This is a genomic window from Pirellulales bacterium (genome assembly GCA_036499395.1).
Lineage (GTDB): Bacteria > Planctomycetota > Planctomycetia > Pirellulales > JACPPG01 > JACPPG01.
This window is the reverse complement of record DASYDW010000012.1, coordinates 1-57671: the sequence shown is the minus strand read 5'-3', so window position 1 is coordinate 57671 and position 57671 is coordinate 1. Positions and strand designations below refer to the sequence as shown.

The 57671-nt window shown below is 62.2% G+C and carries 48 protein-coding genes (1 of these 48 running past the window's edge); 39 read left to right on the top strand and 9 right to left on the bottom strand.

Translation table 11 applies throughout. The features are described from left to right. From VGN12_02705 to VGN12_02595, 23 genes are all read left to right on the top strand, one after another. Nucleotides 1-1162: the 3' portion of a hypothetical protein gene (locus tag VGN12_02705; GenBank protein ID HEY4308339.1), read on the top strand. It extends 197 nt beyond the left edge of the window; only the last 1162 of its 1359 coding nucleotides appear in the window; its start codon lies off the left edge, out of view; it ends in the stop codon at nucleotides 1160-1162. A gap of 261 nt (nucleotides 1163-1423) precedes the next feature. Then, nucleotides 1424-2332: an alpha/beta hydrolase gene (locus VGN12_02700; protein HEY4308338.1), complete on the top strand. Its 909-nt coding sequence runs from the start codon at nucleotides 1424-1426 to the stop codon at nucleotides 2330-2332. 334 nt (nucleotides 2333-2666) lie between these two features. Further along, nucleotides 2667-3569, top strand: a complete 903-nt coding sequence (locus VGN12_02695; protein ID HEY4308337.1) for a PfkB family carbohydrate kinase — start codon at nucleotides 2667-2669, stop codon at nucleotides 3567-3569. 28 nt (nucleotides 3570-3597) lie between these two features. After that, entirely contained in the window at nucleotides 3598-4176 is a 579-nt protein-coding gene (gene thpR, locus VGN12_02690) for an RNA 2',3'-cyclic phosphodiesterase (protein HEY4308336.1), read from the top strand. Nucleotides 4177-4464: 288 nt separating this feature from the next. Further along, nucleotides 4465-5559: a recombinase RecA gene (recA, locus tag VGN12_02685; protein HEY4308335.1), complete on the top strand. Its 1095-nt coding sequence runs from the start codon at nucleotides 4465-4467 to the stop codon at nucleotides 5557-5559. A 95-nt stretch (nucleotides 5560-5654) separates the two neighbouring features. Continuing rightward, nucleotides 5655-7151, top strand: coding sequence for a trypsin-like peptidase domain-containing protein (locus tag VGN12_02680; GenBank protein HEY4308334.1), 1497 nt, complete (start codon nucleotides 5655-5657; stop codon nucleotides 7149-7151). 100 nt (nucleotides 7152-7251) lie between these two features. Continuing rightward, complete coding sequence (locus tag VGN12_02675; GenBank protein HEY4308333.1) at nucleotides 7252-7653, top strand: hypothetical protein; 402 nt, start codon at nucleotides 7252-7254, stop codon at nucleotides 7651-7653. A gap of 143 nt (nucleotides 7654-7796) precedes the next feature. Then, the gene (gene alaS / locus VGN12_02670; protein ID HEY4308332.1) at nucleotides 7797-10418 is read left to right on the top strand and encodes an alanine--tRNA ligase; all 2622 of its coding nucleotides are present in this window, start codon (nucleotides 7797-7799) and stop codon (nucleotides 10416-10418) included. Between the two features lie 30 nt (nucleotides 10419-10448). Further along, a complete protein-coding gene (locus VGN12_02665) occupies nucleotides 10449-10889 on the top strand; it encodes a hypothetical protein (GenBank protein ID HEY4308331.1) in 441 nt (146 codons plus the stop codon). 246 nt (nucleotides 10890-11135) lie between these two features. Further along, nucleotides 11136-11315, top strand: coding sequence for a 50S ribosomal protein L32 (rpmF, locus tag VGN12_02660; GenBank protein ID HEY4308330.1), 180 nt, complete (start codon nucleotides 11136-11138; stop codon nucleotides 11313-11315). 365 nt (nucleotides 11316-11680) lie between these two features. Then, nucleotides 11681-12589 (top strand): ACP S-malonyltransferase, encoded by a 909-nt coding sequence (fabD, locus tag VGN12_02655; protein ID HEY4308329.1) that lies wholly within the window; start codon nucleotides 11681-11683, stop codon nucleotides 12587-12589. A gap of 39 nt (nucleotides 12590-12628) precedes the next feature. Beyond that, nucleotides 12629-13399, top strand: a complete 771-nt coding sequence (fabG, locus tag VGN12_02650; GenBank protein ID HEY4308328.1) for a 3-oxoacyl-[acyl-carrier-protein] reductase — start codon at nucleotides 12629-12631, stop codon at nucleotides 13397-13399. Between the two features lie 427 nt (nucleotides 13400-13826). Next, entirely contained in the window at nucleotides 13827-14075 is a 249-nt protein-coding gene (locus VGN12_02645) for an acyl carrier protein (protein HEY4308327.1), read from the top strand. Further along, complete coding sequence (gene fabF, locus VGN12_02640; GenBank protein ID HEY4308326.1) at nucleotides 14072-15322, top strand: beta-ketoacyl-ACP synthase II; 1251 nt, start codon at nucleotides 14072-14074, stop codon at nucleotides 15320-15322. The genes VGN12_02645 and fabF overlap by 4 nt, the downstream gene beginning before the upstream one ends. A gap of 190 nt (nucleotides 15323-15512) precedes the next feature. Continuing rightward, nucleotides 15513-16802, top strand: coding sequence for a hypothetical protein (locus VGN12_02635; GenBank protein ID HEY4308325.1), 1290 nt, complete (start codon nucleotides 15513-15515; stop codon nucleotides 16800-16802). Nucleotides 16803-16891: 89 nt separating this feature from the next. After that, nucleotides 16892-17200, top strand: coding sequence for a hypothetical protein (locus VGN12_02630; protein ID HEY4308324.1), 309 nt, complete (start codon nucleotides 16892-16894; stop codon nucleotides 17198-17200). Nucleotides 17201-17332: 132 nt separating this feature from the next. Further along, nucleotides 17333-18634: a beta-ketoacyl-[acyl-carrier-protein] synthase family protein gene (locus VGN12_02625; protein ID HEY4308323.1), complete on the top strand. Its 1302-nt coding sequence runs from the start codon at nucleotides 17333-17335 to the stop codon at nucleotides 18632-18634. Nucleotides 18635-19258: 624 nt separating this feature from the next. Next, the gene (nusA, locus tag VGN12_02620) at nucleotides 19259-20629 is read left to right on the top strand and encodes a transcription termination factor NusA (protein ID HEY4308322.1); all 1371 of its coding nucleotides are present in this window, start codon (nucleotides 19259-19261) and stop codon (nucleotides 20627-20629) included. A 208-nt stretch (nucleotides 20630-20837) separates the two neighbouring features. After that, nucleotides 20838-23471: a translation initiation factor IF-2 gene (infB, locus tag VGN12_02615; protein HEY4308321.1), complete on the top strand. Its 2634-nt coding sequence runs from the start codon at nucleotides 20838-20840 to the stop codon at nucleotides 23469-23471. 96 nt (nucleotides 23472-23567) lie between these two features. Next, nucleotides 23568-24026, top strand: coding sequence for a 30S ribosome-binding factor RbfA (gene rbfA / locus VGN12_02610; protein HEY4308320.1), 459 nt, complete (start codon nucleotides 23568-23570; stop codon nucleotides 24024-24026). A gap of 150 nt (nucleotides 24027-24176) precedes the next feature. Then, nucleotides 24177-25064, top strand: a complete 888-nt coding sequence (locus VGN12_02605; GenBank protein ID HEY4308319.1) for a hypothetical protein — start codon at nucleotides 24177-24179, stop codon at nucleotides 25062-25064. Between the two features lie 286 nt (nucleotides 25065-25350). Then, entirely contained in the window at nucleotides 25351-27561 is a 2211-nt protein-coding gene (locus VGN12_02600; protein HEY4308318.1) for a tetratricopeptide repeat protein, read from the top strand. Between the two features lie 64 nt (nucleotides 27562-27625). Continuing rightward, nucleotides 27626-28378 carry a YebC/PmpR family DNA-binding transcriptional regulator gene (locus VGN12_02595; protein ID HEY4308317.1) on the top strand — a complete coding sequence of 251 codons (753 nt, stop codon included), beginning with the start codon at nucleotides 27626-27628 and terminating at the stop codon, nucleotides 28376-28378. A 74-nt stretch (nucleotides 28379-28452) separates the two neighbouring features. Here the strand turns inward: VGN12_02595 and VGN12_02590 are convergent, their stop codons facing one another. The 7 genes from VGN12_02590 to VGN12_02560 form a co-directional block, all read right to left on the bottom strand. Beyond that, complete coding sequence (locus VGN12_02590) at nucleotides 28453-30192, bottom strand: multiheme c-type cytochrome (protein HEY4308316.1); 1740 nt, start codon at nucleotides 30190-30192, stop codon at nucleotides 28453-28455. Nucleotides 30193-30332: 140 nt separating this feature from the next. Next, nucleotides 30333-31505 (bottom strand): DUF1573 domain-containing protein, encoded by a 1173-nt coding sequence (locus VGN12_02585; protein ID HEY4308315.1) that lies wholly within the window; start codon nucleotides 31503-31505, stop codon nucleotides 30333-30335. 119 nt (nucleotides 31506-31624) lie between these two features. Continuing rightward, on the bottom strand, nucleotides 31625-33754 hold the full coding sequence (locus VGN12_02580; GenBank protein ID HEY4308314.1) for an O-antigen ligase family protein: 2130 nt from the start codon (nucleotides 33752-33754) through the stop codon (nucleotides 31625-31627). A gap of 2 nt (nucleotides 33755-33756) precedes the next feature. After that, nucleotides 33757-34905 (bottom strand): MraY family glycosyltransferase, encoded by a 1149-nt coding sequence (locus tag VGN12_02575; GenBank protein HEY4308313.1) that lies wholly within the window; start codon nucleotides 34903-34905, stop codon nucleotides 33757-33759. Further along, complete coding sequence (locus tag VGN12_02570; protein HEY4308312.1) at nucleotides 34902-35447, bottom strand: DUF4416 family protein; 546 nt, start codon at nucleotides 35445-35447, stop codon at nucleotides 34902-34904. Before VGN12_02570 ends, VGN12_02575 begins: the two co-directional genes overlap by 4 nt. Before the next feature lie 214 nt (nucleotides 35448-35661). After that, nucleotides 35662-35985: a multidrug efflux SMR transporter gene (locus VGN12_02565; protein HEY4308311.1), complete on the bottom strand. Its 324-nt coding sequence runs from the start codon at nucleotides 35983-35985 to the stop codon at nucleotides 35662-35664. A gap of 4 nt (nucleotides 35986-35989) precedes the next feature. Beyond that, nucleotides 35990-37468: a glycosyltransferase family 87 protein gene (locus VGN12_02560; protein ID HEY4308310.1), complete on the bottom strand. Its 1479-nt coding sequence runs from the start codon at nucleotides 37466-37468 to the stop codon at nucleotides 35990-35992. A 396-nt stretch (nucleotides 37469-37864) separates the two neighbouring features. On the opposite strand from VGN12_02560, the gene VGN12_02555 reads away from it, so the two are divergent. From VGN12_02555 to VGN12_02490, 14 genes are all read left to right on the top strand, one after another. Further along, the gene (locus tag VGN12_02555; GenBank protein HEY4308309.1) at nucleotides 37865-38866 is read left to right on the top strand and encodes an HD domain-containing protein; all 1002 of its coding nucleotides are present in this window, start codon (nucleotides 37865-37867) and stop codon (nucleotides 38864-38866) included. 358 nt (nucleotides 38867-39224) lie between these two features. Further along, nucleotides 39225-41513 carry a ribonuclease R gene (gene rnr, locus VGN12_02550; GenBank protein ID HEY4308308.1) on the top strand — a complete coding sequence of 763 codons (2289 nt, stop codon included), beginning with the start codon at nucleotides 39225-39227 and terminating at the stop codon, nucleotides 41511-41513. A gap of 16 nt (nucleotides 41514-41529) precedes the next feature. After that, nucleotides 41530-42048 carry a pentapeptide repeat-containing protein gene (locus VGN12_02545; protein ID HEY4308307.1) on the top strand — a complete coding sequence of 173 codons (519 nt, stop codon included), beginning with the start codon at nucleotides 41530-41532 and terminating at the stop codon, nucleotides 42046-42048. A 330-nt stretch (nucleotides 42049-42378) separates the two neighbouring features. Then, entirely contained in the window at nucleotides 42379-43497 is a 1119-nt protein-coding gene (gcvT, locus tag VGN12_02540) for a glycine cleavage system aminomethyltransferase GcvT (GenBank protein HEY4308306.1), read from the top strand. Then, the gene (gene gcvH / locus VGN12_02535; protein HEY4308305.1) at nucleotides 43494-43895 is read left to right on the top strand and encodes a glycine cleavage system protein GcvH; all 402 of its coding nucleotides are present in this window, start codon (nucleotides 43494-43496) and stop codon (nucleotides 43893-43895) included. The genes gcvT and gcvH overlap by 4 nt, the downstream gene beginning before the upstream one ends. A gap of 215 nt (nucleotides 43896-44110) precedes the next feature. After that, complete coding sequence (gene gcvPA / locus VGN12_02530; GenBank protein HEY4308304.1) at nucleotides 44111-45481, top strand: aminomethyl-transferring glycine dehydrogenase subunit GcvPA; 1371 nt, start codon at nucleotides 44111-44113, stop codon at nucleotides 45479-45481. Beyond that, a complete protein-coding gene (gcvPB, locus tag VGN12_02525) occupies nucleotides 45474-46964 on the top strand; it encodes an aminomethyl-transferring glycine dehydrogenase subunit GcvPB (GenBank protein HEY4308303.1) in 1491 nt (496 codons plus the stop codon). The genes gcvPA and gcvPB overlap by 8 nt, the downstream gene beginning before the upstream one ends. A 14-nt stretch (nucleotides 46965-46978) precedes the next feature. Further along, a complete protein-coding gene (locus tag VGN12_02520) occupies nucleotides 46979-47722 on the top strand; it encodes a biotin/lipoate A/B protein ligase family protein (GenBank protein ID HEY4308302.1) in 744 nt (247 codons plus the stop codon). A gap of 458 nt (nucleotides 47723-48180) precedes the next feature. Beyond that, complete coding sequence (locus VGN12_02515; GenBank protein ID HEY4308301.1) at nucleotides 48181-48831, top strand: FHA domain-containing protein; 651 nt, start codon at nucleotides 48181-48183, stop codon at nucleotides 48829-48831. A gap of 349 nt (nucleotides 48832-49180) precedes the next feature. After that, nucleotides 49181-49381 carry a hypothetical protein gene (locus VGN12_02510; GenBank protein HEY4308300.1) on the top strand — a complete coding sequence of 67 codons (201 nt, stop codon included), beginning with the start codon at nucleotides 49181-49183 and terminating at the stop codon, nucleotides 49379-49381. A gap of 161 nt (nucleotides 49382-49542) precedes the next feature. Then, entirely contained in the window at nucleotides 49543-49788 is a 246-nt protein-coding gene (locus VGN12_02505; GenBank protein HEY4308299.1) for a hypothetical protein, read from the top strand. A 155-nt stretch (nucleotides 49789-49943) separates the two neighbouring features. Further along, complete coding sequence (locus VGN12_02500) at nucleotides 49944-50531, top strand: RNA polymerase sigma factor (GenBank protein HEY4308298.1); 588 nt, start codon at nucleotides 49944-49946, stop codon at nucleotides 50529-50531. Next, entirely contained in the window at nucleotides 50512-51246 is a 735-nt protein-coding gene (locus tag VGN12_02495; GenBank protein ID HEY4308297.1) for a hypothetical protein, read from the top strand. The genes VGN12_02500 and VGN12_02495 overlap by 20 nt, the downstream gene beginning before the upstream one ends. 38 nt (nucleotides 51247-51284) lie before the next feature. Next, complete coding sequence (locus VGN12_02490; GenBank protein ID HEY4308296.1) at nucleotides 51285-53039, top strand: hypothetical protein; 1755 nt, start codon at nucleotides 51285-51287, stop codon at nucleotides 53037-53039. Between the two features lie 13 nt (nucleotides 53040-53052). Here VGN12_02490 and VGN12_02485 read toward each other — a convergent pair whose 3' ends face one another. Continuing rightward, on the bottom strand, nucleotides 53053-53733 hold the full coding sequence (locus VGN12_02485) for a class I SAM-dependent methyltransferase (protein HEY4308295.1): 681 nt from the start codon (nucleotides 53731-53733) through the stop codon (nucleotides 53053-53055). 47 nt (nucleotides 53734-53780) lie between these two features. After that, on the bottom strand, nucleotides 53781-55079 hold the full coding sequence (locus tag VGN12_02480) for a DUF6786 family protein (GenBank protein HEY4308294.1): 1299 nt from the start codon (nucleotides 55077-55079) through the stop codon (nucleotides 53781-53783). A gap of 688 nt (nucleotides 55080-55767) precedes the next feature. On the opposite strand from VGN12_02480, the gene VGN12_02475 reads away from it, so the two are divergent. Next, a complete protein-coding gene (locus VGN12_02475) occupies nucleotides 55768-56475 on the top strand; it encodes a sigma-70 family RNA polymerase sigma factor (protein ID HEY4308293.1) in 708 nt (235 codons plus the stop codon). 5 nt (nucleotides 56476-56480) lie between these two features. Continuing rightward, nucleotides 56481-57482, top strand: coding sequence for a hypothetical protein (locus VGN12_02470; protein HEY4308292.1), 1002 nt, complete (start codon nucleotides 56481-56483; stop codon nucleotides 57480-57482). The last annotated feature ends 189 nt before the right edge of the window (nucleotides 57483-57671 follow it).

Below are 57671 nucleotides of genomic sequence, written 5' to 3'. Positions count from 1 at the left end.
GGGCACCACGCAAACGGCCGAGACGCGCAGCGAGTCGGTCAAGCTGTGGCAAGTCAAGGAAATCGACGAGACCGCCGGGCAGGCCACGTTCGTGCATTCGGTCGAAAGCGTCGACATGCGGCAATCGGTCAGCGGCCGGCAGGACGTGCGCTATAACAGCGAGACCGACCAATTCATTCCGGCGGAATTCGAAGACGTTGCCAAGGCCGTCGACGTGCCCCTGAGCACGATCGTGCTCAGCAACCAGGGGCACGTCGTCAAGCGACACGAAGAACGCACTCAGCCGCATGCCGCGAATGCCGAGATGACATTGCCGTTGCCGGACAAGGCCGTAGCGGTGAACGATAAGTGGTCCTTCCCGCACGACACCAGCGTGCGCCAGAAAGACGGTAGCAACAAACAGGTGAAGACGCGGCAAGACTTCACGCTCGTCGAGGTCGACAACGGCATCGCCACGATTCGCGTCGAGACGGTCGTGCTGACGCCGATCCGCGACCCCGCGCTCGAGGCGCAATTGATTCAGCACGTAACCGATGGCACCGTGCGGTTCGACATCGCCGCCGGCCGCGTCGTCGGACAGCAAACCGACATCGACAAGCGCGTGATCGGCTTTCAGGGGGAAGCGAGCAGCCTGCATTACGTGACGAGATTCACCGAGGAGCTGCTGCCCGAGGTGGCTGCGACCGCCAGCCGTGCGCCGGTGGGCAAGGAACGGCTCGCGCCCGAGAAGGTGACCGAGACTGTCACGGAAGAAACCGTTGTGGCCGAGACAGTCGCCGAAACGGTGAAGGAAGAAGAAGCGAAGCCGGACGAAGTCGCGGCGAAAGTAGACATCCCGGCCGTGACGACCGAAGAACCGGCGCTGACAAAGCCCGCCACCGAGGCGGCCGCGGAAAAAACGGCCCCGGCCATGACAACTCCGGACAAGGCCAAGCCGGCAGTCGTCGTGGCGCCGGGCAAGAAGACGGCGCCGGGCACGCGCCCCGCCCCGCCCCCACAGCCCAACACCAAGACGACCACTCGCAACGGCGCCAAGCCAGCCGCGAAGCCCGGTGCAAAGCCGGCTACGAAGCAGGCCACGAAACAGGCCACGAAACAGGGCACGACGTCGAAGACCAAGACCGGCAGCAAGCCGGCCACGACACAGCAGCAGCGCCGCTAGGTCGGCCCTTCTGTAGCCGGGGTATGCGACCCCGGAGCGGCATAGTGATGCCCCGGCCTCGAAGAGGCCAGCTACGGAACCGGGCTACAGAAGTCGAGGCGCAGATTCTCAACCTCGCGGTTCTCCTGCGAGTTGCTGGCCTGGTGCATGGCATTGCGCGATTCTCCGCTTTAGAATCGTCGCACCGCGGGATGGGTGAATCGCATCGTCTCGCGTCGCCCCTTCTGCGCCTTCGGCCGCGATATCTTTCAGGAGAACGCCATGCACTCGCACTGCCTCAATACCTATCAATCCAAACGTCGCTGGCTGGCCACGGCCATCGCGCTGATTCTTGTAGCTACGGCGTTAGATTCGCGGGCCCTGTGCGCTGACGAGCCGGACGTCGACTACGAAACCGACGTCGTGTACGGCAAAGGGGGCGATGAAGAATTGAAGCTCGATATCGCCAGCCCGAAGGGGCTCGATCATCCGGTGCCGGCGCTGGTGTTCATTCACGGCGGTGGCTGGCGGGCCGGCAACCGACAGGATCTGACCGGGCTGATCAAACAGGCCGCGGCGCGCGGCTATGTGGCGGCCACGATCAGCTACCGCTTCGCGCCGAAGTATTTGTTCCCTGCGCAGGTCGAAGACGCCAAGTGCGCGGTGCGTTATCTGCGCAGCGTCGCCAAGGAACGGCATATCGATCCCGACAAGATCGGCGCCATCGGCATGTCGGCCGGCGCACATCTGGCCATGATGCTGGGAACGATGGGAACCAGCGATGGACTGGAAGGCGAAGGGGGCAACTCGGATCGTCCCAGCCAAGTGCAGGCGGTTGTGAGCTTTGTCGGGCCCTGCAACCTGGTGGGCGAGTTCCCCGAGATGTCTACGCAGATTCTGGCCGGCTTCGTCGGCGGCCGACCCAGCGAAAAGATCGAAGTCTGCAAACAGGCCTCGCCGATCACGTATGTTTCGAAGGGGGATTCCCCGATGCTGCTTTTCTTCGGCACTCGCGATCCGTTGATCCCCACGGACCAGGCGTATCAGATGACCACGGCGCTAACGAACGCCGGCGTCCCGGCACGCGTCGAACTGATCATCGGCGCAGGCCACGGCTGGGTGGGCAAAGAGATGAAGCATTCGATCGAAGAGACCTTCGACCATTTCGATCGCTATCTGAAGGGATCGTGACGCGGGTCGAGCGGCGTTGAGAAGACGACCACGAATGACACGAACATGAGATCGTGAACTGTGATCGACCATCGCGATTTCTTCCCATTCGCGTTAATCGAGTCATTCGTGGTGAGCTGCAATTGATTTGCATGTGGCGACGGCCGTCGCGCGTCGCACCCTTACCCTGCCCACTCCCAGAGGGAGAGGGGTCTCCAAAGCCTGGTGCCCCGATATCGGAGTGACGGCCGGGGGCTGTGTCTTGCATGTGGGCCGGTTTGGTCCATAATCTGCCGGCACGCGGGGATTTTTTTCGGGGGCGATTCGGCACTTTTCTGGAATTGGTGGGGACGGAATGTCTTTATTGGTGTGGGGATCGGTGGCGCTGGATAGCGTCGAAACGCCGACGGCGAAGCGCGATAACGTATTGGGCGGATCGGCCGTTTTCTTTTCGTATGCGGCCAGCTATTTCACGCCGGCCAGCCTGGTGGCCGATGTCGGCGACGATTGGCCGGCCGAGCACACGACGCTGCTCGAATCGCGCGGCGTCGATACACGCGGCTTGAACGTTCTGACCGGCGAGAAAACGTTTCGCTGGAGCGGCAAGTACATGCCCAACATGAACGACCGCGAGACGCTGGAAGTTCACCTCAACGTGCTGGGCAAGTTCGACCCGGTCATGCCTGAGGAGTATCGCCGCTCGCGATTCGTGTTCCTGGGGAATGGCTCGCCGGTCATCCAGCGCAAGGTGCTGGAATGCGTGCCCGATGCCGAGCTGGTCGTGGCGGACACGATGGACCTGTGGATCAATATTCAGCGAGACGAGCTGTTGGACCTGTTCAAGCGGATCGACGGACTGGTGCTGAACGATAGCGAAGCTCGGCTGTTAACCGGCGAAGAGAACCTGGTCCGCGCCGGTCACGCGGTGCGGGCGCTGGGGCCGAAGTTCGTAGTTGTGAAGAAGGGGGAGCATGGGGCAATGTTCTTTGGCGAGAACGAAACCTACGTTATGCCTGCCTATCCCACGCCGGACGTGATCGACCCCACCGGCGCCGGCGACAGCTTCGCCGGAGGCATGATGGGCTACCTGGCTGAGCAGAAGAAATTCGACCCCGAGACGCTAAAGACGGCCCTGGCGTACGGCACGCTGGTGGCCAGCTTCACGGTCGAAGATTTCAGCCTCGAGCGGATGAAGAAGATCGAACGGGCCGATTTGGAACGCCGCATGACGGAATATCGGCAGATGCTCAGTTTCTAGCCTGCTCGGCAGGGAAATTCGTGATGTCATGCAAAACAGCGTGCGGACCTTCATCGCCGTCGAAATATCGTCCGAGGTGCGTTCACGCGCCGCGCGGCTGATCAGCCAGCTCGAGGCGACCGGCGCCAATGTGCGCTGGGTGAAGCCTGAGCAGATGCACCTGACGCTGAAATTTCTGGGGGACGTCGACATGCGCGAGATCCCCGAAATTTGCGCGGCGGTGTCGCAGGCCACAGCCGATGTGCCGCCGTTTTCGCTGCGGATGGCCGGCGCCGGGGCGTTTCCCAATTTGTCGCAGCCACGCACGATCTGGCTGGGTGCGGACGACGGAGTCGACGAGATCCAGGATCTGCATCAACGGCTGGACCAGTCGCTGGCCAAGCTCGGCTTTCGCCCCGAGCCGCGGCGCTTTCGCCCGCATCTGACCATCGGGCGGGTGCGAAACGCCGATCGCGGTATGGCCGAGATGGCGCGGCTGCTCGAAGAGCACGCGAATTTCGTGGCCGGCGTTATCGACGTCGACGAGGTTGTGACCTTTTCGAGCGAGCTGGAGCGAGCCGGACCGAATCACGAGACGCTTGCCACGGCCGAACTGGGCGGGTCCTAAGTCGTGGGGCGAGGTCCCACGCCGTGGGGCGATGGCCAGAAAATCATTGCCGAATGCCTGCGGTCGGCACCATAATGTCGGCCGCCCGACGGCTCGGCCGGGCGGGGCAAAAATCCGCGAATTTCTCTCTTGAAGGAGGTAGTGTACACCGATATAGTATTCATGCGTTCACTGGTTCATCACAAGAGGCCTGTGAATCGGCCGGCCTTGGCCGGGATTCGCGTGGCGTAAGCTATTACCAGAACAAGGATTGTGCGCATGGTTACCGCGGTGAAAACGAATCATCGTATGGTCAAAAAAGAAGGTTCCACGACGAAGCCGGGGCGGAATGCCGAGAAAGAGACGCCCAAGTCGGTTCTGGATAGCAATGCCCCGCTGAAAATTGCCGTCGCCCAGATCGAAAAGCAGTTCGGTGAAGGGGCGATCATGCCCCTGGGCATTGAACATGGCGGACAGATTCAGGGCATTTCCACGGGCAGCCTGTCGCTGGACCTGGCCCTGGGGGGCTCAGGGGTGCCCAAGGGGCGCATCATCGAAATTTTCGGCCCGGAATCGAGCGGCAAGACGACCCTGGCCCTGCACGTGGTGGCCCGGGCCCAGCGCGCCGGTGGCATTGCGGCCTTTATCGACGCCGAGCACGCTTTGGACCCCAGTTGGGCGAAGAAGCTGGGCGTGGAGCTCGAGACGCTACTGGTGAGCCAGCCGGGAAGCGGCGAAGAGGCGATGCAGATTACCGAAATGCTGATCAAATCCAACGCCGTGGATGTGATCGTGATCGACTCCGTAGCGGCTCTGGTTCCGCAGAAGGAACTCGACGGGGAAATCGGCGATTCGCACGTCGGCCTGCAGGCCCGGCTGATGAGCCAGGCCCTGCGTAAGCTGACCGGGGCGATCGCTAAGAGCAAAACCTGCGTGATTTTTATCAATCAGATTCGCGAAAAAATTGGCGTCATGTTCGGCAGCCCCGAGACGACCCCCGGCGGCCGGGCGTTGAAGTTTTACAGCTCGTGCCGGATCGACGTCCGCCGCATTGGGCAGTTGAAGGAAGGCGAGGACGTCGTCGGCCAGCGGGTGAAGGCCAAGGTAGTGAAAAACAAGGTCGCTCCGCCATTTCGCGTGGCAGAGTTTGATATGATGCATTCTAACGGCATCAGCTACGAAGGGGACGTCCTGGACTTGGCCATGGCCCAGAAATTGGTCGTTCGCTCGGGAGCCTGGTTCCGTTACGGCGAGGTGCAATTGGGCCAGGGACGCGAGAAGACGCGAACCTACATGGTCGAGAATCCCGCCTTCGTCGAGGAGCTGAAGCAGAAGATCATGTCGGCCGGGGCCGTGCCCCCCTTGGCAAGTCCTGGGGAAGCAGCCAGCGACGACGCCGAATAACCTGTGGGCCGTATCGTGTTTGATCCGCGGCCCCGAGATTCCAGGTGCGTTCCTAAGGGGGCGTCCGCCGGGATTGCGAAAGGGACGGATAAGACATGAGCGGAGCGCGGGCAAGTTTGCACCGAGCCATCTTGTTTGGTCTATGTGCGGCTGTTTTTTCTGCGAGTGCGCTGGCCCTGCCGGCACGCGCGTTGGCGGCGGACGAGCCCTCGGGGCTGGCCGCCGCGGTGGCGCTGGAAGAGGTCCTGATCGCGGCCATCGCGCGCAGCGAGAAGTCGGTCGTCAGCATCGCCCGGGTAGCCGACAAGGGGAACGGGCTGGCCGACACGCAGCCGAACTTCTTCGGCCGGCAAGGGCTGGGACAACAGCAGCAAGGTCCCAACGATCCGGAGTTCGTTCCCACGGCGTTTGCCACGGGTGTGATCGTCGGCAAAGGCCTGGTGCTGACGAATCATCACGCGCTTGCGCTGGATGAGAAAAGCCATTTCTATGTGGCCACGGTTTCACGCAAGGTCTATCGGGCCGAAGTGAAAGGGGCCTCGCCCTACAGCGATCTGGCGATTCTGGAAGTCAAAGAGCCCCCGCCGGATGACGATTTCGTGCCGATCACGTTTGGCGACGGGACGAAGCTGCGCAAAGGTCAAATCGTGATCGCGCTTGGGAATCCATACGCGATTGCCCGCGACGGTCAGGCCAGCGCCAGTTGGGGCATCGTCGCGAATCTGCAGCGCAAAAGTCCGCCGATCGTAGGCGACAACGGCGCGCCCAGTCGGCCGACGCTGCAGCATTTCGGCTCGCTGATTCAGACAGACGCGAAGCTGAACCTGGGGACTAGCGGCGGCGCACTCTTGAATCTGCAAGGCGAGATGATCGGGCTGACCACGTCGCTGGCGGCCGTGGCCGGCTATGAGCAGGCGGCCGGTTACGCCATTCCGGTCGACGAAGCCTTTCGCGAAACCGTCGATCGATTGAAGGTCGGCGAAGAACGGACGCATGGGCTGCTCGGGATCACGTTCCGGCGTGACGAGGGAATGCCGGGTAATGGCGTTCGCGTCGACATGATCTATGCGGCGGGCCCGGCCCGGCAAGCCGACATTCGCCCCAACGACGTCATCAAGAGCGTCAACGATCAGCCCATTCGGGACGGCGATGATCTGATGTTGAACATCGGCCGATTGCCGGCCGGCAGCCCGGCGCGCATCACGCTCGAGCGCGGCGGCCGGATTTTTCCGCGGCGCGTGACGCTGGCCAAATTTCCGGTGCAGGGGAACATCGTCGTCACGAAGCCGGCTCCGGCCTGGCGCGGACTCTCGGTCGATTACGCCACGGGCATGATCGAATATCAATCGCGAGTAAACTCAGGCGACGCGCCGGCCGACCCCTGTGTGATCGTGCGCGATGTGACCGAAGGGAGCCCAGCCTGGGAGGCTGGCCTACGGCGTTTGATGCTGGTGAGCCATGTAGGCGGTGTGCGGGTCGAAACGCCGGAAGAATTCGCCAAGGCTGTCGCCGACAAGGATGGGGACGTGACGCTACGTCTGGCCGCCGCCCCCGGCAAGACCGACATGGTCACGGTGCATCCGCAGCCGTAGCGCGATCGCGGCACCGAACCCGACGCGCGCCTTTCTGGTCCTCTATCTCGTGGCTCGCGATCGCTAGCGGACCACTCGGACGAGTACAGGACACGATTCCGTGAAGATGCAGCGCCATCGGAGTTTTAGGCTGACCCAGCCCGAATACATGCGCGGCAAGCGCATGAAATGGCGTCTGGTTTTCTTGACGTGGTTGAGTTCGCTGCTGTCGATCGCTGTAACTGTGCTGTCGTTATTTGGATGCGTGACGCTTCGGGACTTCCTAGCTGGTGCGGCCGCGTGGCCCGCAGCGCTCGATGTGGTGGCGGTTTGCACGAGTTTCGTTGTCGCTATTTTCGCGGGTTTCTTAACATACCTCGGCCTGAAACGGCTATACGTGCGCAAAGGGCTACTGAGCCCCGAAGAAGCGCGGTCATTTGGTGAAAAGCGACACTGGCCTGACGAGTCGTGGTTGGAACCAAAACCTGGAAGCACGACGGAATCTGCTGAACAAAGGCCATAGGCGCTATCCCAACGTTGATGCGCGACCCGCGTACAGACAATTCACCAGTTGGCACACTGCCCGGCTCCGCTGGTCGCGTTTGGCGGGCCCCGCTATGATGGCCGGTTTCTGATAAATCCCGTGGCCGCCGAGCGCGAAATCCGATGAAGACGGACGAATTACGCGAAAAATATTTAACCTTCTTCGAGTCCAAGGGGTGCGTCCGCCGCCCCAGCGACGTGCTGGTCCCCACCTGGGATCCGTCGGTGTTGTTCACGCCGGCCGGCATGAACCAGTTCAAGGATCACTTCCTGGGCAAGTGCAAGCTGGACTTCACCCGCGCCACGACCTGCCAGAAGTGCCTCCGCACGGGGGACATCGATAATGTGGGGCGGACGGCCTACCACCACACGTTCTTCGAGATGCTAGGCAACTTCAGCTTCGGCGATTATTTCAAGCGCGAAGCGATCCACTGGGCTTGGGAATTCCTGACCAGCAAGAAATGGCTTGGCCTGCCGGGCGGGCAGCTCAGCGTATCTGTCTACGTCGACGATGACGAGGCCGCCAAGATCTGGACTGACGAGATCAAGCTGCCCTCGAACAGGATCGAGCGCTTCGGCGAGGACGACAACTTCTGGCCGGCCGGCGCCCCCAGCCAAGGGCCGGATGGCGTGTGCGGGCCGTGCAGCGAGATTTTCTTCCACTCGAACGGCGGCTCCGTCGAAATCTGGAACCTGGTGTTCACGCAGTTCAATCGCGTCGGCAATCCGCCCGACAACTTGCGGCCGCTGCCGAGCAAGAACATCGACACCGGCATGGGGCTCGAGCGCGCCGCGGCCGTGATGCAGGGGGTCGAAACGAATTATCACATCGATACCTTGCGCCCGCTGGTCGAGGCGGCCGGCGAGGTGTGCGGCGTGAAGTACGACCCGGCCAGCGAGCATGGCCGGCGGTTGCGGCGGATCGCCGATCACGTGCGGGCTTGCACCTTCGCGATCCACGAGAACGTCTATCCCGGGCCGAATAAAGAGAAATACGTCGTTAAGCGCCTGCTGCGCCGCGCGGTGCTCGACGGGCATCAGATCGGTTTGCACGCGCCGTTCCTGCACCAGTTGGTGCCGAAGGTGGTCGAGCTGATGCGCGGGCCGTACCCCGAGCTGGCCGAGACCGTGTCGCGTGTCGCGCAGGTGATCTCGAAGGAGGAAGCGAACTTCTTCTCGACAATCGACGGCGGACTGGACCGAATCGATCGCGTCTTCCGCGAGATGGGGCGCACCGGCCGGGTGATGGTCTCGGGCGATGAAGCGGCCGACATGTACACGACGCACGGTTTCCCGCCGGAGTTGTTCGAGACGCTGGCGGCCGAGCGAAATTTCACGTTCGATTGGTCCGGCTATCGCGCGGCGATGGAACGACACGGCGTCGAATCAGGCGGCGGGCAAAAGGTCGAGCTGTTCCAGTCCAGCCCGCTCGACGCACTCAAGAAGGCGATGCACGGCAGTGAATTTCTGGGCTACGAAACGCTCGAATCGACGGCGCGCGTCGTGGGGCTGATCGCTCAGGACAAGTTGTGCGACTACATCGACGAAGTCGGACACTCGCAGCCCGTCGTGGTGGTGCTCGACAAGACGCCGTTCTATGGCGAAAGCGGTGGGCAAGTCGGCGATACCGGCAACCTGGTGGCCGATGGTGTGCGATTCGAAGTTACGAGCACGCTGCGCGAAGGGGGATTCATCCTGCACGTCGGCCATTTGCGGTCTGGCATCTTGAAACAGGGGGCGACCCTCACGGCACGCGTCGATGCCGAGCGTCGCGCGGGGATCGTGCGGGCGCACTCGGCCACGCACATGCTGCATTACGCGCTGCGTACGCACCTGGGGCAACACGCCCAACAGCAGGGATCGAAGGTCGACCGGGACTGGCTGCGGTTCGACTTCACGAACCCGAAGCCGCTATCGCGCGAAGAGCTGCGTACGATCGAGTCCGAGGTGAACGCCCGCGTCATTTCGGCGTCGCCGGTGGAGTGGACATCGATGCCGATTGCCGATGCGCGAAAGCTGGGGGCGATGATGCTCTTCGGCGAGAAATATCCGGACGTCGTGCGGGTCGTCTCGATGGGGAATTTCAGCAAGGAATTGTGCGGCGGCACGCATCTGACCAACACCGGACAGGCCGGCTTGTTCAAGATCGTAAGCGAAGAGAGCGTGGCGGCCGGCACACGGCGCATCACGGCCGTCACCGGGCCCGCGGCGATCGAACGTGTACAGAATGAAGAGGCCGTGCTGGCCGAAGTGGCCGCGACCTTGAAGATACCGGTCAGTGAAGTGGCGGCCCGCGTCGCGGCGCTCGCGAAGGAAGTGCGCGAATTGAAGAAGCAGCCGGCGCGCGGCCCGGCAGGTGAAGAGATCTCGCCCGACAAGCTGCTGGCCGAGGCCGAGGACGTCTCGGGCACGAAAGTGATCGTGGCCGAGGTGCCCGGCGGCGATCCGGCGGCATTGCGTCAGTTGATCGACGTGCTGCGCCGCAAGGGGCCGCCGACGGCGGTCTTGCTGGCCAGTCACGAAGAAGGAAAAGTCCTGTTGATCGCCGGCATCAGCCGCGACCTGGAGCAAAAGGGCGTTCATGCCGGCCAGTGGGTTAAGGCCGTGGCCGAGATCGTCGGCGGCAGTGGCGGCGGGCGCCCCGACATGGCGCAGGCCGGCGGCAAAGATCCGGCGAAATTGCCCGCGGCGCTGGAAAAAGCGAGGCAGACGATCCATGATCAGTTGGCGGCGAACGTGGGGTAGTGCTTGCTGATTGTGGCGCGAGGGCAGCGCATGGTCACGCGAACGAAATTTCTGATCGCGGGTGCGTGCTTTCTGGTTGCCGGCGCATGTTCGCCGATGCTCGAGCTGCTGGGCGCCAACTCGCAGTTCGTCTTGTGGGCGGTGCGGCTTTGTAGCGCCGCGTTCCTGTCGCTGATCGTGGCCTACTTCATCGCCTATCGCCGCGAGCGGAGTGGTGGGAAGTTTCAGATCAGCATTCGCGAATTGCTGGGCGTGATGGCGCTGGCGGCGCTGTTGGCCTGGGCCGCGCCCGGAGGGAATCGTGCCCTGGTGGCGGCGATCATCGTCGAGGGGCTGTTAATCTACTGGCGCGTCTGGATGCGCCGTAACGAGCCGTTCAGCTACCCGGGCATGGCCATCATGGTGCTGCTACTGTTGCACTTCGGCCTGTGCGTGATGATGGCCGGGTTCTGGGTGGCGCGGCTGGTGTAGCCGTGGCGTGAGCTGCGTGATTTCTGTAGCAGGCCTTGTGAGCCTGAGTGAGTCGTTTGGTGCCGCTCCGGGCTCGCAGAGCCCGGCTACAGACGGGCGTCACTGAGGATTTTGGGGGACGGCGGGGGGTGTTTTGACCGATTGACAGCCTCGGCATCGCCCCCTAAAGTGAGTCGTTTCCGAGAGTTCGAGCAGGCTTTGTTGGTGCCCTGGCGCGTCGTCGCGGGGACCTGAGGAATCGCGACCATGGCCGTACCAAAACGCCGTCAATCGAATATGAAGACTCGTAGCCGCCGGGCGCACGACTTCAAGACGCCGCCGCAATTGCATTACTGCCCGCAGTGCAGCACGGCCCTGCCGTCGCACGTGATCTGCCCGAATTGCGGCTATTACATGGGCCGCGTCATGGTCGAGCCGGCTGAATAGCCGTCGGCCTGGCGAATAGACGTCGGGCGGGCAGGGATTCTGCGGCCTTCTCCAAAGATTGAACTTCGGTGCGGGACTGCGCGCCTGCGCTGGGCAAAGGGCGTTCGCATTAGTGGGGGGCGGGCGTCTCGCCCGCCTGCTCGCGGAATGTCGGTCTGCAGGCGGGACGCCTGAACCACAAACGGGACTTGCACCACAATTGGACGGCTGCACCCCTTAGGCCGTGAGCTGGTCTTGCGCTTGCGCGGCAGGTTGTTAAACTACGCGTGCTTATTGCTAGTGGCTTTTTTTGCCGGTGCGCTTTCGCGGAGCGCATGGCACGCGGTGATTTGCCCCTCTCCACAATCGTAGAAGGAACACCACGGGTGTCGAAGATCGCCTTCTTGTTTCCTGGTCAGGGTGCGCAGCACGTCGGCATGGGGGCGGCGCTCGCTGAGAAGCTGCCGGCCGTGCGTCAGTTGTACGATCGCGCTAATGCAGTGCTCGGCTTCGACCTGGCCAAGCTCTGCTTCGAAGGGCCGGCCGAAGAGCTCGATTCCACGGTCTACAGCCAGCCGGCGCTCTTCGTCACGAGCCTGGCGGCGCTCGAAGCCCTGCGGACCGAATCGCCCGACGTCGTGCTGTCGTGCGAGGCCGCGGCCGGTTTGAGCCTGGGCGAGTACACGGCTTTGACGTTCGCCGGCGTGCTGGATTTCGAGGACGGGCTAAGGCTTGTCCAATTGCGCGGCGCGGCGATGCAGGATGCCGCGGACGCGGTGGCCAGCGGCATGGTCAGCATCCTCGGCATGGAACGCGTGCAGGTGCAGACGGTCGTCGATCAGGCTCGCGGCGGTGACGTTTTGGAAATCGCGAACTTGCTCTGCCCAGGCAATATCGTCATTTCGGGAAGTAACGCTGCCTGCGAACGGGCGGCCGAACTGGCCGAGAAATCGGGCGCGATGAAGGCGGTTCCGCTGGCCGTGGCGGGGGCCTTTCACACCAAGATCATGGAGCCGGCTGTGGCGCGGCTCTCGGCCGGATTGGCCAAGGCCAAGATGCACGACCCGAAGATTCCGGTCGTCTCGAATGTCGACGCCGTGACGCATGCCAACCCAGAAGAGATTCGCGCCCTGCTCGTCAAGCAGGTGGTGAACCCGGTGCGGTGGGAGGATTCGCTGCGATACTTGCTTGGCCAGGGATTCGACCAGTTTTACGAGGTCGGCCCGGGACGGGTGTTGCGCGGCTTACTGCGGCGAATTGATCGCAAGATTTCTTGCCAGAGTGTGATGGACTAACAGGCTGCCGGTTGCCCGAATTAAAAAAGGAGTGCGTGCGTGGCGGACAGCATTGAAGCGAAACTTTCGGTCGATTTGCACGGTCAGACGGCGCTCGTTACGGGGGCCTCGCAAGGATTGGGACGTGCCATCGCGATCGGCCTGGCGCGGGCCGGCGCACGCGTGGCGTGTGTCGCGCGCAATGCCGAGAAGCTACGCGGCACAGTCGACGAGATCGTAGCCGCGGGCGGCACCGCCGAAGCGTTTTCCTGCGATGTCGCGCAGAGCGAAAGCGTGCAGAAGACGATCGACGCCGTGCTCGAGAAGTGGGAAAAGCTGCAGATCCTGATCAACAACGCCGGCATCACCCGCGACACGCTCATCCCGCGCATGCAGGACGAGCAATGGGACGAAGTGATCGGCACGAATTTGCGCGGACCGTTCTTGTTCACCCGTGCCGTGACCCGGCCGATGATGCAGGCCCGCTATGGCCGGATCGTGAACATTGCCAGCGTGTCCGGCTTGATGGGGAACCCGGGGCAGTCGAACTACTCGGCGTCGAAGGCGGGGTTGATCGGCATGACGCGTTCCGTGGCCCGCGAGCTAGCGACGCGCAAGGTGACGGTCAACGCGATCGCTCCCGGCTTTATCGAGACCGAAATGACCGAGAAGCTGGGCGAAAAAGTGCTGGAGGAAGTCGTCAGCCGGGTGCCGGTGCGCAGGCTCGGACAGCCCGAGGAAGTCGTGGGGGCCGTACTGTACCTGTGCAGCAGTGCCGCGGCCTACATTACGGGGCAAGTGATCACAATCGACGGCGGATTGACCGCCTGACGGCGAGCGAGAGGGAACGCGTTACGCCCCGATCGTCGGTGCGGAGAGATTTTTGTGAATCGGACGTGATCTTGCCTCGCAAAGTCCGACAGGCGTATTGCTTCCGACGATCTGGCGTGCGTTTGCCGTAGATGTGACGAATGCTCGAAAGGCGGACTCTAATGCGAAAGTCGAGCGGACGGGCTCAGGCGTGCGAATACCTAACAGGACGCGCCGCCTGGGGGTGCTGGTAGATATGGACAGGCTACGAAAAAGTCGGTATATCTTGACCTTCTTTCCGGAAACCCTTTAATTTGCTGGGGCTTCGAGTTTGCCCAAGCGTCGCTCACTCACAGGGGCGGCCTGACCGATAGCAACCGCCGCCCCCCCAAATTTCGCAAAACCAAGCGCGGATATTCCATAAGCAACTGCAAGGAGGACCAGTAAAGTGGCCTCAGTTAAAGAGCGTGTGATCGACATCGTGGCCGAACAGCTCGGCGTCAGCAAAGAGCAAGTTACGCCCGAGACTTCGTTCGTGAACGATCTTGGTGCGGACAGTCTGGATACCGTGGAATTGGTTATGGAACTCGAGGAAGAGTTCGATATCAACATCCCGGACGATGCTGCGGAAAAAATTCAAACAGTGGGTCAGGCGATCGAGTACATCGAAAAGTCGCAGTCCAACGGACATAAATGAAACGACGCGTAGTCGTAACCGGCCTTGGAGCAGTCACTTCCCTAAGCTGCCGAGTCGACGACCTCTGGCAACGGATTTGTCAGGGCGAAAGCGGGATTCATCCGCTAACTTCGTTCGACACGACTCAATACAAAGTCAAATTCGGCGGCGAAGTCCAGAACTGGACCACGGACGGTTACATATCAGCTAAGGATGCGAAGCGGCTTGACCGCTTTACGCAATTCGCCATGGTCGCCGGCATCGACGCCGTGCGCGACTCGGGTCTCGATTTCTCGAAAGAGGACCCGTTTCGTTGCGGCGTGATCTTGGGGACCGGTATCGGCGGACTGAACGAGATCGAGACGCAGCACGCCCGGCTCTTGGAAAAGGGGCCGGACAAGGTGTCTGCCTTCACCATTCCCAAATTGATGGTGAACGCGGCCTGCGGGCAAATCTCGATCGAGTTCCAATTGCGCGGCCCCAGCGCCGCGGTAGCCACGGCCTGCGCGAGCGCGACCAACGCGATCGGCGATTCGTATAAGGCCATCCAGTACGGCGACGCCGATGTGATGGTGACCGGCGGCACCGAGGCGGCTCTGACGCCGATGGGGATCAGCGGCTTTGCGAATATGCGGGCCCTGTCCGAGATGAACGACAATCCGACAGGGGCCAGCCGGCCGTTCGATCGCGAACGGGACGGATTTGTGCTCAGCGAAGGGGCCGGCTTGTTGGTTCTCGAGGAGATCGAGCACGCCAAAGCCCGCGGCGCCCGGATTTACGCCGAGGTGCTCGGCTACGGCCTGAGCGCTGACGCCGGACACATTACGCATCCCGACGAACATGGCACCGGCGCCGCGAAGGCAATGAGCTATGCGCTGGCCGATGGCCGCGTGCCGCTGTCGGATGTCACGTACATCAATGCTCACGGTACCAGCACACCGCTGGGAGATCAGGCCGAGACGGCCGCCATGAAAACGGTGTTCAAGGAACACGCCCGCGACCTGAGCATCTCGAGCACGAAGAGCCAGCTCGGGCATTTGCTGGGCGCGAGCGGCGGCGTGGAGCTGGTGCTTTCGGTGCTGGCGCTGCGGCACAACATAATTCCGCCGACGATCAACTATCACAATCCCGACCCGCTGTGCGATCTGGATTACACGCCCAACCAGCCGCGCGAGCGGAAGGTGGTGACTGCCATGAGCAACAGCTTCGGCTTTGGCGGGCATAATGCGTCAGTGATCGTGGGGCACATGCGTAACGGCCAGCATTAAGCGGCTCGTAGGTGCATCTTAAGAGCACCGTGATCGTCGCTTAGCGCTTCGCGGTGCATGCAATGCATCCCACCGCCGGCGGCTTATCGATCTTGTTCCGCCTGTGGCGACCTCCTATACTCCCGCCGCATTTCCAGGGATTTCCGCGCGCCGGGCCGGCGCAACCGGACTCGACATGGAGGCCGTCACGATGTTGGCCAGAAGTTTTCTACTCGCGCTAGCGTTTGCTGTCGTCGTGCCGACCTTGGCGCGGGCGCAAGCCACGACTGCGCCTGCGGCGCAAGACCGTTCGGCCGGCAAATGGCGCACGCCGCGCAATCGCGTTGCCGCGGCGCCCCCTTCGGCGAAGCCGATTCCGTCGAAGGAGATTCGGCAGGCCAGCGGTGAATCCGATGACGGCATCGCGCCGCTGAATTCCACTTCGCCTCAGGCGGCCATGCAAGGCGCACCACGGCAATCGATCGCGCGCGTGACCGAAGGGGCGGGCGGATTGCCCAACGACGCCGGCCAGGTGTGGCGCGAATACGACATCAGCCCCTACGCGGTGCACGTGACATCGACGAACCGTCCCGAGCAGGCGATCGTGGATTGGATTCTGCGCGATACCGGTTACGAGACCTGGCATTCCGAGCCATTCGCGTTTTTGAGCGCCAACCGACGCTCGCTGCGCGTCTATCACACGCCCGAGATGCAGGCCAAGGTGGCCGACGTCGTCGATCGCTTTGTGAATACCGAGGCCGAGACGAGCGCCTTCAGTGTGCGGGTTATCACGATCGGTCATCCCGATTGGCGTGTGAAGGCCAAGCCGATGTTGCGCTCCGTGGCCGTGCAGACGCAGGGCATTCAGGCGTGGCTGGTGGAAAAAGAGGATGCTTCGCTGCTGTTGGCCGAGCTGCGCAAGCGCAGCGATTTCCGCGAACATAGCTCGCCGCAACTGCTCGTGAGTAATGGCCAGGCGACCACGGTCGCGGCCACGCGTCCCAAAACGTACACGCGCGACCTGACGTTGCACCCGAATGCGTGGCCCGCCTACGAAGCGGAAATGGGGCAATTCGACGAAGGATTCTCGCTGGAATTGAGCCCGCTATTGTCGCTGGACGGGCAAACGATCGACGCGGTGATCAAATGCCATATCGACCAGTTGGAAAAGCTGGTCCCGGTGATGATGGATGTGCCCAGCCAGGTGGCGCCGCACCAGCGGGTGAAGGTCGAGGTGCCGCAAATCACGCATTGCCGGCTGCACGAGCGCTTCCGCTGGCCGACGAATCAGATTCTGCTTGTGGGACTAGGGGTCGTGGCGACACCGGTGCCGAACGACCCAAGTCCGCTGAAGGTGCCGATGCCCTGGTCGAGCCCCGGAGCCCGAGCGGACCTGCTGGTGCTGGTCGAGAGCAAGGGAAAGGCCGGGGATACGGCCCCGGTGCCCGTGCCGGTCATCACGACGCAGCGTGATACGCGCACGTATCACGGCCGCTACTAAACAATCGACTAATTCGTAGCGTTAATAACCACACCATGTCCCCTACCTCGCGATTCAGTCGCCGCTGGTTTCAATTCGGACTAGGGACGATGTTTCTTGTTGTAGCACTGGCTGCACTTGTTGCGCGGGAAATGAGCGGCGTGAAGCGCCGCCAAGATCTCATCGCAGTCAGCCGCGAGAATCATGTCGAGATCAGGACGCTTAGCGAGTGGGTACAACTGCCTGGAGCAGCGCCGCCATATGTGCAGGTTCCTTTCTGGCGGCGATGGCTCGGTGAGGATCCGCCAGCTCAAATGTGCTTCAGCCTTGACGGGAGCGATAGCGACGAATTGCCATATTACCGGGAACTGACAACTGAATTTCCAGCTGCACGCGTTACCTATAGCATCAGCCGCTAATAGTCATTTTTCGCGATACTTGTCGAAAATGGACGGACAACCGGCCAGCATTCCGGCTCGACGGTGGCAAGCTGTACCGATAAAATGCCAAGTTTTGGGGTGGGCAAAGATCCATTTCAGCGGGGACCTGCCGTGCGTCGCGTCGTCATAACGGGCTTGGGCATTATCAGCCCTCTGGGGAACACGACCGAAACCCTGTGGGATGCTCTGCAGGGACGGCGGAGCGGTATTGCCGCGGTATCGAACGGCCATGCAGGGCTGGCCCGCGATTTTGCCGGGGTCGCCCACTGCTTCACCGGGCATATCGACGACTTTGGGCCCCTGGAAGGGGAACTGAAGAAGTCGATCCGCAAAGGCCTGAAGGTGATGTGCCGCGAATCGCAAATGGGAGTCGCGGCCGCCCAGCGCGCGTTGCACAACGCCCAGATCGCGGCCGGCTCTTACGACCCGGAACGCGTCGGCGTCGTATTCGGCTCGGACTACATGCTGACGGTCCCGGACGAATTCATCGCAGCGATGCGGGCGTGCGCGCCCGAGCATCGGGATTTCGACTTCTCGCAATGGGCCGGCACCGGCATGCCGAAGCTGTCGCCGCTGTGGCTGTTGAAATATCTGCCCAACATGCCGGCCAGCCATATAGCGATCTACAACGATTTTCGCGGGCCGAACAATTCCTTGACCTTGCGCGAGTCGGCCGCGAATTTGGCCGTCGGCGAAGCGCTGCGCGTCATTCAGCGCGGCCATGCCGACTGCATGCTGGCCGGCGCCACCGGGACGCGGGTCCATCCGATGAAGGCGTTGCACGCCGTGATGCAGGAGGAAATCGCCCCCAACGGCCAAACGCCCGAACGGGCCAGCCGGCCGTTCGACTTGAATCGCTCGGGGATGGTGCTGGGCGAAGGTTCCGGCGCGATCATTCTCGAGGAATACGAGTCGGCCAAAGCCCGCGGCGCGCGGATTTACGCTGAAGTGGTGGGGGCCGGGTCGTCGTCGGTGGTCGATCGTAACCGCGTGGCTCATCGGGGCCAGGCGTTACGCAATGCCCTGAAGTCCGCGCTGCAGGATGCCAAGATCGAACCGACTGCGATTGGTCACGTCAGCAGTCATGGCCTGGGAACGCGTAGTTGCGACGCTGAGGAAGCGGCCGCACTCCACGAGGTGTTCGGGCCGAGCGCGGCCAGTGTGCCGGTCACGGCGGCCAAGAGCTACTTTGGAAACCTGGGTGCTGGCAGCGCGATGGTCGAGCTGGCCGCTTCGACCCTGGCGTTGGCGAACAATCAGTTGTTTCCGATTCTGAACTACGAGACGCCGGATCCGGAATGCCCGGTGAATGCGGTCACAGCGAGTGACGCCTCGCCCGGCGATTCCTTCGTGAAACTGAGCGTCACGCCCCAAGGGCAGGCCGCCTGCCTGGTTGTTCGCCGCTGCGCTTGAAAGAGTGCGGCAAGGGCGTCGGTCTATCTCTTTCCGCGGCATCTAGCTGCGCGACTGGTTCCGCAGTGCGTTCTTCTCAGATGCCGGGCATTACCAACGGCTGCGCGGGTTGCGCCAGCTCGAACGGACACGGGGTCGCGATCGCAGAAATTGCTTGCCCGCCGCCGGCCGCGTAGAACCTTGACACTAATTCGGTCAGGGGCTAGGTTTACCGGACTACACCCGTGGCTTAAGTGGTTGACTGAGAAAGATTTCGAGCGAGTCGACCGAAGCCCGGATGAGGTCGGTCATCGGTATGGTCCAGGGTGACCGTCATGCGATCGACAGGAAAACGCGAAATAAGGTTTGGATATCGTCATGTCGTGGCGCGCTTGCAGCGCCATGACGGGCGCGATCCTGCCGAGGCGTCAGGCGTAGAATAGTAACCTTGAAGAATGCTGGTCACGTGGCCCTGCGGGCCGGACCGGGCATCTCGACGAGTGAGGGAGGTGTGACGACAAGCAACGCGTAACCGGAAGCAGCTCGACAAAGGATACGAGCGGTGCCGGTGCTGAGGGATCAGGGACAATTCGGACAATTCGACAACTCGAAACAAAAGCACCACGGGTGCGGGGACGGCTGACCATGAACTCGAACGAACTTCTGCGGCTGATCGACTCGATCCATCGCGATAAGAATATCGACAAGGAAATCGTCTTCCAGGCCATCGAGGCCGCCTTCGCGTCGGCGCTGAAACGCAAGCACGGCGACGAGGAAGAAGTCATCGTCATCAACATCAACCGTCAAGACGGCTCGATCACGGGCTCGCGCGACGGTGTGGCGCTCGACAAGGAAGAGACCGAGACGGTGGGACGCATTGGCGCTCAGAATGCCAAGCAGGTCATCATCCAGAAGGTTCGCGAGGCCGAGCGCGACGCGCTCTACGACGAATACGACGAGCAGAAAGGGCAATTGGTCACCGGCGTCGTGCAGCGCTACGAAGGTGGCGCCGCGACGGTATCGCTCCCCAATTGCGAAGCCATTCTGCCGCGCAGCGAACAGATTCCCGGCGAAACACATCACGCGAACGAGCGCGTGCGGGCCACGGTCTGCGAAGTGCGCAAGCACGGCAGCCGCGTGAAGGTGATTCTGAGCCGTACCCGGCCGGCGCTGGTCGAACGACTGTTCGAGCAAGAGATTCCCGAGATCGCCGACAGTGTGATCGAGGTTCGCGCCATGGCGCGCGAGCCCGGCTATCGCAGCAAGGTGGCCGTCAGCAGTACCGATGCGCGCGTGGATTGCGTCGGTGCTTGCGTCGGCGTGCGCGGCAATCGCATCAAGAATATCGTCGACGAACTGGCGGGCGAGCGGATCGATATCGTTCGCTGGAGCGACGATATGCAGGTGTTGATCCCCAATGCCCTGCAGCCGGCCGAGGCGGACGAAGTGATTCTGTGCCCGATGCTGGGTCGGGCGATCGTACTGGTGCGCGAGGATCAGCTTTCGCTGGCGATCGGCCGCCGCGGCCAGAACGTGCGGCTGGCTAGCAAGCTGTGCGGCTGGGACATCGAGATCATGACCCGCGAGGAGCTGGACGAGCAAATCGAGCGTGCGGTAGGCGGATTTAGCGCGCTTGAGGGTGTGGACGAAAACCTCAGTGAGAAGCTAGTCGGCGAGGGCTTTTTGTCTTACGATGATCTTTCGGTAATCGAACCGGACGCTTTGGTCGAGATGGGGGGGCTGCCTGCCGAGCAGGTGGACCGCATCATCGAGCAGGCCGAGGCCAAGGCCGAAGAGGCAGAGCAAGCCGCGGCCGACGAACGTCGCCGACAGCGGAGCCAAGAACGGTTGGATGCCGCGAACGCAGCGGCCGCCGCCGAATCCGGAGAGACACCCGCCGCCGAAGGGGAAGACTCTTCGGTTGCCGCGGTTCCCGATGAGGCCGCCGAGGGGGCGGAAACAGACGCTTCTGACGTGGTGGCCGAACCGGCGGGCGAACTTCCGCCCGAGGGTTAAAGGCCCGACTCGTCGGTAAGGAGACTCGCGGCGTGTGCGCTTCGCGCATGCGGATCGCGGAATGATGGGCGCCGGCATGTGCCTGTCAACTTGCCACGGAGGAGTTTGTGTACGAAAGGAAAACGTCCATGAATTCGTAAAGACAAACGAGCTGCCCGGCGATCGCGGGATGTGACCCGCGAGGCAGGCAGCAGAGGGAGAGTTAGACTTGGCGCTACGGATCTACGCACTCGCGAAAGAACTGAACATTGATAGCAAGATACTGGTGGAGCTCTGTCAAAAGGCGGGCGTCACTGGGAAGGGGTCCGCGCTAGCCAGTCTGACGGACGAAGAGACCGCGACGGTGCGGTCGTTCCTCAGCAATTCGTCTGGGGCGAGGACGGCTGCTCCCGCAGCGCCCGTCCGACCTGCCCCGGTCGCTCCGGCCGCTAAGGCTCCCACGACCACGGCTGAGCCCCCCGCCTTCCGCCGCGAGGATTATGTTTCTCCCGCCGGCGCTGGCAGGCCGCCCGTCCTGGGCCAGAGGCCCGAGACGCCGAGCGAGCCGCGGCGACGTCCGCCGGACGGTGATCGTCCGAAGGTGGCCCCTTCGATTCGCGTCGCGCCGATGCCGACGGTCACTCAGCCGCAGCCGACGGGCCCTGTCGAGCCTGCGCCGCAGAAGCCCGACCTGAAGTTGCCGGCCGATGCCATTCGCGCCAGCCGGGCGGGACCAAAACCGCTGCAGGAACACCTGCGCAAGCACGAGGCCAAGCGCAAGGCGGACGTCGTCAAAGGCAAGCCCGAGCCCGGGCGTGGTCCGCAGCCCCCAGCGGCGCCGCCGGGCGACGCTTCGTCGCGCGATCGCAACCGTAGTAAAGGGGTCAAGGCGCCCGCGAAGGATGGCGAATTCGCGGCAGCCTTGGGAGGCCGCGAGCAGCGGCAGCTCAATCGCAAGCGTTCCACGGCCCCGACCCGCTTCCGCCCGTCAAGCGGTGGCGAAGACGAGGCATCGTCGGGTCGATTTCGTCGCTCGCGACCGAAGCAAAAGCGTTCCGGCACCAATACGGCCGCGCCCCGCAAGGGAAGCGTTGCCGTGCAATTGCCTGCCACGGTGCGCAGCTTCTCCGAGGCGATCGGCGTACCGGTGCAAAAGGTTCTCGGCAGGCTGCTGACGTTAGGCACCAGCCTGTCGACCAATGCGATCAATGCCGAGCTGGACGCCGAGCGCGTGCAGTTGTTGGCGATGGAATTCGGCGTGGAAGTCGAATTGAAGAACGCCGTGACGCTCGAAGAGCAATTGCTGGGCGAGATCGGCAATCGCGAGGACGATCCGGCACAACTCGAGCCGCGCGCTCCGATCGTGACCTTCCTGGGTCACGTCGACCACGGCAAGACATCGCTGTTGGATCGGATCATCGGCATCGACGTCGTCAGTGGCGAGAGCGGCGGTATCACGCAGCACATTCGCGCGTATTCCGTCGAGAAGGACGGTCGCACGATTTCGTTCGTCGATACGCCGGGTCACGAAGCGTTCACCGAGATGCGGGCGCGTGGCGCCAACGTCACGGATATTGCCGTGTTGGTCGTGGCGGCCGACGACGGTGTCATGCCGCAAACCGAGGAAGCGATCAGCCACGCCCGCGCCGCGGGGGTACCGATCGTGGTGGCGCTGAACAAGACCGATTTGCCAGGCATCAACTACGACCGGATTTATACGCAATTAGTTACCGCCGGGCTGCAGCCCACCGAATGGGGCGGCGACACCGAATTGGTGAAGTGCAGCGCCATCACAGGCGCGGGGATTGACGAGTTGTTGGAAACGCTGCTCACGATTGCCGAGCTGCACGACTACAAGGCGAATCCTCATCGGCCGGCCGAGGGGACGTGCCTCGAAGCGGAATTGCACGAAGGGCGCGGCGTCGTCGCCAAGCTCATCGTACAGAACGGCACGTTGAAAGTGGGAGACGTCGTCGTGTGCGGTCCGGCCTACGGCCGCGTGAAGGCAATGTACGACACGCTCCGCCCGCGCCAGACGCATGCCGAAGCGCGGCCGTCGATGCCGGTGAACGTCACGGGCCTGAGTGTTGCTCCGGGGGCCGGCGATCACTTCGTCGTTCTCAGCGAGATCGCGCAAGCCCGCGAGATCGCCGAGCAGCGCGCCATCGTCACACGGCAAATGTCGTTGGGTGGCATCACGGCGCACGTAACGCTCGAAACTCTGTTTGACCGTTTGGATGGTGAATCGTCGCAGACGTTGAACCTGATTTTGCGGGCCGATGTGCGTGGCTCGATCGAAGCCATTCGCAAGGAGCTGACCAAGCTCGAACATCCCGAGGTGCAGATCAAAATCCTGCAGGCGACCGTGGGCGGTGTCACCGAAGCGGACGTCCACCTGGCCGACGCTTCGGACGCGATCATCATCGGGTTTAACGTAGTGCCGGACGAAGGCGCCCGCTCGCTGGCCGAGCAAAAGGGCGTACAGATTCGCCGTTACGACATCATTTACCAGGTGACCGACGATCTGAGGAAGGCGCTCGAGGGGTTGCTCGAGCCCGAGAAGCGCGAAGTCGACCTGGGACGCGCGCTCGTGCAGCGTACCTACACGATCAGCCGGGTGGGGACGATTGCCGGCTGTCGCGTGTTGGCAGGCAGTGTCGAGCGAAATTGCCGCGTGCGAGTGGTTCGCGACAGCCGCGTGATCGGCGACTACGGCCTCGACTCGCTGAAGCGCGAGAAGGACGACGCCCGCGAGGTTCGCGAAGGGTACGAATGCGGCATGAAGCTAGCGGGGTTCAACGACCTGAAAGAAGGGGATATTCTCGAAGCGTATCGCATCGAGGAGGTCGCTCGCACACTGTAGGCCCAGGCGGCCACGGGATCCTTCATCGCGACGAGCGTTGAATGACCTGGTGCCGCTTCGAGCTATTCGGATCAGTGGCGGCGAAAGGAAACCCTGATGAGCTCCCGGCGAACACAAAAAGCGGCGCAGGCCATTCGCGAAGTGGTCAGCATGGCAATCCTGGCGGATCTAAATGATCCGCGCGTGCAGGATGTAACGGTTACGTACGTCGAAGTGGCCCCCGACATGCGTCAGGCCAAGGTCCACGTGTCGGTCCGGGGGAACGAAACGAAGCAACGGCTCAGCCTGCAAGGGCTGCGCAGCGCCGCCGGCTTCCTACAAGCCAAGCTGGCCAGTCGGATCGAGACGCGGTACACTCCCCGGCTTGAGTTTGTACTAGACTTAGGGGTCAAGAAGTCGATCGAAATGGCTCAGATTCTGGAGCGGGTTCTGCCGGATAAAAGCCCGGTCGAGCAGCCTGATTCAGAGGACGACGACGTCGATGCTGACGAGCTTGATACCGACAAACTTGATACCGACGACGGCGATGCCGACGAGAGCGATGACGCGGGTTAATCGATCGTGCGGCAGGATGGCCGACCTTCCAGGATGCGTCGCGGAACCTTTTTCCGACGCGCTATTTCATTGAGCAGCAGCGGGACCGTGGCACGTTAGTCGCGCAATCATGCGGACGGCCTGAGCCACCGAACAACAAAGTCAGATCGTATGGCGAATACCAATCGTGCCAGCCTATTGGGCAAGCTTCACAAGGTACTCCGCAAGCATTTCAAGCCGATCTATCCGGCGGAGCGCGGGGCGCTCGAGCAATTGCTGTTTGCCTGCTGCCTGGAAAACGCGCGCTACGAGGCGGCCGAGGAAGCCTATGCGGCGGTCTCGACGTCGTTCTTCGATTGGAACGAGGTCCGCGTGAGTACAGCCAAAGAACTGGCCGAGGTCATGCGCATTCTGCCCGATCCGCTGGCCGCGGCCACGCGTTTGAAGCAGACGCTGCAAAGCGCGTTCGAGGCGACCTATGCGTTCGACCTTGAAGCGATGAAGAAGCAGAATCTGGGGCAGGCCGTGCAGCGGCTGAAGAAGTTCACCGGCACCAGCTCGTTCACCGTGGCGCATGTCACGCAAGCGGCGCTCGGGGGGCATGCCATTCCGCTCGATCGGGGAGCGCTCGACGTGCTGTTCATTGTCGGCGCCGCGACGGAAGCAGAAGTAAAGTCGAGCGAGGTCACAGGCCTGGAACGTGCGATCCCCAAGACCAAGGGAGCTGAGTTCGGTTCGCTGTTGCACCAGTTGGGGGCCGAGCTAGTGGTCGGCCCCTATTCGCCGAACGTACACAAGATACTGCTGGAAGTTTCGTCCGAGGCAAAAGACCGCTTGCCCAAGCGCGGGCAGAAGAAGCCCGAGCCACCTCCGGCACTAGCTAAGGCCGCGCCTGGCGCCGCCAAGAAGGCTCCTCTGGTGGTCGAGAAGAAGAAGGACAAGGAAGAGCCCAAGAAGAAGCCGGTCAAGGCCGCCGCTGCCGCCGCCTCACCCAAGGTCAAGCCGGGCGTCAAGAAGAAGCCCGAGCCAGTGAAGCTGGCGAAGCGCAAGCCGCGGTAGTGGTCGTCAAGGACGCGTGGCGATGAGCCGTTTCGGGGCGCAAGATCGCCTCGATGCCGTTGCTGCGACTGAGCGCCAGCACACTGCTCGAGTCGTTTTGGATCGCGCCCTTTCGTGTGTCATGCAGTGCCAGCCTTCGTGGCAGGATTCGGCCGGCAGTGGTAGAATTGGCATAAGCGATTGACGATGCTTCTGCACTCTCTCGTCATCGCTTTTCATCTGACCGCCGCGTCGATCCGGACTCTCAGTTTTCACGCCTTCAATGGGGGCGTCGAGGAATTCAGTCGTGCCACGCTCGAACCACGCTCTCCGCAGTTTCGCCCTGGCGACCGTGACGCTGTTGGGCGGTGCGACAGTGATTCAATCCGCGCGGGGTGACGATCTCGAGGATGTGCCCGCCTCGATCGAGGAAGCCAAGCCACGCACGCCCGAGGAGCAGACGCATCTCGACGCGCTCAGCCTGTTCGGCGCCGGGCGGATCGAGGAACAGAAAGAGCACCTGGGCGAGGCCTTGCGGCTGTATCAACGGGCGCTGCGTTGCGACCCGGATGCGTTACCGATCATTCGCGAGATCGTGCCGCTGGCGTTTAATCTCGATCGGCCGAACGAGGCCGTGCGTTATGCGTTAAAGGCCGCGGAGATCGACCCTTCGGATCCGCTCTTGTTGCGGCAGCTCGGCCTGCACTTGGCCGAGGCCGGCCGATTCCAGCAAGCAATGAAGCTCTACGAGCAAGCCCGCTCGCAATTGCCCAGCAATCCGCCGAGCCCTGCCTATATTTTGCTGTCGATGGAGCTGGGACGTTTGTGCTTCGTCACGGATCACGCGAAAGAGGCGGCCGAGGCGTTTGCCATCGTGCTGCCGGCGATCGAGAAGCCGGAGAATTTCGGGCTGACCGAAAGCCAGCGAAAATCATTCGTGGGGGCCGAGGGTGCGCGATCGCTGGAATTGATGGCCGAGGCGTTTCTGGCCGCCGATCGGCCGGACGATGCCGCCGTGGCTTACGAGCGCTTGGAAGCCCTGCGACCAAGCAAAGCGCTCCACGCTTATCACTTGGCGCGCGTGGCCGAAGCCAAGAAGGAACCGCAACAGGCGCTCGAGCAGTTGCAAAAATATTTCGACGAGCACGGCACGAGCGCCGGCATGGCGCCGTACAAGATGCTGCCGCGGCTGCTGACCGCCACGGGACAAGCAGACAAGATCATTCCGCAACTGGAAGTGATCGCTGCGGCCGAGCCGAAGAATACCGACGTGCGGCAAACGCTGGCGGCGGCCGCGATCACGGCCAAGCAAAACGACAAGGCCGAGGCGATCTATAAGGAATTGCTGAAAGGGCATTCCAACGAGGACGCCTATCTGGGGATGATCAATGTGTATCGGCAGGCCCAACGTTGGCACGACCTGGTCAAGGTGTTGGGAGACGCAGCTGCGGATCGGGATGCGCTCGACATGCTCGATGAGCAGGCCAAGGAAATCGCGAAAGATAAACAGACCGTCGAGAAGCTGACCGAGATTGCACGCAGTGAATACCAGAGCGATCCGGACGGACTCGATTACGGGGACCGCATGGCGCTCGCGCTCGTGACGCTCGAAGCGCACGATTTCGCTGCAGCGAAAGAGTTCTTCAACTTGGCGCTAAAGGTCAAGCGCGAGGATGCGGCCAGCTTGTTCGAGGCGTGGGGCGTGGGACTGATTCTGGCCGAGCAATATGCCGAAGCTGCCGCGATCTTTCAACGGGCCATTGACGAGCAAGTGCTGCCCGCGGGGAATTCGGTATTTCACCATTACCTGACGGGCGCGTTGGAAATGGCGGGCAAGACCGACGAAGCACTGGCCGTGGCGCGGACGGCGATCGCGATGCCTGACGCTCCGCCGCGGATGTATTCGCGGTTGGCCTGGGTGCTATACCACGCCAAACGGAACGTCGAGGCCGAGCAGGCGTATCGCGACTTCGTGCAGCGGTTCGACACGCAATACGAATCCGAGGAATTGCGCACGCTGTTGCGCGATGCGCGGCTGGTGTTGTCGAACTTATGCGCGACGCGCGATGATCGGCAGCAGGCCGAGGAATTGCTCGAGCAAGTGCTGGACGAATATCCCGAGAACATTGGCGCAATGAACGACCTGGGTTACTTGTGGGTCGAGCAAAACAAGAATCTCGACCGCGCGGCGCGAATGATCGAGCAGGCGGTCGAAGCTGATCCCGACAACCAGGCTTATCGCGATAGCCTGGGCTGGGCCTATTTTCAGATGGGGAAATTCCCCGAGGCGGTCGTGGAGCTTGAAAAGGCGGTCGCGGCCGGTGGGGACGATCCGGACGGCGTGATCCTGGATCATCTGGGGGACGCCTGTGAAAAGGCGGGCCAACTCGACGCGGCGCGCACGGCGTGGCAGCGCGCCGTCACGCAGTTCGAGCGCGACCAGGATGCCGAAAAGGCCGCGCAGACGAAGCACAAACTGGAAAAATCCGCTGCCGGCGCCGCCGCGCCGCAGCCGTAAACGAAAACACAGGCCGCGGGCGTGCTGCCGGCGGTCTCTTCGCAAGAACATCGCAAGGATTCTTATGGCAGGCCATTCCCATTGGGCGAATATCGCCCACAAGAAATCGCTGATCGACGCCAAGCGTGGCAAGGTGTGGAGCAAGATGTCCAAGGCCATCATCGTGGCCGCGAGGGCAGGTGGCGGCGATCCCGTCATGAACCTGCGGCTGCGATACGCGATTGACGCCGCCAAAGCGATCAGCATGCCGAAGGACAATATTCAGCGCGCCATCAAGCGCGGCACGGGCGAGTTGGACGGCGGTAACCTGGAAGAGATTCTGTACGAAGGCTACGGCCCCAACGGCGTCGCCGTGCTGTGCGAGATCTTGACCGATAATCGCAACCGCACGGCCGGCGAAGTTCGCAAGATCTTCGAGCTGGCCGAAGGAAAGCTCGGCGAGTCGGGCTGTGTGGCCTGGATGTTCGATCGCAAGGGGTTGTTCGCCATTTCCGCGGCGAAGATCGAAGAGGACGCCTTGATGGAGCTGGCGCTCGAGGCAGGCGCCGACGACGTGCGCCGCGTGGAGAACAACTTCGAAGTGACTTGTGATCCGTCGTCTTTTCAGGCTGTGAGCGATGCGTTTGCGGCGCAAAAGATCGTGCCCGAGATGAGCCAGATTTCGCGGCTGCCGAAATCGACGGTCGACCTGGACGCGGAAGGGGCGCGCAAGGTGTTGAAGCTGATGGAACGGCTGGACGATCACGACGACGTGCAGGACGTCTCGGCCAATTTCAACATTCCGGAAGAAGCGATGGCCGAGATCGGCGAGGGCTGATCGCGGCGAGTTTTCGCGATGGCGATATTGCTCGGCTCGCGTAGTAGTGCAGCGAAGCGGCGCGGCGGGGTGGGCTACTTCATTCCCTTGTGTTCGATCTTCGGCCAATAGTTGTCGAAGTGGCCGGCGAAATGGGGATCGTTGTCGCCGTCGTGGCATTTCACGCACGTGTTCAGTTCGACTGTGGCCTTGGTGAGGCGCATCGCTTGCCGAAGTTGATCGCGCAGCACCAGGTTCTTGCCCGCCTCGGCCGCGACGTGACCACCGCCAGGCCCGTGGCAATTCTCGCAGCCGTTTCCGGCCAGTTGCGGCGTTTCGGTCATGCTCGTGAAGCCGGCGGCGAAGGGATAGAACTCTTGCGGACTCCAGCCGGTCACGTGGCAGCTCAGACATTCCGGATCGTGCAGCCGCGGCGGAGTGGCCGTGGCCAGCGATTGCGTGGCCTGGGCGTGCTTCGACTTGCTCCAGATGCCGTAGGCCGTCTTATGGCACTGACCGCAGGTGGCGCTGCCGACGAATTGTCCTGACGCGTCGCCCGGCTTCGACGCGCGAGGATGCGTTTTGGGACGCAGGCCCAGGCCGTTGAAACCATCCTGCTCGAGCTGGTCTTGATAGGCGACCATCAGCTTTTGCATTTCGGGCGCGTCGGGAAAGCGCGCGTCGAGCGGCACGCGCTGATAACGCCACGGTTGCTTGGCATTGTCGTACAGGCCGAGGACGATCGCATACTTGCCCTTGTGGCCGACCTCGACAAAGAGTGTCTTTTGTCCGTCGATGTGCTTCAGCAAGTGGGGCGGCTCTTCGGCGCCGCCGGCCGTGACGACGATGTCGAAGTCAGGAAAGCGCTTGGCGAGCTGTTCCGATTCGGCCGGCGTTGCGTGGGCAAGTAGAATCAGCAGGTCGCATTTCTGCGCCTTTAGCTTCGGCAGAACTTTCTCGATCGCCGCTTGAGCCGGACCGAGCGTCAATTGATCGTTGTTGATCTCGGCCTGGTATTTATCGCCCAGGACCGACGTGATGCCGATCCGCTTGCCGCCGGCTTCGACTATGCGCAACGGCTGCGTCAGATCGAACAGGTTGACGTTGGCCGACACGAACGGGCAATTCTCGCCACTGGTCACGGCCACCAGGGATTCGGCCGGAAGGCGCAAATCCTTCGGTCCGAAGCCGATCGCCTTGTAGCCCATCGTGTTCATGGCGTCGGCCGTGATCTGGAACTTGATCTCGGCCTGACGCCCGAAGCGATTCACCAGGCCGCCGACGTCGAGCGGGAGGACGGGCCATCCCTGTTTTTCGAGTTGCTTGATGAACGAACCACGACGCGCCATTCCACCCAATTGGTTTTCGCGTCCCTGGCAACCGCAGGGCTCGAAGTAGCCGTCTTGCTCGCCAGTGAGGACCAGCGCCAGCTTGGGCGTGGTCCAGCCTTCGAAGATCTTGCCATTGGCCGTGATCGGATCGACGGGCTTCGCCGTTGCCTTGGCCGGAGCAGCTTTCGTCTTCGCGGCGGGCGGGGCCTGGTGTGCGGCCGGAATGATTTGCGAGGGGGGGCTGGCGTCCGCCGGGCCTGTTGACGGAACGTCGGCTGCAGGAGACGCTGCCGCTGTCGACGAGGACGCTATCTCTGCCGGCGCTTCTTCTGCAGGCGCTGTTCCGCTGGGCGATACCTGCGATGCGCCAGTTTCGGATGTGGTCGCCGAGCGATCCGATTTCGCCGTGGCGCCGTCGGCCGGTTCTTGCCGCGCCGAGCATCCCACCGAAGCAAGCAAGCAGGCCGCGGCCAGTAGCGGCGCCAGGCGCGTCAGTCTAATCATGATGTGCATGTCGTGGTGTTGATCGGCAATACGAGACGGGCCCAGAGATACTCCGGGTGCCCGATGCTCGGCCTGCCCCCCGTTGAGCGCCCTGCTGGCACCACGCGGTAGTCGACTTTTCCGCGCACGAGACAGCCGACCTATTTATCGGAAACCGCAAAGGTTACCTTCAGGCGCACTTCGGCCATCTCGGGCTGGTTCGTGGGAAACACGATTTCGCCCGTGGTTTCCGGAGTGTAGCCGAGATAGTTTGCCTCGGGCGAACCTGGCGGAATCTCGATCGTGAAGGGGATGGCGACAACATTCCCCAGTTCCTCTCGTTCGCCCAATCTGACCGAGAGGAGTTCCGGCTTCACCTGCGGAGTCTTGAGCTCAATCTGCTGGCGGTGGGCGCCGCGGATCATCAGCTTCAATTGCCGGCGGGTGCCGAGCGCGCCATCGACGGTCCCGATGCGAATCGTGCCCCGATCCTGGTCCCATTCACGCCCCACGATCAGGATCGGGCTGCCGATGCGGCCGGCGATCGCGATTTCGGGGTCGGGCGTGTCGGCCAGATTGGTTTGCAGGCGGACCTTTTGTTCGATGGGCCCCGCCGGCAGTCCCGGCTTCACGGTGACCGCGACCTCGAGGCCGCTGGTCATGCCCTCGGGCAGAGAGTCCTTGGGAAGCGGTGTGCTCTTCACTTCGAAGCGGTCCGCCGTGGCTGCGTTGTCGAACGTGTGACCGACGATCTGCACATCGTCGCTGAGACTCGTAAAGACGCGCGTCTTGGCGGTCGATTCTTCGTCCGCGGTGAGATTCGTGAACACGATCTCGGGCGGGTTAACGACTAGCGAATCGACGATCAGCCCTTCGATAGTCAGGGTGATCTCGCGGCGGCGCGGGTCGTTGGTAAAGATCGACGCCTCTTGGCGGAAACGCGTTTCGGGCGTCTTGGCGGTCCATTCGAGCGTGACGTCCTTCGATTCGCCGGGAGCAAGCTCGCAATCGTCCATGTCACTGAGCGTGCATTTGCAGGTCGTCTTACCTTTGCGAAGCACTAGTGGGTAGTCACCGACGTTCTTCAGCACGAAGGTGTGGCGGCCCGTCGCCTTGCGTTCCATTCGCCCGAAATAGTAATGGGCGGCGTCGATCACGAGCTTCGGCTGCGGACCGGCAACGGGCGGCAACTTTGGCAGATCGGCATTGAGGACGCTGGTCGAATTGGCCTGCGTGGGAGAGGGCACCAACAGATCCGAGTCCCACAGCGCCGAACCAACCCCGGCGACGATACCGATAACAATCGAAACGATGGAGAGCAGCCAGATTCTCATGCGTATGACCGTGGATCCGTAGGAACTTGCTGACAAGGGACCCGGGCACGAGGGGAGATGAATTCGATGAACCTGCGCGTGCCGGATAGTATCGATTCTAGTAGTCGGCGGCGCGGGCTTCAATTCGCCGGGCCGGCCAGTGACTGCAGACGCTCAACCATCTCGGCAGGGAGCTTTTGATCGGAATGCCGCGTCAGGTCGTTGAGCACAATGGCCCGTACGGCTTCGGCCCGGGCTTGCTCGGTTTTTCCGGCATCCGCCCAGGCTAGCGCCAGTTTGGCGTGCGTGGTACCGCTATTGGGATAGAGGGCCGTCGCACGTTCGAACGAGGCGATGGCCAATTCGAGGGGGCGGGCTTCGCGGGTGCGACGATGCACCTCGTGGCAGATATCTCCTTTCAATTCCGCCAACGGGGCCGAATGGGGATCGAGACGCTCGGTCTCGTCGATCGAAGTCATGAAGCGGTCGAACGTCGCCGCCGACGGATGCGATTGCCAGTGCAGCCACTCGAGCACGGCCATCCGCTTCGGGGGTTCGGCATTCAGCGGATCGGCGGCCCGGGCGGCGCGCAGATGGGTCTCGGCCTGTTCCGTCTCGACGTCCGCCATGTCGAGCGCCGCGTTACAGGCCAGCACTGGTGAGTAGACCGTGTAGAAGAACGTACCACCCAGCCCGATCGCGAGCGCGAAGATAGCAACCGTCGCAAGCTTCGAAATCGGACGCGCTTTTTCGGTCGACGCAAGCGCCAATCCGGACAGCAGCCACAACGAACCGGCAACACCGGCGAAGTTGATCCCGCCACTAGCTAGCAGGTTGATGAGCATCGCGCCGGCCGCGATCGTGAGCAGACCGGCGGTCATGCGCCCGCTGCGCAACCAAGGATCAAGTGCTGCGACGACAATCACGCTCGTTAGTAAACCAATCGCACAAGCGGCAGTGCCCAGGGGGACCGTCGCCAGCGGGCCGATAAAGAGCGCAAAGACAAAGCCTGCGCCGGCGCCTGTGTACACGTAGTAGGGACGATCCTCGGTTGGCTCGTCAATCAAGGCGGCTTGCGGTTTGACGACGCGCCACGCAATGAGTCCGATTGCGAGCAGTAGTGCTAGCGCCGCGGGCACGCCGGCGGTTCCGCCAACCTCGAGCAGAAAGTTGTGCGGGTCGGCGACCGTTTCACTCGCCTCGGGCAACATGTACTGGGTGTAGCAGCCCTGGAATTGGCCAGGTCCGCACCCGAACCAAGGATGGTCGGCGATCATCGCGCAAGTGGCTTGCCAATATTGCAAGCGATAGCCGAGCGATTTGCCGGCCTCGCTGACGACCTCGCGATCGAGGGCGCCGATGCCGATCGCCGCGACGACGAGCGTGACTGCGATAATCGCGGCGGCAATCAATGTTCGCCGCGAGATCACGGCGCCTTGAACGATCGTCCACAGGGCCACGCCCGCGATTCCTGCGGCAATAGCGACGAAGCCGGATCGACTTTTGGTGAGGACCAGGCAGGCCAGGCACGTGAGCGCGGCGATCGCCGCGGGGAGCCAGACTCGAGCGTCGCGCGCACGCATGACCGCGGCCGAGGCGCAGATGCCCAGCGCCACGATGGACCAGGGGACCAGAAACGCGGCCAACGAATTTGCGAGCGCAAACGTGGCCATCGGCTCGCTACTGTTGACGCGTTGCTCGAAGAGCAGCCGTTGCCGCGAGCCAGGAGGCGCCGAAATGTGGGCTTCGCGTAGCGCCGCTTCTGGATTCTCGTGAAACATCGCCTGGTCGCGCGGGATGCTGTAGAAGTACTGGTGAAAACCGAAGACGCTCATCGTCACGGCCAGCGCCACCATCACCGCGGCGATCGCGCGCAATTCACGCGCGCTCGTCACGAGTTGCCGCACGAGGAAGAACATCGCGGCCAGTGATACCCATTGCCAGGCGGCATTCACGGCTGGCCGGGGCGCACCGGTATCAATCGCCAAGTAGGCTGCCACGCCCTGCCACGCGACCAGAAAGACGATTGTTAGATCGACAATATCGAAGCGTGCGCGGCCATCGCTGCGCTGCAACACACGCAATGCCCAGACGGCCACGAGCACCACGGAGAGCAATACGAACAGCAGGGCGTCGCTGCTGCCCGCCGTTCCTTCGCTGGGCAACAGCGGGCGCGCGACGAACAGGCACACAGTGCCGGCCAGTAGCCAGGGCCGAAGAGGATCTCCGGCAGGGGCGCGTTCGACGGGTCGCGATCGTTTGGCGGTCATCGCTATCGCTTCGTCCGTTGGTTCTGGCCGACGCGAACCGTGGTTTCGAGCACCGCAACGAGTAACAGCACGCAAGTCACGAGTAGCGAGACGATCACGGCCCCCACTTCGTCGACCTGATGCAGCAGCAGCGCACCCAGCCCACAGGTGGCGGTCAGCAGGTAGATCGTGGCGACGGCCTGGACCTTGGTCATGCCGAGTTCGACGAGCCGGTGCGAGAAATGATTCTTGTCGGCTTCGAAAGGGCTGCGGCCGCTGCGAATGCGGATCAGGATGACCGTCAGCATGTCATAAAATGGGACGGCCATCACGCACAGCGGCGCCAGGATCGAATGGCGTGGCAAATCGCCGCCGCTGAACGTGGCCATGATCGTGGCCACGGCGACGTAGAAACCGATGAAGTAGCTGCCGGCGTCCCCCATGAATATTTTGGCCGGCGGGCGATTATGGCTGAGAAAACCCAGCAGCGAACCGACCAGGACCAGCAAGAAGCCGGCCACGAACAACTGCGGCGCCGCGGTTTGCGGATCGTGCGTGATCAGTAACACAGCGGCCAGGATCGCCGAGGCGATCGCGGCCACTCCGGCGCTGAGACCGTCCATGTTGTCGAGCATGTTGAACGAGTTCACCAGCGCCACGATCCACAACACGCTGACGATCGAAGTCAGCCAGGGGACGTTGACGAACATCGTCATGTGCCAACCACGCCATACGACCAGGATCGCGATGCCGAACTGCACGGCCAGCCGCGGCCGCCAGGAAAGTCCCCACAGATCGTCGGCTAGGCCCAACAGCATCAGCACAGTTCCGGCGGCGAGCAAGAACCAAAGTTGCGGTGCCTGTTGCGCCAGGCCCGACAGATGAGGCCGGACAAACTCGGGAATCGGGATCCGGCTCGCCCACGCCAAGCCAGGAGTATCAGCCGGTCTGGTAACGAGCCACAGCACGATTTGTCCCAGCGTCATGGGGAGGACAACGCCCAGCCAGATAGCGATGCCGCCGCCGAGCGGCGTTGTGCGGACATGAACCTTGCGATGCCCTGGCTCGTCGACCAGGCCCCAGGCGGGCGCGCCGCGCCGCACGACTCCGGCGGCCAGCGCCGCCACGAAGGCCGCGGGAACGACAGCACCTAATACCAGCCACGGAATCATCGGCGGTCCTGCTTGATGCGGCCGCGCAGGTAATCGCGCGCCGCGGTAAAGAATTCCTGATAGTCGGCGCGACGATAGTCCGGAAACGTCCAAGGATGATGTTGCCATGCCCGGTCGCGATAGTACAAGGTTACCTCGGCATAGATGCCGCGCGACAGGTAAATCCGATGGGCGTGGTCTTTGGTCGAGGCCAGCACCAGCTTGGCACTGGTGATATAGCCCGGGTCGAGGTTCAACGGACGCGCCTCGGCGTGCTGGCCCAGCGCCGCGTACTCGTGTTCCCACACGCCCGTTTGCAGCTTGGCGTCGACTACGGCCGAGGGATCGAATAGGTCCGCGAAGACAAAGAAGATTTTGTCGAGCGCCGGCCCCATCGTTGACTCGTAGTAGTCGGTCTCGCGAAACGGAAACGCGGGACTAGCAAGCGCGACCGGTCCCCATTGTTGCTCGGCGCGAGCGCGCGCCCAATCGAGCGCGGCGCCATGCCGGCTAAATGCGGCCAGCAATCGCAAAGCCGGCTCGGGTGGCGACGGTTCTCCCATGTTGCCTTGAACTTGATCCGAAGAAGGTGGCCGCGAAATGCCGTGCGTGTGTACGGAGGAACGCCGAGCATTCCCCACAAGTGTTTATCGTACACTGCTCGGGGTTTGGTAGGGTGCCCTGTGGGCACCGCTTCGGTCGCTCGTGGCACTTGAGAATCGTGGATGACGCGTGGTGCTCGAAGAGCACCCGACGGATAGCAAAAAGTCGCGGAGGTCAGTGACCGCCACCGCCGATGTTTAGCCCTACGACGCCCAGGATGATCAGCCCCAGGCAGATGGCTTTGGTAGGGGTGAGCGACTCGCCAAAGGCGAACAGCGCGATCACGGCGATCAGTGCCGTGCCCAGCCCGGACCAGACGGCGTAGGCCACGCCGACCGGGATGCCCCGCAGGGCGAGCGTCAACAAGGTCAGGCTGAGACCGTACAGGCCGAACATCAAAAGCGAAATGGGCGGCTTCGTCAGTCCGTCGGAGAGCTTCATGCACGTCGTGCCGGCCACTTCGCAGCCGATGGCCAACACCAGGTAGAACCAACTCATCGGGTTAGGCTCCGGCCTGCAATGACTCGGCGCGGGGGCGCCGCAGTTTGACCTTGGGGGCGGGCACGGAGGACTCGCGTACTTCTTCCAACCGACCGCCGACGGCGATCATCGCCAACCCGGTCGCGTACCAGGTTGCGGTGCCGATGCCCAACAGGCCAATCCGCCCGGTGATCGACAGGGCCAGGTAATGCGCCATCACCAGGGCGACCGGAGTCCAGGCCATCCACCAGGCGGCGCGCTTCATGTCGCGCGACAACAACCACAGCGGCAACAGCAGCACGCCGGGGGCGAGTTCGGTGTGATAGAAACCGCGGCTGATTGGCGAGACGACCAATGCCGCCGTGCAGGCCAGGGCGATGGTGGCTGCCTGCCCCAGCAGATCACCACGATAAACGGCCAAGATTCCCGCCATCAGCAATAGCGCGACGGCCGCCGCGCGCGCCACCAGCAGCACATGCCCGACGCCGGGATGATCCATGACCATCGACGGTGCATCGCGCCATTCGCGATCGATCAGACGATCGTCCGCGCCACCCAGAAACTCGTAGCCGATAAAGTCGCCCAGGCGAATCACGGCGTTCGAGAAACTCTGGTTGCGGTACGAGCGGGTGTTGCCGGTTTTGTCCGATTCGAAATGGTCGTTCGCCTTGGTTAGCTTGTCGTGATAGAAGCGATTCAAGTAACCAAGATTTGCATTCCAGCCGACTAGCATGGCGGGGATCACCAGCACCATCAGCAACGTGCCCAGGGCGGCACCGCCGTAAACGGCGCCGGCGCGCAACCGATCGCCGGCCCCGGTGGCATGTTTTGCCAGGACCACGCGTGCCGCCAGGATGAAGAGCACAAAGGCGACGGGCAGAGCCGGCGTCACTTTCAGCACGACGGCCGCAACCAGGGCCACGCCCCCGGCGACCCATGCGCGCCATGTCGCGCCGGTGATGCTCAAACGAATGCCCAGGACGAGCAGATATAGTTTCAGGACATCGACCTGGCCGCGCTGCAGGCAGTTGAGAACCGGAAGCGCCGCCGTGGCGATCGCCGCCCAAGCGATCCAGCGCGGAAAATCCTGATCCGTCGATTTATAGCCGGCCAAAGGGGCGAAGGTCTTGAACAGCGCCGCGCACTCGCGGACCAGACCCGCGACGACCGCCACGCTGATAAAGAACCAGATCGAGACCTGCCAGCGCGGATCGAACCGATCGAGCGGCGAGACGAGCATGGCGAACAAGGGTGGGTAACAATACCCCCATCCGCGAATGTTGGTGACCTCGTAGGGATCGCGTCCGTCGAAGAAGGCAGCACCGCCGATGGTGTAAGCCGTGAAGTCGGTTTTATGAACGCCGGGCTTTTCCAGATCGACTCGCCCGCGACGCTGCACGTCGAGTGCGCACCATGCGACCAGTGCAATGGCCAGCGCCAGGTACAACGGCCAGCGACGCTGCTGATTTTTGGCCGGCGCGTTGTTCGCATTGTTGTTCATGGGTCGAATCCTTTCTTCCCAGACGTGTCGCAAGCGCGATCGAACGGATCAGACCTGGACGATTTGGAACCAGGTCGAAATAGAGGGGCGGATTCTAAGGGAAAAGGCCCGTTCATCGCCAGACGGGATATCGGGCTGCTATCGCCCGAAAATCGTGCCGAAACCGAACCCTTGTGGCCCTTGCGACGCCCACCTAGAATCCAAACTCGGTTCTCGGCGAGGTCCTGCGAAGACGCGGGGCGCGACCGGGCCCGCCATTCCCATTTGAGCTCCTCGGACGAAGCCCCCTCGTGCTGTGGCCCTTCGGCCCAGCCGCCCAGCCTGCCACTTGTGCCTGTTCGCAATTGTGTCGGGCTGTGAATTGGTCTTCTTCGATCGCTCTTAGAAAGTCGTTGCATGCCCAGGCGTAATGTGAACCAGTTGGGTCACCAGGAAGCCGTCGACCAGATTTTTCTTGCCTCGCAGAAACAACTGCGCCCGAATCGCAACGGCAATCTGTATTTGCAGGTCGAGTTGTCGGACCGAACCGGCTCGATCAGCGCCCGGATGTGGAACGCCTCGGAATCGGACTATCGTAATTTCGACGACGGCGATTTTGTTCGCGTCGAGGGAAGCACGCAGCTCTATCAGGGCGGACTGCAACTGATCGCGGCCAATATCTGCAAGGCGCGCTTCGAAGAGGTCGACCCGGCCGACTTCATGCCGCTGACGCCGGCCGAGATCGATCGGCTAGCGATACGCCTGGGTGAGCTGCTGCGGTCGATGGCAAATCCGCAATTGGTGACGCTGGCCGAATGTTTCTTGATGGACGACGAGTTCATGAAAGGGTTCATGAAGTCGCCGGCCGGCGTGAAGAACCATCACGCCTACATCGGCGGACTGCTGGAACACGTCGTGAACTTGATGGAGATCGTGACCCGCATCGTTGAGTATTACCCGGCGCTTGATCCCGATTTGCTGCTGATGGGCGCCTTCCTGCATGACATGGGGAAGATCAACGAACTGAACTACGATCGCGGGTTCAGCTACTCGGACGAGGGGCAATTGATCGGCCACGTCGTGATGGCGGTCGGCATGGTGGACGCCAAGGTCGCCGAGGCCGAGAAGCTGTCGGGTGAGTCGCTGTGCAAAGAGACGGTGCTGCGGCTGAAGCACATCATCGTCAGTCATCATGGGCAGTACGATTACGGCAGCCCCAAGCTGCCGATGACTTTGGAAGCCGTGGCGTTGCACCAGTTGGATAACCTGGATGCCAAGATGCACAGCTTCCACCAGTTGATGCGCGACGATCCGAACGTCGAAAGCTCTTGGACCGCATACAACCAGGGGCTGGGGCGCAAGCTTTTCAAAGGGCAGAACTTCACATCCCACACACTTCCCATGGCCAACGCCGAGTAGGTTTCGTTGTCGGCCGTGTCTTGCCGGCCCGCGGGTATGGCTCGCGCGCCAGGGATGCTGTGGAGCGGGTTTTTGGCCTGTCCGAGCCCGAAAAATCGGCATTTTTCCCGTCGCGGCGTGGCGAATTTGCCACGCGATGCCCAAATGCGACGTATGATAGAGCAGACATAAAGCCCGCCGCCGCAGGAATTCTTTCGCCGGCCGGCTGCACTCAAAACACTCTTTTTTTCACCGCGCTACGTAACAGCGTGGTTTCGAGCGAGGGTTCGAGCGCTTGTCGCGTTCCCCCGTCTCTTCGCCCCTCTCGATGCCGAGAAGGGCATTTTCAAACACTTGTCCAGGAAGCAGAATTCTCATTATGACAAACGACCAGCCTGAAGATTTGGAACAGGCACTATTGGAACTGGTGAACGGGCCCGACTATCACCCCGTGAAGCCCAAGGTTCTGGTCAAACGACTGCACATCGCACAAGACGACGTGCATCTACTGAAAAGGGCCATCAAGAAGCTCGTCAAACGCGGCCTGCTCTCGTACGGGGAAAACCACCTGGTGCAGGCCGGCAGTGGCGAGCCCGTGGTCAATCGCATCACGGGAACATTTCGCCGCGCGGCGGCAGGTTTCGGCTTTGTGCGGCCGGCGAACGCGGCCGTAGGCCACACCCGCGAACAAGATATTTACATCTCGCAGGACGATGCCGGAGACGCGGCCAGCGGTGATACCGTGCTGGTGCGGATGTCGAAAGAGCGCGGCGGACGATTCCGCAATCCGCGCGGCGCCATCGTCGAAGTGCTGGAACGTGACACGCACTCGTTCGTGGGTTCGTACTTCGAAGCAGGCGGCCTGGGCATGGTGCAGGTCGACGGCACCGTGTTCGCCAAGCCGATCTCGGTCGGCGATCCCGGCGCGAAGAACGCCCAGATCGGCGACAAGGTCGTGTTCGAGATGGTCCGCTTTCCCAGCCATATGCACGATGGCGAGGGCGTAATCACCGAGGTCCTCGGCCCGCGCGGCGATCCGGGGGTCGACACGATGTCGATCATTCGCGAGTTCAATCTGCCCGAGCATTTTCCGGAGGACGTCGCCGAGGCGGCCCGCGGCGAAGCGGAGAAGTTCGACGAATCGATTTCGTCGGGTCGGACCGACATGACGCACGAAATCGTCGTGACGATCGATCCCGTGGACGCCCGCGACTTCGACGATGCGATTTCGCTGTTGCGGTTAGAGAACGGGCATTGGCTGTTGGGCGTGCATATTGCCGACGTGTCGCACTTCGTGCGGCCCGGCACGCCGCTCGATCGCGAGGCGCATAAACGGGCTACGAGTGTTTACCTGCCCGATCGCGTGTTACCGATGCTGCCCGAGGTGATCTCGAACGGCCTGGCCAGCCTGCAGCCGGGGCGCGTGCGTTATACGAAGACGGCGATGATCGAATTCACCGGCGACGGCGCCCGGGTGGGCGTTGATCTGCACTCGGCCGCGATTCGCAGCCGGCATCGCTTCACGTATGAAGAGATCGACGACTATCTGGCCAATCCCAAGAAGTGGCAAGCGCAGCTACCGGCCGAAGTGTTCGAGCTCGTCGCGCGGATGCACGAACTGGCGATGATGCTGCGGGCGCGGCGCTTCAAACGCGGCTCGCTGGAATTGTCGCTGGACGAAGTGAAGGTCGACCTGGACAAGAACGGCCGCGTGATCGGCGCGCACCGTGTGACGAACAGCGAAAGCCATCAGGTCATCGAAGAGTTCATGCTGGCGGCGAACGAAGCCGTGGCTGATACGCTGGCCGAGGCTGATTTGCACTTTCTGCGGCGCGTACACCACGCCCCCGATCCACGCCGGCTGAAGGCGCTCACGGATTTCGTGAAAGAACTGGGCTATCAGGCCGACAGTCTGGAAAGCCGGTTCGAGATTCAGCGATTGCTGGCCGAAGCGGCGGACAAGCCGGAACGGCAGGCGGTAAACTACGCAATCCTGCGCAGTCTGGCGCAGGCGGTTTACAGCCCCGAGGTCGAAGGGCATTACGCGCTGGCCAGCGACTGCTATTGTCACTTCACGTCACCGATTCGCCGCTATCCGGACTTAACGATCCACCGACTGATCGACGGCCTCTTGAAGAAAAAGAAGCCTCGCAACGATCTGACCGAGCTGGTCGTGCTCGGGCAGCATTGCTCAGATCGCGAGCGGCGCGCCGAAGCGGCCGAGCGCGAGTTGACCAAGGTCAAGCTGCTCGATTATCTGGGCCAGCGGATCGGCGAAGAGTTGGACGCCGTCGTCACGGGGGTCGAGGAATATGGTCTCTTCGCACAAGGCATTGCCTTGCCGGCCGAAGGGATGATCCACGTATCGAGCCTGGCCGACGACTATTACAGCTTCGACCGGCGCACGCACAGCCTGTCGGGGCGACGATCGGGGAACAGCTTCCGGCTGGGTGACATCATTCGCGTGGCCGTGGCGCGCGTGGATGTCGATCGGCGGGAACTCGACCTTCGGCTGGTCGTGAAAGAAGGGCGCGGGCCGTTGATCGAACGGCCGAAGCGCGACGGAACGCGTCCTGCCGGGCGCGGAAAGCCGAGCCACGCATCGCACGGCGGCAAGCGGAAGGATTCCGGCGGGAAGAAGGATGAGAAACGCGGCAAGCGGCGATAAGTGATTGGGACGCGTCATGGCCGACGAGCAAGTCATCGAAATCAAGAATGCCGCAGGGGTCGTGGTCGCGTCCGTTCGAACGCGAGGGGGTGCATTGCTCGCACCGCAATTCTCTAAAATGGATCTGACCGGCGCGATCTTCGATTCGCTAGTTATGGAAGGCGCCTCGTTTGAATTCTGCGAGCTCAAGGGGGCAAGTTTTCGGGGAAGTGATCTTTACTGGGCATTCTTTTGTTCCGAGAACCTTGAGGACGCCGTTTTTGACGGCGCCCTCCTGAGCGGCGTGAATTTCGCACATGCTAATTTGCGGCGATCGAGTTTTCGCGGCGCGAAGCTGACCAGGGACAATCTCGGAGGATTTGCGACATTCGAGTCGGCTGACCTTCGTGGCGCAGACTTCCGGGATACGGAACTTGCTGGAAACATCTTCGCGAAAGCTCGTATCGATGACCGGACGCAATTCCCACGAGGCTTCGTTGCCGAAGGTGCATGGTTCATGCCTGAGGAGATCTCTGATTCCAGCGACGCCGATTAACTGGGGCGATATCGAGTGCGAGGGCCATGTCGCCGCTTCGCGCAGGCCTGGCTGGTTGGGCACTCGGCAGCACGCTACATGCTCAATTCGTGGCGTGGTTATGCGTGGCCGAGTAATGATTTAAGACGCCCGATGCCTGCGGCGACCGCTCCGCACACTGGAAAGGATTCGCTGCGTCGCTACAATACCGCCAGAGCTGTGGCCGGTGCGTTCTGCGCCGTGTGTGACAGCGATTTGGCATCTTGGCAGCCTTCCGTACGCCCTTCGGGCTTTGGTCGCACCGGCGGGGGTTGCATTTTGTTTCACCGCCCGCCCGGAAGCGAGCGTCCGATGGCCACTGCGCTAGCACAAACACCGCTCTTCGACTGGCACGCCTCGCACGGAGGCCGGATGGTGGACTTCGCCGGCTGGTCGATGCCGGTGCAATACACATCGATCGTGGCCGAACATACGGCCACGCGTACCGCGGCCACCCTGTTCGATATTTCGCACATGGGACGGCTGCGCTTCGACGGGCCAGGTGCGGCCGGCTTTCTCGATTCGGTTGTGACGCGCCGTGTTACGGACCAGCAGCCAGGACAGGTGCGCTACTCGCTCGTCACGCGTGACGACGGCGGCATTCTTGACGATGTGCTGGTCTATCACCTGGCGGATGCCGGCGGTGGCTCCTATTGGCTGATGGTCGTCAATGCCAGCAACCGCACGAAGATCGTCGAATTCCTCGAGCCACGGCTGGCACTGGCCTCGGATGTATTGTTCACCGATGCCACGTTTGATTGGGCGATGATCGCCGTGCAAGGGCCGCACGCCAGCGCCCTGGTGCAACCGCTGGTCGAGCGGTCGCTCGACACCATGAAGTATTATCACGCGGCCGAGACGCGCATTGCCGGCCACGGCGGCATCGTCAGCCGCACCGGGTACACCGGCGAGGATGGTTACGAACTGATCCTGGGCGCGCGGGCGATCGAGGGGGTCTGGCAGACCCTTATTGCCGCCGGTGCGACGCCTGCCGGACTAGGCGCACGCGACACGCTGCGTTTGGAAGCGGGCATGCCGCTGTACGGACACGAGTTGTCCGAGGCGATCGATCCGTTTCAAGCCGGGCTCGATTTTGCCGTGAATCTGCCCGATCGCGCGTTCTCTGGTAGCGCTGCCCTGCAGACCTTGAAGCAGCGAACCGGCGTCCCTTGTCGCGTCGGACTGACGATGACCAGCAAACGGGTCCCGCGCGAAGGCTTTCATATCCTCTCATCGGACAAAGTCGTGGGTAGCGTTACGAGCGGCACTTTCTCGCCCACGCTCGAATGCCCGATTGCGATGGGCTATGTGCAGCCTGAGTTTGCACAGCCCGACACGGAACTTGCCATCGATATCCGCGGCCGCGCCGAGCCGGCGCGCGTCGTGACGCTCCCCTTCTATCGCCGTACTACGAAAGGAAGCCGTACGTGAAGCCTGAGAATCTACTATTTGCGAAGACGCACGAATGGGTGTACATCGAGCCGGACGCGTCAGGTGGCAAGGTCGCGACCGTGGGCATCTCGGCCTTCGCGCTCGAGGCGCTGACGGACCTGGTCTATATCGAGCTGCCGAAACTCGGCCGCACGTTGAAGGCGGGCGAGTCGTTCGGCGAGATCGAATCGGTGAAAGCCGTGAGCGATCTCTACAGCCCGGTCGATGGCACCGTGGTGGCCGTTCACGACGCGCTGCCGAACCAGCTCGAAGCCTTGCCGGCCGATCCCTACGGCAACGGCTGGATCGCAAAGATCAAGCTGGCGGACGAATCGGCGCTCGGCGAATTGATGAACTACGCCGCCTATCAGAAGCAGTGCGCCGAAGAGGGGCACTAGAAGTGTGAATGACGGATGTCGAATGCAGAAATGTCGAAGGAAAATTAAAGCGACGAATGACTAAGCCCTGTCGCAGCGCAACGCTGCAGCCTGTGCTGTTCGACATTTTTGATTTGAGATTTCGTTAGGCATTGAGATTTGGACATTCGGCATTTGCCGGGTGACGGCGCGAATCAGCGGACACGGACGAAACGTTTCCAACAGTAACAACCAACATGCCATTTTTGCTGAACACCCCTGAAGACGAGCAGGCGATGCTGGCCGCGATCGGCGTGGCGTCGCTCGATGAATTGTTCGCCATGGTGCCGGGCGATCTGCGATTGCGGCGCGAGCTGGCGATTCCGCCAGCTTTGACCGAGATCGAGCTCACTGCGCACATGGGAGCACTAGCGCGGGCGAACGTTGCCGCGGGCGAAAAGGTCTGCTTTCTCGGCGGCGGCAGTTACGACCATTTCATCCCGGCCGTGGTCGATGCGATCGCCGGGCGTGCCGAGTTCTACACCTCGTACACGCCGTATCAGGCCGAGGCGAGCCAGGGGAACTTGCAGGCGTTTTTCGAATACCAAACGCTGATCAGCCGGCTGACAGGCATGGAAGTGGCCAACGCCAGCTTGTACGACGGCGCCACGGCCGCCACGGAAGCGGTGCTGATGAGCATGAGCGCCACGGGACGCGCGGGGCATATCGTCACCGCGGCGAGCGTGCATCCCGAGTATCGTCAGACGCTGTCGGCCTATTTGCATCACCTGGAGGTCGAGCAAACCACGGTAGGTACGCCCACCGGCGCCATCGCACCGCAGGATTTGTTCGACGCGGTGCGCGACGACACGGCTTGCGTGCTCGTGCAGCATCCGAACTTCTTTGGCTGCCTGGAAGAGGTCGAGCGGCTGGTGCAAATCGCGCACGACAAGGGGGCGATGTTCATCGTCATTGCCGATCCGATCAGCCTGGGATTGCTGAAGCGGCCGGGCGATTACGATGCCGATATCGTCGTGGCCGAGGGGCAATCGCTGGGCAACCCGATGTCGTTCGGCGGCCCCTACCTGGGCATCATGGCCTGCCGCGAGCGTTTGGTGCGGCGCATGCCGGGGCGCATCGCGGGGCAAACGGTTGATCGTCGCGGCAAGCGCTGCTGGGTGCTGACGCTGCAAACGCGCGAGCAACATATTCGCCGCGACAAAGCGACGAGCAATATATGCACCAACCAGGGGCTACTGGCGCTGCGGGCGATGGTTTACCTGGCCCAACTGGGACCGCACGGTCTGCGCGAGGCGGCTGAGCTTTGCCTGCGCAAGGCGCATTACGCCCGCGAGCGGCTGGCGGCGGTCGAACGGCTGGAATTGCCTTTCGCGCGGCCGACGTTCAAGGAATTCGTGGTGCGCGATCGTGACGGTCAGGTCGCGTCGCTGTTGGGTGAGCTCGCGGCGAACGATGTTTTCGCGGGCGTGCCGCTCGCGACGTGGTATCCGGAACTGGCCGACTGTTTTCTTGTGGCCGTGACCGAGAAGCGAACGCGCAAAGAGATCGACGCGCTCGCCGCTTCGCTGGCCAGCAGCAATCGAAAGGTGGCGCCCGCCCATGCGTAATACTCGTGCCACGCAACCCTTGTTCGATCTGGCAAAGCCGGGACGTCGCGCCACGCGCTTTCCTGCGAGCGATGTGCCGGACGTGCCACTATCGAAGATTCTGCCGACGACGGCCGTGGCCGCGACCTTACCGGAACTGCCCGAGCTGGCAGAGCCGGACGTGGTGCGACATTTCACGAACCTTTCGACGTTGAACATGTCGGTCGACACGCATTTCTATCCGCTCGGTTCGTGCACCATGAAGCACAACCCGAAGCGGAACGAGCGGCTGGCGTCGCTGCCGGGCATGCTTGATTTGCATCCATACCAGCCTGAGGAGACGCTGCAGGGGATGCTGGCGCTGTTGTACGAGTTACAGCAGATGCTGGCCGAGATTGCCGGGTTGCCGGCGGTGTCGTTGCAGCCGGCGGCCGGGGCGCAGGGGGAATTTTCGTCGTTATTGATGGCGGCGGCCTACTTCCGCGAGCGCGGCGAGCGGCGGACCAAGGTACTGGCGCCCGACAGCGCCCATGGCACCAACCCGGCAAGCGCGGCCGTGGCGGGCTTCCAGGCTGTGACCGTCAAGAGCACGCCGCAGGGGTTTGTCGATCTCGAGGACCTGCAAGCCAAGCTCGACGAGCATACGGCCGTGTTCATGATCACGAATCCCAATACGCTGGGCATGTTCGAGCCGAACATTAAGCGCATCGCCGAAATGGTGCATGGCGTGGGCGGTTTGCTCTATCTGGATGGCGCGAACATGAACGCCATTTTGGGAATCTGCCGGCCAGGGGATTTCGGCGCCGACATGATGCACTTCAATTGCCACAAGACCTTTAGCGGTCCCCACGGCAGCGGTGGGCCAGGGGCGGGGCCGATCGCGGTGACCGCGACGCTTGCGCCGTACCTGCCGGCGCCGCTGGTGGCGCGCGACGGGAAAGGTTACCGGCTGGATAACGACCGGCCGAAATCGATCGGCCGGGTGCGCAGCTTCTTCGGCAATGTCGGGATCCTGGTTCGCGCGTATTGCTATATCCGCTCGCATGGTCCGGACGGGCTGAAGCGCGTGAGCGAGCACGCGGTGCTGAACGCGAATTACCTGTTGGCGCGGGTGAAGCACATCTTCCCGGTGCCGCAGGGGGATCGTTGTATGCACGAGTTCGTCGCCTCGGCGGCGAAGCTCAAGGCGGACAAGAACATCTCGGCAATGGACATCGCCAAGCGGCTGCTGGACTATGGGTTTCACGCGCCGACGGTTTATTTTCCGCCGATCGTGCGCGAAGCTTTGATGATCGAGCCGACGGAAACGGAAAGTAAAGAGACGCTGGACGCGTTTGCCGAAACGCTGTTTCGCATCACGGAAGAACCGGCCGACCTGCTGCACGAGGCGCCGCACACGACCCCCATCAGCCGGCCGGACGAAGTGCGCGCGGCGCGGCAGCCGATCATGGTGACGCCTGTAACGCACGAATCGCCTGCTCCGACGAAGAAGAGCGAGTCCTAACGACCGGTGGGCGTATGAACTCGTGGCGATTGATCGAGAACCCGCCTGCGGCCGGTGACTGGAACATGGCGGTCGATGCCGCCTTGATGGAATCCGTGGCGGCCACGGGCCAGTGCTGCCTGCGGTTCTATAGCTGGGCCGAGCCGACGCTGTCGCTCGGTTATTTTCAGAACGCGGCTGATCGCCAGCGGCATACGGCCAGCCAAGCCTGTCCGATCGTGCGGCGGTCGACCGGCGGCGGCGCGATCGTGCATGATCGCGAGCTGACCTACAGCCTGGTTGTGCCGACAGGTCATCCGCTGGTGGCGCGTCCGCCGGAGCTTTACTTGCTACTGCACCGCACTTTGATCGAAGCCCTCAGCGATTGGCAGATCGTGGCGAAAATTTGTCCAGACACGATCAATCGCTCGTCGAACGACGAGCCCTTTCTTTGCTTCGAGCGGCGTGCCGAGATGGACGTGGTCCTCGACGATTGGAAGATCGCCGGCAGCGCACAGCGCCGGCGACGCGGCGCGGTGCTGCAGCATGGCAGTGTCCTTCTGAAAAAGTCGTCCGCGGCGCCAGAGCTTTTCGGCATAATCGATGTGGGGGGAAAGGTCGTTGAGGGGGATGCCCTGGCAACCGCATGGCGCGAACAACTAGCGAAGCAGTGCAAAATCTCCTGGCAGAAGATCCCTTTGGATGCCGCGGAATCAGAGCGCGCGACCGACCTTGTGGGCGAGATTTATGGCCAGCCGGGCTGGACCCAGCGACGATAATTTGGTGATGTAAGGCACGTCGTTGGGGGCCGTAGCTAGTGGGGGATGCGGAGCGAAAACGAACCTCAACGTGCTATCCCCAAAAGGACTAGCAGTAGCGAGTGGTTTTCCAGGGACTTTCTTTGACCTTGGCCCTTGTGCCTGATACGATCAGTCGTGGTTTTTGGGGGGCAATAAGATTTTTCTAGGCGGTGTCTAGGACAGGTAAGTGACCTGTTCTTGGGGGCCTTGAAATTTGCGAAGTATCGGGCAAATTAGTTACGACATTCTACCGGGGTGTACATTTTAGAACGGGTCTAGGCAAGTCGGCCTGCTTCCTTCATTCATAATCTTTCCGCGAAGCAGTTCTCCTTGTTAACCCTGGGTGTGCATTTGTCCGGCGTGATCATGCAGAGGTCTTCTGGTTCGTGCTCTCATTCTTCTGTGCTTGCGCGTAACCTCTGCGGAGTTGTGTCGGGATGGAAGTCAGACTTAAGGTTCTCTTGGGTCCTAATGCAGGCAAGGAATTGCCGGTAGCCGGACCGAAATTTCTGATCGGACGTGCGGAAGACTGCCAGCTTCGCCCTCGTAGCGATTTAATCAGCCGTCATCATTGCGTTCTCTTGATCGAGGACGGGATGATGAGCGTGCGCGACTTCGGCAGCAAGAACGGCACGTTGGTCAATGGCGAGCGCGTGCGCGGCGAATGCGAGTTGAAGAACGGTGACAAGCTGGTCGTCGGTCCGCTCGAGTTCGAATTCTGCGTCCATGTCGGCGTAGCCTCGAAGAAACGCCCCAAGGTGGAGAGCATCAAGGAAGCGGCGGCGCGCACCGCCGAGGGGAGCGGCGGTCAGGCCGAGAACGACGTCGAGGAATGGATCAAGCCCGACGAAGAGCAGGCTTCGAAGGACACCCGTCGCTTCAGCATGAACGAGACCGAGGAAATCGATCTCAAATCAGGCGAGACCCAGGTGGGGCCGTTCGTCCCTCCCCAGCAACAGCCCGTTCCCGCGCCCCATGCCAAGGGAAAGGCTCAGCCAGGCAAGCTCCCCCCGATGCCGGCCAAGACCACTGGCGACAGCGGTCAGGCAGCCACCGACGTCTTGAACAAGTTCTTCAAGCGCCGCTAGGCACCGCGCACGATCGACCATTCTTCCTTTTCTGGCGGTAGGTGCCTGCACGCGCCTTTCTCCATTGTTGGCCTTCTCGCCCCGCTAGCCCGCGCGAGCGCTACCTTGCCGTGCGGCAGGCGGCGGACTAGCTTCAAACGTTGGCGGTCCGTCCGATCGAGTGAGCATTCTAGTCACGCACACCGTGTGGATGCTCGGTCGAGCCGACGACGGCTGTCGCTCGTCCGGAAGTTCTCCTGCCAAGAGCGGGTCCTGTTGCACTCCCCAACGCGGTTCTGGCCTAGGCCGTGTCCCCGGCGGGCCCGACTCGCGAGAACACGATTAACCACGATTCCTAAGGAGTTTGTCCGTGTCGACTGAAGAAGAAGCCCTGAAGCGCAGATACCGCGAGTTCCTGGATTTGCTACCGCTGACGGTGGCGATTGCCGGGTTACCCGCTAGCGAATCGGCCCGCAGCTATACAGGTGAGCAGATGGAGGCTCGGGCCCGCGTCCTGGCCAACGCCTTTAAACTGGCGCGGCAGGCGGTGCGGGAGTCGATTCGCAGTTAATCCTGGCCGAGGATAGTGATAATGCGGCATGCTTGACCCGTCGCGGCGCGGCTGCCTATAGTTTTTGTGGCTTGGGTATTTTCGCAGCCGGGGCCGGGGCCCATGGTCCTGGCGGCCTGCCGGCTCGAACCTCCGCTCCTTTTTCAGATTCCGAGGTTTCCTTGAAAGCTGCCCGATCGAAACAGCAAAAGGCGGCCCTGCTGGGGCTGGGCTTGGACGGTGACGACGGCCACACGCGTCTAACGCGTGGCGAGAACTTCGTGCTTTACGGGGGTTCGCAGGATACGCACGCCCAGATGCAGGAAACGGCCATCAAGCTGAACGAGAAGCTCGAGCGGCGGGGCCAGCGTCTGGAGGATGTTTCGCCGCGGGATTTGCGGGAAATCTTCCGAGAAATCCACGAATAGACGCAGGATTTTCGCCGCGGCGGTTACATTCAGAGAATTGACCGCTCGCCCCCGGGTTTTTCCCCGGCAAAGTGTGGCCGGCGGCCTGGCGGTTTTATTGCCCGCTGAAACCCGCTGCTATCGCGCGGGGTATGACCAAGCGAAGGCCAGTTGCTATGCCCGCTGACCCCGATCCGTCCGCAGTCGAAATCGCGGATCTGGTGCGTCGCTGCCTGGGGGGCGAAGCCGAGGCAGCGGGAGCCTTGGTTGCGCGGTTCGAGCGTCAGGTCTTTGCCCTCTGCTACCGCATGCTGGGTCAGCGTGAGGACGCCGAGGACGTGGCGCAGGAATCGTTCGTGCGGGCGTTGCGCAGCCTGCGCAGCTGGGATGCCGAGCGGGATTTCGCACCCTGGTTGTTGGCGATTGCCGGTAACCGTTGCCGGACGTGGTTGTCGGCCCGGGCACGTCGTCCGCGGTTGGCGAGCGAAGTGGAACGAATTGAGGACAGCACGCCCCCGCCCGAGGCCGCGCGGAACCTGGCGGAGGAAGTGGAACGAGCGTTAGGCGGAATCCGGGCTGAGTACCGGCAGGCCTTTGTCTTGTTTCACGAGCAAGAGCTGAGCTATGGCGAGATTGCCGAGGCGATGGGTTGCCCGCTGGGAACGGTGAAGACGTGGGTTCATCGCGCGCGTCGTGAAATAGTGGAACAACTGCGATCACGCGAAGTGTTGCCGGAGAATTCTCGTGCGCTGCGAAGAGTTTGAAGCCCGATTGAATCAGATTATCGACGAGCGGGGCGAGCCCGGCGCTGATGCTGCGCTCGCGGCGCATGCGAGCGTCTGCCAGGCCTGCGAACAATTGAAGCGAGACGTGGAATCGATGCTGGCGAGCATGCCCGTCGTTGCCACGCGTGTGGGGCCTGCGCCCGCGGGTTTACCGTTGCGGGTGGTGGCCGATTGGCAAGCCTCTCGGCGCGACGATCGCACGCGGCGGCGCAGCCGGGTGATGCTGGCGATGGCCGCGTCGTTGCTCGTGGCCCTGATACCGGCCGCGATCTGGTTTGCGCTAGCGCCGCGGGCCGAGACGGCACGGCCGGAATTGATCGCCGACGAGATGCAAAGGGCCACAACGAGCGCGTCCGAAACGGCAATTGCTTCCCATGACGGCGTCGATGCGGCAGCGTCTGACATAGCGCCGACCGACGCGCAGCCGGCGCTAGTGGATCAAGCGCGCGAAACGTACGAGCCACTGTTGGCCGCGACCAGCGAGCAATGGGCGAGCGTGTGGGGCACCGCCGGCGACGACAAGATACCGACCGAGGCCGCGCCGGCGCAACGTGCCGATGACGAAGCCGATGCCGGTTTCGAACTGGCGGGCATTCGCCCCGTGGCCGAAAGCGCGAGCCGATCCGTGGCGGCGCTCCTGCGCGTGTTGCCGGGGAGTGCCCGGGCGCTCGGCGAGCAGGGGATTCCTCAATGACGTGCCAGGGTCTGTTGTCGCTTAGCAGGTTGCTTTGCGTGACCCTGATTGTCGCGTTGTTTCTGTCTTTTGTCGTCGCGCCGAATGCTCAGGCGGATGATGCCGACACGTCGCAGGCCGAACCTGCGAAGGTTGAATCGTCGAAAGAGCCGCGTAGCCTGGCCAGGTTCGTGCCGGCCGACGCGGGTTTGTGCGTCGAGATTACGAATCTTGCCGCGCACCTGGATCGCTTTTACGAAAGCCGGCTCTTCGCTCGGTTTCAATCGTTTCCGCCGCTGGCAGGTTTTTTGAAGAGCAACCGCGCGGCGGTGCAGGCGCTGGCCGAAGAATTGCGCGAGCAAACGGGACTATCCGCCGGTGAGATGGTGCATCAGATTCTCGGTCAACAGGTGCTGGTGGCGGTGTGGCCCGGCGAGGCGGAAAATTCGAGCGCCCCTGGTCCGGCGCTTGCGCTTGTCGAGTGCGATGATGCGGTACTACTGGCGCGTGTGACGGGCCGTCTATTGCAAGCCGAGCGCGCGGCAGGGCGCAGTGTCGCGAAGAGCCGCTGGCAGTCTGGCCTCGCGAGCTGCGACATTCATCGCATCGACGTGGGCGTAAGTGAATCGTCGCTGTACCTGGCCGTGATCGATCGGTTCGGAATTGTCGCCACCAGCGAAACGCTGGTTACCAAGGTTCTGGACCTGCGCGCCGGCAAGCAAGAAGCCCCCTCGTTGGCCGACCGTGCCGAATATCGGGCGGGCATGGAACGGCTGAATCCGCAGGCCGTGGTTCGTGCCTTCCTTGATCCGCAATCATGGCGGGCGTTGATCGCGGCGCACGATGATTCCGCCGGCGAGGTCGCGCCGAGTTCAGGCAAATGGCTGGCCGAACAGTTGGCGTCGGCTGAGTACCTGGTGCTGTCGTGCGAGATCGGCGAACGCGTCGTGGCCGAGGCATTTCTGCAAAGGCGTCATAGGGCGCTGGTGAAATCGGCGGACACATCAGGCAACGAGGCGCGATCGCGTTTGGCCGAACGCCTGCCAGCAGGCGCGGCGGCGGCGTTTGCCGGGCGCGTCGACCTGGGGCGGCTTCTGGAAATATTCTTCGGCGATCGAGCGAACTCGGGTGAACCGGAAGTCGGCAGCCTGGTCTTGCACGATCAGCCCGGCTTGCACGTTCTGTCGGCGCTCATCGCCGAGCGTGGACGAAATGCCGTGGCAGCGCTCTTGCCGGATGAATCATCGAGCACGGCCGGAGCCAGGGCCACGAAACCCGCCTGGGTCGTAGGTTTTGATACACACTCGTTGTTGCCCGCCGATCGCCTGGTATTGGGCGAACGGCTTGATCCTGTTCTGCGCGCGACGCTGACCGCCACGATCATGATGTACAACCGCGCGGGCGCGTCGATGTCGATCGAATCGGTCGAGGAGGACGGCGTGCCGCTGACGTCGGTCGCGGGGCTGGCGCTGATGGGGCAAGGAAAGGCGGCGACCTTCTCGCTTTTGAAGGGATATTTTTGGGCCGGCACCTCGCGCGACATCGTGCGCGACGCCGCGCAGCTTGCGCCCGCACAGTCATTGGCCGGCGATGCTCGCTTTCAGGAACTGGTCAATCCGCGGATCACGGGGGCGAGCCACCTGGCCTACTTCGATCTGGCGGCGCTGCGACGATTGATGGTCGCAAACTCCGACGAGCGCGTCCGTGATCTGTACGGCCTGGCGTCACTGGCGGATCGACTGCTGGTCGAACTCGAAATCAGCCCGGCGGGCATCGCGATTTCTGCCACGGCCGTCGCGGATCCGGCGCCGTAGACGGCAACGGCTTCTAATCCCTGCGCGCAGCGAGTGTCCAATGCCGATCGCTGGTTTGCGTAACACAATTCGGCGCAAGACCAATGCTTTCGGCCAAGGCCCGTGCCTCGTCGAGATTCAAAGCGGCACGTAACGACTGGTCGAACAGTTGCCGTTGGTGATCGTTCGCGCCGGCCGCATACGTGGCGACCAAATGATTCACTGTCGCGTCGTCGACGGGTCGCAACAGATCGCGCACGAAGATCAGACCGCCGGGCGCGAGTACGCGAACAGCCTCGGCCATTGCATCATGCGGCGAGGGAATGTGATGCACGATGCTGTTCGAGATCACCAATTGAAACTGACAATCTGAATACGGAAGCTGCTTTGCGTCAATCCGATCGAGCCGGATCTGGCTCGTGAGGCCGGCCACTTCGACATTCGTGCGCCCCAGGTGCAGCATCGCCGCGGCCAGGTCGATGGCCACCACTCGCACGTCGGGACACAGGCGGCAGAGCGCGATGGGAATTTGCGCCGTGCCTGTGCCGATGTCGAGAACGTCGAGTCCCTCGTCGGTGGAAAGCGCGGCCTCGGGATATTCGGCCAGCAGATCGGCGACGAACGTGGCGTTGACCGTCGCGTGATCCATCGCGTCGTAATCGAGCGCTTCGGCCGCGGTATCCATGACCTCGGGCTCGAGTACGCGAGAGAGCATCGAATGATCCTTGGCTAAGCGACGGCTCGATTAAACCGCGCGCGGGTTCACGGTGTGGCGAGGAACTTCTGCAGATCGGCAATGTCGACTTGCAGCGTGGCTTTCAACAGGCGGGCCAGGACCGCCGATTCCGCCTGGATGTGAAACGTGCGATGCGTGTGCGAAATCGTTTCGCCGACGGCCAGGGGTCGAGTCGGCCCGAGCGATTCTAGTTCGTAGAACCCGCCCATCGCCTTGGCGCCTGGCTCGGCAGGTCCGTCGTTATACGTGTTGAAGACGTCCCCGGAGTAGGCGTTCTTCTGCCGTAGTTGCCAGGTGTTGTTGACGTAGTGGTGTTCGGTCGGCTTCTCAGGCATGGTGAAGTGGACCAGCGTCAACACGCCGATGCGCAGATCGAGCGATCCGGCATAAGGAAGTGCGCGAGTCTGCGTGACGCCCAGCTTGGCCCGATATTGACCGTCGGCACGGAACAGGACCGCCGAAGGCGTGACTTTCAAACGGCTCGCGGGAACTTCGCCGAAATAGTCCGATTGCACGGCCGGCCCCAATTCTTGTTCCGAGCCAGCCTTGTAGGGCAGGATGATCACGGTTTGATCGCCGCCGGGAAACTGGCCGAGCGACCAGATCGAGACCAGTCCGGAATTCAAATCCCAAGCGAGCGGGCCGACATTCTTCGCGCTGTTGACGGTCTCGAAGCCGACGTAGCCGGGCGCTTTCGACGACGACTGCTTGGGCCGCAGCTCGTCCGCGGCAGCGGCGCCGAAGAACGATTCGAATTGCTTCACATCCAGCAGGCGTGCCGTGCGCTCGACGTCGAGATCGAACGTGTATTCCGAAGCGTTGGTAACGCGGACGCGCCGCGCCATGCGGCAACTGTCGGAGTCGTGGCTCTCGACCTTGAACGCGCCGGTATTGAGCGCGGCGGGGGTGAACCAGTTGCGGACGATCTGCTTTTCTTCGAGCTTGAACCACAGGGCGAACTGGCCCCCTTCGGGCCCCAGCCAGAATCGATCCTCACCGCCGTAGTTGTTGAACGAGGCCGCCTGCTTGCCGGACTCGATAAAGTCGTAGTTGATCCAGCCCAGGCTTGATCCGTCCTCACCGGCCAGGGTCGAGGTCATGACTCGGCCTTGCAGGTCGGGGCAGATCGTGACGCGCTGACCGTTATCGCTGGTCAGCTCGATGACTTTCGTGTGGCGCTCTAAGAAGTCACGGGCTGCGGAGTATTTCTTATGCATATCGGCGTCGGCCTTGATTTGGGCATGCGCGGTGCGCTGGCCAGTCGCGAGTGGGACAACGAAGAGAATTGCGAAAACCGCTAAGAGCGTACGGCGAGGGGATCGCATGCGAAAGCCTCCTGAGTTGCCGAAGCGAGGCAGCAACGAAGTGCCCCGAAACAGCCTTACGATCGGAAGATGCCTAATTCAGGGAAACCTAGCACGCGTTCTTTCGCGGCCCAGTCCCCGCGGAGCCGCGAATGTTGCTGAAAAGCTGCGGTTTCTGTCATCAGATTGATTTGCCGACGAGGCGGGTCAGGTTATGCCGGCGACTTTTCTTGCCAAACCGCAACGATTTTCAGCAGGCACTCGCCGTAAATGAATATGTATACGCAACTTGCAGAACTAGTCAGCTTGGCGGCCATCTTGGCAGGCTCGATTTTAGGTGCTCGGCGACTGTAGCAGAATCGTACAGTGGCATCATTCCTATCGTTGTAACAATTGAAATAGCTGTCGCCAGCAGACTACAGTCGAGGTCGAAAACTATCGTCAATTCGACGTCGTCTAACATCAAACCTGGAAATAATTTGCGCCAAGTTAAAACGCCTGCGGAAGGGGCCGCGAGGGATTGGCATGGCCATGGGCATACAGTTTGCGTCTATACGTGGTCCAGAAGTGACAAGGTCGGCCGAACGCCACTTTGGCATTTTTAAGGAAAAAGCTCGCAAGACTACGTAAACCTCGCGCAACCAACAATTTTGGTAGAATAACCACTTGGAGGAATTCCGGAAGAATCCTCCGCATATGGCGATTAGTCATGAATAAAACGATCATGTCCGAGCAACAGGTTCGCAAGACTTCCCCCACCAAGCCGGAGACGGCTGCGAAAGCAGTGGTCACGAGCCCGCTGGCCCCTTCAGCAATGTCGCAATGGAGCGACGAGGACTTGCTGGATCGCTATTGCAGCCAAGGGGATCCAAAGGTATTTGGAACCTTGGTCCACCGGTATGAGCGCGAGCTTTACAGCTACCTGCGCCGCTACCTGGGGGATGCCGCGATGGCCGAGGACGCATTTCAAGGTACTTTTTTGCAGGTGCATCTGAAATGTGCCCAATTTGAGTCGGGACGGAAGTTTCGGCCGTGGCTTTATACGATTGCCACGAACCAAGCCATTGATGCGCAACGTAGAAACAAAAGACATCGGATGGTCAGCCTGGATCGCCGGCAAAAAGGGGACTCGGAAGAGGACCTGGGCTCGCTTTCCGAGCTGTTGGTCAGCCGCGAGGCTGGGCCGGCGAAGGAAGCCGACGCTGAAGAGCGGCGGCGCTGGATCCGGGATTCGGTCGGTTCGTTGCCCGACGCCTTGAAAGGCGCAATCACTCTGGTTTACTACCAAGGATTGAAATACCGGGAAGCGGCCGAGGTTTTGAAGGTGCCGGTGGGCACGGTGAAGAGCCGGTTGCACACCGCGATCACGAAGCTGAATGAGGCGTGGAAAAGCGCCCAACCAAGCGGGGATCGCTGACGGCGATGCGCGAGCAACTTCTGGGTTATCTGCTGGGTGCGTTGGAGCCGTCGGAACAAGCCTCGGTCGAGGCGTCCCTGGCTGTTGATCCTGAGTTGCGACGAGAACTTGAGAAGCTGCGATCATCCTTACGTGCTCTGGACGACGCAGCCGAGGCGGACGATGAGGACTTCACTCCCCCGCCAGGACTCGGAGCCCGCACCTTTCAGTTCGTGCGGGCGCATGCCGCGTGGAATACTCGCGGGCAGGCCGCCAGCAACACAGGCGCTTGGAAAGCTCCTGATTATCTGATCGCGGCCGGAATCTTTTTTGTCGCGTCGATGCTGGTGTTCCCAGCAATTCAAAACGGTCGTGCCGGGGCCCGACTGACAGCCTGCCAGGACAAGCTGCGGTTGCTCGGCATGGCGATGACTCAATATGCCCAGATTCACGGGCATCTTCCCTTTATTCCTGCTACGGGGAACATGGCCGCGGCCGGCGCCTACGCCCCGATTTTGCAGGAGAGTAATCTGTTGGAAAGCCCATCCAACGTGCTTTGTCCGGAATCGACGCTGGCTGGTCAGGCTGATTTTCGGGTGCCGACGTTTCGCGAACTCGAAGCCGCGAATCCTCAGGCACTACAGCTTTGGCATCGCGTCATGGGAGGAAGCTACGGCTATCATCCCGGCCATATCGAGAATGACCGTTATGTCCCCACGCGCGATAACGGTCGCGAGCACTTTGCGGTGATGGCCGACGCGGTGGATGAAGTCGGCGCCGACCGCAGCTGCAATCACGGTCAGCGCGGCCAGAATGTCCTCTGCCTGAGTGGGAGGGTTGTATTCATTGTGATCCCTCGCCTGATCGAGAATGGGGATCATATCTACGTCAATGACCACGGAGTGAAAGGGGCAGGGCGCGGGGCGAACGACTCGTCCATCTGCAATAGCTCTGTCCCGCCGGTCGCGCGGCCCGTGACCATCAGTCGTTTGCCGGCAGGTTGGTCGATTACGCCGAAGCGTCCGTAATTTCAGCCGTTCTTGGCTGGTCTCTTCTTCCTCGCCGCTGTGTGGTCATTTGGCCTCGCACCGTGTGGCAGGCGTGTAGCGTTCGTGCAACATTGGCCGTGCCCCCTTGGCGGACTCGGCGTGGTATTCTGCGAACGCAAATGCCGTGCAGCCAGGGACTTCACGCGTCCGGGGCGTCGCAAGGTGTGA

Excerpts from the sequence above, each read along its gene's own strand:
- VGN12_02580 (HEY4308314.1), bottom strand. The coding sequence starts at position 33,754 with ATGACCGCCAAACGATCGCGACCCGTCGAACGCGCCCCTGCCGGAGAT.
- VGN12_02595 (HEY4308317.1), top strand. The coding sequence starts at position 27,626 with ATGGCAGGCCATTCCCATTGGGCGAATATCGCCCACAAGAAATCGCTG.
- gcvPA (HEY4308304.1), top strand. The coding sequence starts at position 44,111 with ATGCCATTTTTGCTGAACACCCCTGAAGACGAGCAGGCGATGCTGGCC.
- VGN12_02565 (HEY4308311.1), bottom strand. The coding sequence starts at position 35,985 with ATGAGTTGGTTCTACCTGGTGTTGGCCATCGGCTGCGAAGTGGCCGGC.
- VGN12_02575 (HEY4308313.1), bottom strand. The coding sequence starts at position 34,905 with ATGATTCCGTGGCTGGTATTAGGTGCTGTCGTTCCCGCGGCCTTCGTG.
- VGN12_02520 (HEY4308302.1), top strand. The coding sequence starts at position 46,979 with ATGAACTCGTGGCGATTGATCGAGAACCCGCCTGCGGCCGGTGACTGG.
- alaS (HEY4308332.1), top strand. The coding sequence starts at position 7,797 with ATGAAGACGGACGAATTACGCGAAAAATATTTAACCTTCTTCGAGTCC.
- VGN12_02585 (HEY4308315.1), bottom strand. The coding sequence starts at position 31,505 with ATGAGAATCTGGCTGCTCTCCATCGTTTCGATTGTTATCGGTATCGTC.
- VGN12_02590 (HEY4308316.1), bottom strand. The coding sequence starts at position 30,192 with ATGATTAGACTGACGCGCCTGGCGCCGCTACTGGCCGCGGCCTGCTTG.
- gcvPB (HEY4308303.1), top strand. The coding sequence starts at position 45,474 with ATGCGTAATACTCGTGCCACGCAACCCTTGTTCGATCTGGCAAAGCCG.
- VGN12_02680 (HEY4308334.1), top strand. The coding sequence starts at position 5,655 with ATGAGCGGAGCGCGGGCAAGTTTGCACCGAGCCATCTTGTTTGGTCTA.
- nusA (HEY4308322.1), top strand. The coding sequence starts at position 19,259 with ATGAACTCGAACGAACTTCTGCGGCTGATCGACTCGATCCATCGCGAT.
- rnr (HEY4308308.1), top strand. The coding sequence starts at position 39,225 with ATGACAAACGACCAGCCTGAAGATTTGGAACAGGCACTATTGGAACTG.
- rpmF (HEY4308330.1), top strand. The coding sequence starts at position 11,136 with ATGGCCGTACCAAAACGCCGTCAATCGAATATGAAGACTCGTAGCCGC.
- VGN12_02630 (HEY4308324.1), top strand. The coding sequence starts at position 16,892 with ATGTTTCTTGTTGTAGCACTGGCTGCACTTGTTGCGCGGGAAATGAGC.
- thpR (HEY4308336.1), top strand. The coding sequence starts at position 3,598 with ATGCAAAACAGCGTGCGGACCTTCATCGCCGTCGAAATATCGTCCGAG.
- gcvT (HEY4308306.1), top strand. The coding sequence starts at position 42,379 with ATGGCCACTGCGCTAGCACAAACACCGCTCTTCGACTGGCACGCCTCG.
- VGN12_02570 (HEY4308312.1), bottom strand. The coding sequence starts at position 35,447 with ATGGGAGAACCGTCGCCACCCGAGCCGGCTTTGCGATTGCTGGCCGCA.
- VGN12_02560 (HEY4308310.1), bottom strand. The coding sequence starts at position 37,468 with ATGAACAACAATGCGAACAACGCGCCGGCCAAAAATCAGCAGCGTCGC.
- VGN12_02700 (HEY4308338.1), top strand. The coding sequence starts at position 1,424 with ATGCACTCGCACTGCCTCAATACCTATCAATCCAAACGTCGCTGGCTG.
- VGN12_02665 (HEY4308331.1), top strand. The coding sequence starts at position 10,449 with ATGGTCACGCGAACGAAATTTCTGATCGCGGGTGCGTGCTTTCTGGTT.
- VGN12_02605 (HEY4308319.1), top strand. The coding sequence starts at position 24,177 with ATGGCGAATACCAATCGTGCCAGCCTATTGGGCAAGCTTCACAAGGTA.
- VGN12_02555 (HEY4308309.1), top strand. The coding sequence starts at position 37,865 with ATGCCCAGGCGTAATGTGAACCAGTTGGGTCACCAGGAAGCCGTCGAC.
- VGN12_02480 (HEY4308294.1), bottom strand. The coding sequence starts at position 55,079 with ATGCGATCCCCTCGCCGTACGCTCTTAGCGGTTTTCGCAATTCTCTTC.
- recA (HEY4308335.1), top strand. The coding sequence starts at position 4,465 with ATGGTCAAAAAAGAAGGTTCCACGACGAAGCCGGGGCGGAATGCCGAG.
- VGN12_02470 (HEY4308292.1), top strand. The coding sequence starts at position 56,481 with ATGCGCGAGCAACTTCTGGGTTATCTGCTGGGTGCGTTGGAGCCGTCG.
- VGN12_02485 (HEY4308295.1), bottom strand. The coding sequence starts at position 53,733 with ATGCTCTCTCGCGTACTCGAGCCCGAGGTCATGGATACCGCGGCCGAA.
- VGN12_02475 (HEY4308293.1), top strand. The coding sequence starts at position 55,768 with ATGAATAAAACGATCATGTCCGAGCAACAGGTTCGCAAGACTTCCCCC.
- fabF (HEY4308326.1), top strand. The coding sequence starts at position 14,072 with ATGAAACGACGCGTAGTCGTAACCGGCCTTGGAGCAGTCACTTCCCTA.
- VGN12_02635 (HEY4308325.1), top strand. The coding sequence starts at position 15,513 with ATGTTGGCCAGAAGTTTTCTACTCGCGCTAGCGTTTGCTGTCGTCGTG.
- VGN12_02500 (HEY4308298.1), top strand. The coding sequence starts at position 49,944 with ATGCCCGCTGACCCCGATCCGTCCGCAGTCGAAATCGCGGATCTGGTG.
- VGN12_02545 (HEY4308307.1), top strand. The coding sequence starts at position 41,530 with ATGGCCGACGAGCAAGTCATCGAAATCAAGAATGCCGCAGGGGTCGTG.
- VGN12_02695 (HEY4308337.1), top strand. The coding sequence starts at position 2,667 with ATGTCTTTATTGGTGTGGGGATCGGTGGCGCTGGATAGCGTCGAAACG.
- rbfA (HEY4308320.1), top strand. The coding sequence starts at position 23,568 with ATGAGCTCCCGGCGAACACAAAAAGCGGCGCAGGCCATTCGCGAAGTG.
- VGN12_02515 (HEY4308301.1), top strand. The coding sequence starts at position 48,181 with ATGGAAGTCAGACTTAAGGTTCTCTTGGGTCCTAATGCAGGCAAGGAA.